The organism is Streptomyces sp. NPDC101151 (assembly GCF_044768335.1).
Taxonomy (GTDB): domain Bacteria; phylum Actinomycetota; class Actinomycetes; order Streptomycetales; family Streptomycetaceae; genus Streptomyces.
Genome location: NZ_JBIWPP010000054.1, coordinates 1 through 44,979, shown reverse-complemented (window position 1 = coordinate 44,979; position 44,979 = coordinate 1). Strand labels below are relative to the sequence as shown.

At 68.6% G+C, this 44,979-nt stretch carries 40 protein-coding genes and 2 pseudogenes; 24 read left to right on the top strand and 18 right to left on the bottom strand.

All coding sequences use genetic code 11. The features are described from left to right. Positions 1–98: 98 nt before the first annotated feature. Together ACIRU3_RS43675 and ACIRU3_RS43670 are read right to left on the bottom strand one after the other, a co-directional pair. Positions 99–437 carry a hypothetical protein gene (locus ACIRU3_RS43675; protein WP_404069359.1) on the bottom strand — a complete coding sequence of 113 codons (339 nt, stop codon included), beginning with the start codon at positions 435–437 and terminating at the stop codon, positions 99–101. 146 nt (positions 438–583) lie between these two features. Continuing rightward, the gene (locus tag ACIRU3_RS43670) at positions 584–973 is read right to left on the bottom strand and encodes a hypothetical protein (protein WP_404069357.1); all 390 of its coding nucleotides are present in this window, start codon (positions 971–973) and stop codon (positions 584–586) included. Positions 974–1,371: 398 nt separating this feature from the next. Between ACIRU3_RS43670 and ACIRU3_RS43665 the strand changes: the two genes are divergently transcribed. Continuing rightward, on the top strand, positions 1,372–1,563 hold the full coding sequence (locus ACIRU3_RS43665; protein ID WP_404069355.1) for a hypothetical protein: 192 nt from the start codon (positions 1,372–1,374) through the stop codon (positions 1,561–1,563). Positions 1,564–1,837: 274 nt separating this feature from the next. Then, entirely contained in the window at positions 1,838–2,989 is a 1,152-nt protein-coding gene (locus ACIRU3_RS43660; protein WP_404069353.1) for an FAD-dependent oxidoreductase, read from the top strand. A gap of 164 nt (positions 2,990–3,153) precedes the next feature. Here the strand turns inward: ACIRU3_RS43660 and ACIRU3_RS43655 are convergent, their stop codons facing one another. Beyond that, positions 3,154–3,849 (bottom strand): ANTAR domain-containing protein, encoded by a 696-nt coding sequence (locus ACIRU3_RS43655; RefSeq protein ID WP_404069351.1) that lies wholly within the window; start codon positions 3,847–3,849, stop codon positions 3,154–3,156. Positions 3,850–4,116: 267 nt separating this feature from the next. Between ACIRU3_RS43655 and ACIRU3_RS43650 the strand changes: the two genes are divergently transcribed. From ACIRU3_RS43650 to ACIRU3_RS43625, 6 genes are all read left to right on the top strand, one after another. Next, on the top strand, positions 4,117–4,449 hold the full coding sequence (locus tag ACIRU3_RS43650) for a helix-turn-helix transcriptional regulator (RefSeq protein WP_404069349.1): 333 nt from the start codon (positions 4,117–4,119) through the stop codon (positions 4,447–4,449). Between the two features lie 940 nt (positions 4,450–5,389). Continuing rightward, entirely contained in the window at positions 5,390–5,692 is a 303-nt protein-coding gene (locus tag ACIRU3_RS43645; RefSeq protein ID WP_404069347.1) for a hypothetical protein, read from the top strand. 22 nt (positions 5,693–5,714) lie between these two features. Continuing rightward, positions 5,715–5,858: a hypothetical protein gene (locus ACIRU3_RS43640; RefSeq protein WP_404069345.1), complete on the top strand. Its 144-nt coding sequence runs from the start codon at positions 5,715–5,717 to the stop codon at positions 5,856–5,858. Between the two features lie 768 nt (positions 5,859–6,626). After that, positions 6,627–7,442 carry an SDR family oxidoreductase gene (locus ACIRU3_RS43635; protein WP_404069343.1) on the top strand — a complete coding sequence of 272 codons (816 nt, stop codon included), beginning with the start codon at positions 6,627–6,629 and terminating at the stop codon, positions 7,440–7,442. A gap of 731 nt (positions 7,443–8,173) precedes the next feature. Next, positions 8,174–10,285, top strand: coding sequence for a SpoIIE family protein phosphatase (locus ACIRU3_RS43630; RefSeq protein ID WP_404069341.1), 2,112 nt, complete (start codon positions 8,174–8,176; stop codon positions 10,283–10,285). 166 nt (positions 10,286–10,451) lie between these two features. After that, a complete protein-coding gene (locus tag ACIRU3_RS43625; RefSeq protein WP_404069339.1) occupies positions 10,452–10,838 on the top strand; it encodes a hypothetical protein in 387 nt (128 codons plus the stop codon). Positions 10,839–11,235: 397 nt separating this feature from the next. Here ACIRU3_RS43625 and ACIRU3_RS43620 read toward each other — a convergent pair whose 3' ends face one another. Beyond that, positions 11,236–12,222, bottom strand: a complete 987-nt coding sequence (locus ACIRU3_RS43620; RefSeq protein WP_404069337.1) for an Ig-like domain-containing protein — start codon at positions 12,220–12,222, stop codon at positions 11,236–11,238. Positions 12,223–12,716: 494 nt separating this feature from the next. Beyond that, a complete protein-coding gene (locus tag ACIRU3_RS43615) occupies positions 12,717–14,057 on the bottom strand; it encodes a PP2C family protein-serine/threonine phosphatase (RefSeq protein WP_404069335.1) in 1,341 nt (446 codons plus the stop codon). Positions 14,058–14,410: 353 nt separating this feature from the next. On the opposite strand from ACIRU3_RS43615, the gene ACIRU3_RS43610 reads away from it, so the two are divergent. The 7 genes and pseudogenes from ACIRU3_RS43610 to ACIRU3_RS43580 form a co-directional block, all read left to right on the top strand. Then, positions 14,411–15,373, top strand: a complete 963-nt coding sequence (locus ACIRU3_RS43610) for an NAD(P)H-dependent flavin oxidoreductase (RefSeq protein WP_404069333.1) — start codon at positions 14,411–14,413, stop codon at positions 15,371–15,373. A gap of 161 nt (positions 15,374–15,534) precedes the next feature. Then, positions 15,535–16,350 (top strand): DUF899 domain-containing protein, encoded by an 816-nt coding sequence (locus ACIRU3_RS43605; RefSeq protein WP_404069331.1) that lies wholly within the window; start codon positions 15,535–15,537, stop codon positions 16,348–16,350. 330 nt (positions 16,351–16,680) lie between these two features. Then, positions 16,681–17,295, top strand: coding sequence for a dihydrofolate reductase family protein (locus ACIRU3_RS43600; protein ID WP_404069329.1), 615 nt, complete (start codon positions 16,681–16,683; stop codon positions 17,293–17,295). A 258-nt stretch (positions 17,296–17,553) separates the two neighbouring features. Continuing rightward, entirely contained in the window at positions 17,554–18,051 is a 498-nt protein-coding gene (locus tag ACIRU3_RS43595; RefSeq protein WP_404069327.1) for a cupin domain-containing protein, read from the top strand. Between the two features lie 186 nt (positions 18,052–18,237). Then, positions 18,238–18,654 (top strand): VOC family protein, encoded by a 417-nt coding sequence (locus ACIRU3_RS43590; protein ID WP_404069325.1) that lies wholly within the window; start codon positions 18,238–18,240, stop codon positions 18,652–18,654. 343 nt (positions 18,655–18,997) lie between these two features. Continuing rightward, the gene (locus ACIRU3_RS43585) at positions 18,998–19,426 is read left to right on the top strand and encodes an ankyrin repeat domain-containing protein (protein WP_404069323.1); all 429 of its coding nucleotides are present in this window, start codon (positions 18,998–19,000) and stop codon (positions 19,424–19,426) included. Between the two features lie 165 nt (positions 19,427–19,591). Beyond that, positions 19,592–19,756: pseudogene (locus tag ACIRU3_RS43580) on the top strand (NAD(P)-binding protein); the annotation flags it as partial. On the opposite strand, the gene ACIRU3_RS43575 reads toward ACIRU3_RS43580, so the two are convergent. Next, on the bottom strand, positions 19,706–19,861 hold the full coding sequence (locus ACIRU3_RS43575) for a hypothetical protein (RefSeq protein ID WP_404069365.1): 156 nt from the start codon (positions 19,859–19,861) through the stop codon (positions 19,706–19,708). The pseudogene ACIRU3_RS43580 and the gene ACIRU3_RS43575 overlap by 51 nt on opposite strands. A 22-nt stretch (positions 19,862–19,883) precedes the next feature. Here ACIRU3_RS43575 and ACIRU3_RS43570 point away from each other — a divergent pair, with 22 nt between their 5' ends. Further along, positions 19,884–20,285 (top strand): FAD-dependent oxidoreductase, encoded by a 402-nt coding sequence (locus tag ACIRU3_RS43570; RefSeq protein WP_404069363.1) that lies wholly within the window; start codon positions 19,884–19,886, stop codon positions 20,283–20,285. A 218-nt stretch (positions 20,286–20,503) separates the two neighbouring features. Here ACIRU3_RS43570 and ACIRU3_RS43565 read toward each other — a convergent pair whose 3' ends face one another. Beyond that, a complete protein-coding gene (locus ACIRU3_RS43565; protein ID WP_404069321.1) occupies positions 20,504–21,043 on the bottom strand; it encodes a GNAT family N-acetyltransferase in 540 nt (179 codons plus the stop codon). Positions 21,044–21,505: 462 nt separating this feature from the next. Here ACIRU3_RS43565 and ACIRU3_RS43560 point away from each other — a divergent pair, with 462 nt between their 5' ends. The 3 genes from ACIRU3_RS43560 (at position 21,506) to ACIRU3_RS43550 (ending at position 23,508) form a co-directional block, all read left to right on the top strand. Next, positions 21,506–22,168, top strand: coding sequence for an RHS repeat-associated core domain-containing protein (locus ACIRU3_RS43560; RefSeq protein ID WP_404069319.1), 663 nt, complete (start codon positions 21,506–21,508; stop codon positions 22,166–22,168). Between the two features lie 103 nt (positions 22,169–22,271). Continuing rightward, positions 22,272–22,808, top strand: a complete 537-nt coding sequence (locus ACIRU3_RS43555) for a hypothetical protein (protein WP_404069317.1) — start codon at positions 22,272–22,274, stop codon at positions 22,806–22,808. 142 nt (positions 22,809–22,950) lie between these two features. Then, a complete protein-coding gene (locus ACIRU3_RS43550; protein WP_404069315.1) occupies positions 22,951–23,508 on the top strand; it encodes a pentapeptide repeat-containing protein in 558 nt (185 codons plus the stop codon). A gap of 381 nt (positions 23,509–23,889) precedes the next feature. Here ACIRU3_RS43550 and ACIRU3_RS43545 read toward each other — a convergent pair whose 3' ends face one another. Further along, positions 23,890–24,261: a hypothetical protein gene (locus tag ACIRU3_RS43545; RefSeq protein WP_404069313.1), complete on the bottom strand. Its 372-nt coding sequence runs from the start codon at positions 24,259–24,261 to the stop codon at positions 23,890–23,892. Between the two features lie 357 nt (positions 24,262–24,618). Then, the gene (locus ACIRU3_RS43540; RefSeq protein ID WP_404069311.1) at positions 24,619–27,030 is read right to left on the bottom strand and encodes a CehA/McbA family metallohydrolase; all 2,412 of its coding nucleotides are present in this window, start codon (positions 27,028–27,030) and stop codon (positions 24,619–24,621) included. 1,070 nt (positions 27,031–28,100) lie between these two features. Between ACIRU3_RS43540 and ACIRU3_RS43535 the strand changes: the two genes are divergently transcribed. Then, positions 28,101–29,525 (top strand): dihydrolipoyl dehydrogenase family protein, encoded by a 1,425-nt coding sequence (locus tag ACIRU3_RS43535; RefSeq protein ID WP_404069309.1) that lies wholly within the window; start codon positions 28,101–28,103, stop codon positions 29,523–29,525. A gap of 489 nt (positions 29,526–30,014) precedes the next feature. After that, a pseudogene (locus ACIRU3_RS43530) lies at positions 30,015–30,545 on the top strand (FtsW/RodA/SpoVE family cell cycle protein); the annotation flags it as partial. Positions 30,546–31,634: 1,089 nt separating this feature from the next. Here ACIRU3_RS43530 and ACIRU3_RS43525 read toward each other — a convergent pair. From ACIRU3_RS43525 to ACIRU3_RS43515, 3 genes are all read right to left on the bottom strand, one after another. Next, positions 31,635–32,876 carry a SpoIIE family protein phosphatase gene (locus ACIRU3_RS43525; RefSeq protein WP_404069307.1) on the bottom strand — a complete coding sequence of 414 codons (1,242 nt, stop codon included), beginning with the start codon at positions 32,874–32,876 and terminating at the stop codon, positions 31,635–31,637. A 559-nt stretch (positions 32,877–33,435) separates the two neighbouring features. Continuing rightward, positions 33,436–33,879 carry a CBS domain-containing protein gene (locus ACIRU3_RS43520; protein ID WP_404069305.1) on the bottom strand — a complete coding sequence of 148 codons (444 nt, stop codon included), beginning with the start codon at positions 33,877–33,879 and terminating at the stop codon, positions 33,436–33,438. Positions 33,880–34,528: 649 nt separating this feature from the next. After that, the gene (locus ACIRU3_RS43515; protein WP_404069303.1) at positions 34,529–34,861 is read right to left on the bottom strand and encodes a MarR family transcriptional regulator; all 333 of its coding nucleotides are present in this window, start codon (positions 34,859–34,861) and stop codon (positions 34,529–34,531) included. Between the two features lie 131 nt (positions 34,862–34,992). Between ACIRU3_RS43515 and ACIRU3_RS43510 the strand changes: the two genes are divergently transcribed. Both ACIRU3_RS43510 and ACIRU3_RS43505 read left to right on the top strand, forming a co-directional pair. Next, positions 34,993–35,826 carry an ANTAR domain-containing protein gene (locus ACIRU3_RS43510; protein WP_404069301.1) on the top strand — a complete coding sequence of 278 codons (834 nt, stop codon included), beginning with the start codon at positions 34,993–34,995 and terminating at the stop codon, positions 35,824–35,826. Positions 35,827–36,010: 184 nt separating this feature from the next. Next, on the top strand, positions 36,011–36,334 hold the full coding sequence (locus ACIRU3_RS43505) for a DUF6192 family protein (protein WP_404069361.1): 324 nt from the start codon (positions 36,011–36,013) through the stop codon (positions 36,332–36,334). Between the two features lie 380 nt (positions 36,335–36,714). Here ACIRU3_RS43505 and ACIRU3_RS43500 read toward each other — a convergent pair whose 3' ends face one another. The 3 genes from ACIRU3_RS43500 to ACIRU3_RS43490 all read right to left on the bottom strand — a co-directional run bounded on the left by ACIRU3_RS43500 (position 36,715) and on the right by ACIRU3_RS43490 (position 40,637). After that, positions 36,715–39,192 (bottom strand): hypothetical protein, encoded by a 2,478-nt coding sequence (locus tag ACIRU3_RS43500; RefSeq protein WP_404069299.1) that lies wholly within the window; start codon positions 39,190–39,192, stop codon positions 36,715–36,717. A 349-nt stretch (positions 39,193–39,541) separates the two neighbouring features. Further along, positions 39,542–39,898, bottom strand: coding sequence for a hypothetical protein (locus tag ACIRU3_RS43495; RefSeq protein ID WP_404069297.1), 357 nt, complete (start codon positions 39,896–39,898; stop codon positions 39,542–39,544). A 364-nt stretch (positions 39,899–40,262) separates the two neighbouring features. After that, on the bottom strand, positions 40,263–40,637 hold the full coding sequence (locus ACIRU3_RS43490) for a winged helix-turn-helix transcriptional regulator (protein WP_404069295.1): 375 nt from the start codon (positions 40,635–40,637) through the stop codon (positions 40,263–40,265). 103 nt (positions 40,638–40,740) lie between these two features. Between ACIRU3_RS43490 and ACIRU3_RS43485 the strand changes: the two genes are divergently transcribed. Further along, a complete protein-coding gene (locus ACIRU3_RS43485; RefSeq protein ID WP_404069293.1) occupies positions 40,741–41,406 on the top strand; it encodes an NADPH-dependent F420 reductase in 666 nt (221 codons plus the stop codon). Between the two features lie 437 nt (positions 41,407–41,843). Here the strand turns inward: ACIRU3_RS43485 and ACIRU3_RS43480 are convergent, their stop codons facing one another. The 3 genes from ACIRU3_RS43480 to ACIRU3_RS43470 form a co-directional block, all read right to left on the bottom strand. Further along, positions 41,844–42,233: an STAS domain-containing protein gene (locus ACIRU3_RS43480; RefSeq protein ID WP_404069291.1), complete on the bottom strand. Its 390-nt coding sequence runs from the start codon at positions 42,231–42,233 to the stop codon at positions 41,844–41,846. 496 nt (positions 42,234–42,729) lie between these two features. Continuing rightward, the gene (locus tag ACIRU3_RS43475; protein ID WP_404069289.1) at positions 42,730–43,779 is read right to left on the bottom strand and encodes a glutamate--cysteine ligase; all 1,050 of its coding nucleotides are present in this window, start codon (positions 43,777–43,779) and stop codon (positions 42,730–42,732) included. A gap of 332 nt (positions 43,780–44,111) precedes the next feature. Then, positions 44,112–44,979, bottom strand: an 868-nt coding sequence (locus ACIRU3_RS43470) for a transposase (protein WP_404069287.1), incomplete at its 5' end; no start/stop codon positions are given.

Here is a 44,979-nt window from a genome sequence, read left to right as displayed (position 1 = left end):
TGAACACCGCGCCTGGCCACAGCCGACCGGCACTGGACCTCAAACCGTCCTCATCACAAGACCCCAACCCGCAAGCCCGTAACGCAACGGCATTGTGGCTAGTTGCTGTTCCTCCCTGGGGTTTCGCTCACGAAGCCGTTGTCCTTGCTGTCGTCGCTCGTGTCGGGATGGAAAAGGGCCTCACTCAGGTATCCGAGTCCAGGCAGACCGGGAGCGTCGTACCCGTCGCCGTTGCCGTCGCTGCTGGTTTGCCCGACGTCGGTGATCTGGATGTTGTCCGCGCCGATGTTGCCTTCCGAGAGGACGGAGACCGGGACACGCTTGGCGTTGACCAGGTTGAGAACGTCGGCGCCATTGGCAGCGCGCGCGGTCGCGGTGGCCGCCAGCAGGGCGCCGCACGCGGCTGCCACGGCGAGGATGCGGGAGGTGATCTTCATGGCCTGTATAACGGCTCGTACGACCGTCACCTGTAGCACTCACTCCACGTGCGGGCTGTGACCAGCACAAACGCTGCGGCGCTCAGACCTTGGTGTCACGTACTCTCGTGGGCCAGCCTGCGGTAGCGCATGATCAACCGCTCCAGCTACGGCGTCAAGCACAGGCCCGCTGCCATCGAACGAGACCGCGACGACGCAGCCTGAGCCACCACCGCGTCAGATCCGTCATCCGAAGCAAAGATCACCGTTCTTGTGGATGCACACACGAAGCACGGCTGAAAGCCGCTGGGCGTCCTCGATGTGTCTCTCCATGCCTGCATCGAGGTTTCGGCACCCACTGCCAGAGGATCGCCTCCAGCCTGGGGCGAACAGCGGCGCGCGCAGTCCTGGGGAGACAGATCCTTGCTGTGATCGTCTGGATGATTGAGGAACGGTTCCAGCTCGGTCGAGACCTCCGTCCATGGCCGGTCTCCGCCGAAGCCGATCATCTCGCCCAGGTCGAAGCCTTCAACATGAACCAGCCGGCGACGGAACATGGCGAAACCTCCATACGAGAAGCAAGCGTCCGGACCATCGATGGCACCGTCACCGGGGAACGGACACAGCCCCATGGCACCCCTTCCTTCTGGATGCACACGATCGGCGCCTCCGGGCATCGACGGCAACGGGGTGTCGGGCGGCCTGCCGCACTGACCGTCAACTCGCCGAGCCGGTGCAGGTATCTCCGTACTCCGTGGAGCACTCAACGGAGTACGCCGACAGCCGGAGCTCCGGTCGCCTCAGCCGCGGCGTTCGCGAGCGCTGTGTTGTGGCATAGCCACATGCGCTGGGCGCAGTCACGCAAGGCCGGGACGAGTTCGACGAAGGCAGAGAAGTTCGCGTCGGCGTCCCCGGCACCGGCACCGGCACCGGCACCGACCCGATAGCGCAGGGCGTGGCGTGCTCGCGCAGGGCCGCGAAGTTCGGACTGGCCCTGAGGCCGGTCGCGTACGGCTGCCGGCCACCGGGCTTCCTGGTCGGCGCCCTCGCCGAAGACCAGCGCCTCTTCCACGCGGGCGTGCTTGAGAAGAGTCGTAGTGGACGCATCTGCCGCATCAACGATGTCGCGGTACCGACCTGGTCGTAGCCGCGTTCAAGGAAGTGGCGCAGAGCAACGTCGGCCAGGGACGGCCGGATTGCGGCCTTCTGGTGCTCGCGCTGTCCCACCGCTGTGAGCACCGCAGTCGTCTCGCCCATGCCTCAACCCTACTCCACTTCGGTTAGGCGGATTCATAAGTTGTCTCGTTGCACTTTTGGACCGAGTGTGCTCTTCTGGAATGGCCGGCCGCCTGGGCACTGCCCGGCCGCAGTGTTCTTCTCCTCCAGCGCCGAGCACCCCACTCCATGAACGGAGCACCACCATGAGCACCTTCACCGCGCCCCGCATCGCGATCATCGGTGCCGGCCCAGGCGGCCTGACCTGCGCCCGCATCCTCCAGCGGCACGGCATCACCGCCACCGTCCACGACCAGGACGCCTCCCGCACCGCCCGCAACCAGGGCGGCACCCTCGACATGCACCCCGAATCAGGCCAACACGCCCTGCGCGAAGCCGGACTACTGGAGGACTTCCTGGCACTGGCCCGCCCCGAAGGCCAACAGATGCGCCTGGTCGGCCGCGACGCACGCGTCCTGTTCGACGCCGTCCCACCCGAGGCCGACACCCAGGACGGCAACCCGGAAATCGACCGCGGCCAGCTTCGGGATCTCCTGCTGGACGCCCTCACACCCGACACCGTGCGCTGGAGCCACAAGCTCACCCAGGTCGAACCCCTCACCGGAGGCGCCCATCGCCTGCACTTCGCCGATGGCGCCACCACCGAGGCCGATCTCGTCATCGGAGCCGACGGCGCCTGGTCGAAAGTCCGCAGGCTCCTCTCCGACGCAACGCCCGTCTACACCGGCGTCACCTTCGTCGAAACCGGCCTCGACGACGCCGACACGCGCCACTCCGGACTCGCTTCCCTCACCGGCAACGGCACCATGATGGCTCTCGACAACAACCAGGGCGTCATCGCCCAGCGCAACAGCCACCAGCACATCCGCGTCTACATCGGCATGCGCACCGACGAGAACTGGTACCAGAAGTCCGGCCTCGACCTGGCCGACACCGGCGCGGTACGCGCAGCACTGCTCAAGGAATTCACCGGCTGGAGCCGCGACCTTCTCGGCTTCATCACCGACACCGACACCGGATACATCAATCGGCCGTTGTATGCCCTGCCTGTCCCCCACACCTGGCAGCACACCCCCGGCCTCACCCTCCTGGGCGACGCCGCCCATCTCATGTCGCCGTTCTCCGGCATGGGCGCCAATCTCGCCATGCTCGACGGTGCCGACCTGGCCCACGCCGTCATCAACAACACCGGCGTCGACGACGCCGTCCGCGCTTACGAGCACCTTCTGCTGCCCCGCTCCAGGGAAGCAGCCGAAGGCGCCGCCGAGGGAATCGACAGCGCCTTCGCGCCCGACAGCGCCACCCGGACCCTCGCCCACATGACCCAAAGCCACTGACAGCAAGAGCAGAACCGAGCACCAGCAGACACTCCGGGCCGGTGTCGTCAGGCACTTGAACTGCCCTCGTTTCGTTCGAGACCAGGGGCACCATTCCGCGGAGTTGTCAGGCGATGTGCGGCCGCTGCAGTGAGGGACCGGGTCACCCGTGCGGGACTCCGGGGTTATGTCTCGTCCGGTGCACCGGCCGCTCGGCCGCCGTCGTTGTCCTTCTGGACCGGCGGTTGCAGTGACAGCTCATCGGAAGGTGCGCAGTCGCCGCAAAGAGAGGCCACAGCCGCGCGCACCTGCTGCTGGACCGGCTCGGACAGCGGCTGGCCCTGAACTGTGGCCACCAGTTCCTCAGCGATCACGGCGAGTTTTGTGTTCGTGTTCTGGGAGGCCGCGACCAGCACGTCCCAGGCGTCCTGAGCGCTGAGGCCGAACGTGGCCATCAGGATCCCTGTCGCCTGGTCGATGGCCGGACGCGTCTGCATGGCACGGCGCAATTGGTCGACCTCCATGCGCAGGTCCTCGTCACCGTTCAGAGCATCCTCCTCGCATGCTGCGCTCGGCGGAGCGGGGGCGCCTGCCGGCCGGCTCGAGGCCCCGCGCTCAAGCGTGAACAGGGGCCACGTGCCCGTGATGCTCAGCAGGCGCTGCACCAGAGGGCCGGCAGCCTGGATGGTCACCGTTTTGCCTGCGGGCAAGGCGCGGTGCCGTACAGCCAGGAAGCGATTCAAGCCGGAGCAGTCGCAGAACGTTGTCCCGCTCAAGTCGAGATCCACCCCATAGGTGCTCCGCGTGACGGCGTCCTGCAGCGCGGCTTCGAGCGCCGCTTCCGCGCTCATGTCGATCTCGCCGCGAATCGTCACGCGCATGCGCCCTCCGCGGGGCGAAGCGTCGATCAGGAGACCCGGCGGTAGTGCACCCGCTCCGGCAGGCGATGGCATCACTGATCGTCTGCTCCCTATTCCCCCCGCCCTGGCCCGCTGCCGGGGAAGCCTCTGCTTCAACATGGCCGCCTCCTCCATGGCGCCCGCTGATCCTCCACTCAGGTTCGGCTCGCCGGCGGTTCCCTGTCAAGGAATACCGGAAAATTATTTCATCCTTTCGAATGCGTGAACCGCATGTCCTACCGTGGAGGCATGGGAGAAGTACCTGCGCCACAGACCGGATGGACGTTCCTCACCAACCACGCCCGGGTCCTCGCCGCGATCGCGAGCAATCAACGGACCCGCATCCGCGACATCGCCGCACACTGCCGGCTCACCGAACGCGCGGTCCAGAAGATCATTTCTGACCTGGAGGCCGACGGTTACCTCACCCACGACCGTGAGGGCCGGTCCAACGCATACAAGATCCAGCCGGGAACCATCCTGCGCCACCCGGCCGAGGCGGACCTGACCGTGGCGGAACTGCTCTCCCTCCTGGTCCAGCACGACGCCCGGCGCAGCGAAGAGACCAGCAGAACCAGCTGACAGCCCCGGTACAGGTTCCCCACGACAGAGCGCTGGACCGTTCAGGCGACTCCACCTGACCGTCTCCGGTCTGCGCTCACGGCCACCGTCCAACTGCTCGCCGGTACCGGCTACAGGCGGGCGGGCAGGCAGGCGGCGCCGTGCGGTCGGCCATGACGAACCCGCCAGCTGCTCGCCACAGGGCTTCGGAGGTGCGGCCACTGCGAGCCCTGCACTCAAGTGCGCATCCTCGACTGGTACGTCGTCTGCCCCTCGCTGAGCCGGCGATCGCATCCGGGCCGCACGCACCGCGGTTGGCCTGCCGGGCGGCCAACCGTGCTCGGCCCGGTCGGCGGACGGCCAGCGGTGTCTGGTGGCCCGTCAGCAGCGCCAGCGCGCCTTCGTGGACTGAGTAGTTGAAGGCTCGCTTCAGAGCCGGGAGGATCCCCGGTGTCAGCATGGTTTTCAGCTACGGTGACGGGATCTCGCTGGTGGGTGTCCCCGTGTCATGTCGTATGCCGGTGGGGCGGTCTGACCGCAAAGTAGCTGGCTCAGCGGGAGCAAGTGCGCTTCGAGGCCAAGATCGAACTGGCGCCGGGCCCACCATGCCGTCACCCCGAACCGACTACCTCACCAGCCGGCTACCCGAGTAGCGTGGGCAACGGCTACTGGGGCCAGCACGCATAGATGGCCGAATGTGCACTGGACTTCACGCGGCCGGGTCTCCTCCAGCCAGCGCCGGAATCATCCAGGGTTCTCTCAGGGCGCACCACCATCGCGTCCCTGTTCCGAACGGTGGCTAGAATGAGCCATGACATCGAACCCCGTGCATTCTGGAATGAGTTGGGACCGGTGGCGCGCAGCAGTTCTGGCTTCCCTGCTGACTGCGGCGGCCCTCACATGGACTGCGGTTGCACTGAGTGTCGACACGACCGGCTCGACCGCACCAGACCCTGACAGTGTGACCGATGCTGATCTGGCCCGGCTGAGCGCTGCTGTGATGGCCGGCATCGCGGCGGTGGCTGCCGGACTGTGGTGGCGCCACTGGGCGGCCGTCCGTCGGCAGGTGATCGGCGGAGGTTGGGCGCGGGGGGCGTTTGCTGTCTCCGCCGTCCATTCGATGTTCGTCGTACCCGTGATTGTGTTCGCCTCCTGGGGCTGGAAGGCCCCTGTGATCGCATTCACGTGCGCGGTGCTCGCTGCCGGGGTTCGGGAGGCCGCCGGGGTGACTGCACCAGCTGCTGAGGTTGTCGGTTCGGTGTGACGTCAGGGGGGCCGACACCAGTTTGGTCCCCCACCAGCACGACGGAGCCGCCGAGCTGCTGGTGGACCGCGTCCAGCCAGGCAGCGAGGTCCTTCTCCCGAAAGCCCTTCTTCTCGTCCTTGCGGCCGTGGTGCACCAGTTGTGGAAGATCAGCCGGGTCCGCTGACGGGCCTTGCGGCAGACCGGACCGGCCGGGGAGATACACCTCAAGCCGACGGCGCGGACCGTGACCACGGCCGTGTGCCCGCGCAGGGACCGGTCCGCGCCTTCGGGGGTCGCAGCTCTTGCCCCGAGCCGACCGCGAAGCACAGCCACGCGTCCTGGGCCCTCACCGTCTTTCCACCTGCGGCTCTGTTTCTTTGATCCACGTGGCCACCGCGTCCTCGTCGCATTCGGCCGCCCGGCGCTGCGGGGCCCGCACGCACGCTCCAGGCCATCTGGCGCAGGTCGCCGGCTCTGCGCCGGGCGATCACCGCGGTGATGCGGGCGAGCCTCCATCGCCGGTCCTCCACTCAGCCATGCGAGGCCGGCCACTTCTCCAGCTAGGAGGCCGGCCACTCCCGGCATGCGTCGGCGTCGCCCCTTGACCGAAAAACTCAACACCCTCGAAGCGCACTTGCTCCCGCTGAGCCCGCTGCTGCACGGACAGCCCGCCCCCATCGGGATACCGCACGACACCCGGACACACCCACCGGCGAGCTCCCCGTCACCCTGGGCCGAAACCCTCAGTAGCGGCCGTCCGGCGAGCTGGTACCTGTCCTCACGCTCCCGCCCCCCGTTCGGGCGAACAAAAGGGGTGGCGGGCCGGCGCCCAGCCCGCCGGACGGCCCAGGAAAGGAAGGATTCGGCGGGCCTTCGGGTACGACTCGTTCCGGCACCGGACTCGGTCGCCATCGAGCCGACGGAACACGAGCGGGGGAGGAACGCCATCACCATGGACGGCACCCAGGAGACCAGGAATGCCCGTACGACGGACCGGGACGGATCCGCGGCGGGTGGCGGTCTGTCGGGCGGCGTGGCGCTGGTGACCGGGGCGTCCAGTGGCATCGGTGCCGCGACGGCCCGGGCGCTGGCTCGGGAAGGCTTCGCGCTCGCCCTGGTCGCCCGCCGCACGGACCGGCTGGCGGAGCTCGCCGCGGCCCTCGGGGAGCGGGGTGGTGGTGCGGTCCTCGCGGTGACCGCCGATCTCCGAGACGCCGCGCAGGCGGCCGGGGCCGTCGTGCAGACCGTGGACCGCTTCGGCAGGCTCGACGTCCTCGTGAACAACGCCGGCTTCAGCATGCCGAGCCCGGCGCTGGACAGCGACCCCGAGGACTGGGACCGGATGGTCGACCTCAACCTCAGGGCGGTACTGCGGATGTCCCACGCCGCGCTCCCGCACCTGCTGCACGCGGCGGACACGGGACCCCGGGGTGTCGCCGACCTGGTAAACGTCAGCTCGATCTCCGGCCGAGTCCCCCGCAAGGACAACAGCGTCTACTCGGCCACCAAACATGCGGTGTGCGTCTTCAGCGAGGCGCTCCGCCAGGAGGTGACCGGGCGGGGCGTCCGGGTCGGTCTCGTCGAACCGGGCATGACCGAGACGGAGATGACCATCGGCGGCAGACAGACGTCCGTGACCCACGGTCTGCCGCAGGACAGCTGGCTCCGGGCCGAGGACATCGCCCGGACCGTCGCCTTCATGGTCACCCAGCCTGCGCACGTCGCGATCAACGAGATCATGGTGCGGCCGACCGCCCAGGAGCGCTGACCGGCGCGGTGTCCGTGGGGTCCGGGCAGCTGGACGGCCACCGTCGCTCCGTGCGACTCCTGCCCCCTCCGACACCCAGCTGCCACGGCTCGCCAAGGCGCTCCCACCCCGGCTGCTCGACGACGTCCCCCGCGCCGACGTCGTCATCCACGCCGACGACCGGCTCGACACCTCGGCCCATCGGAGGTGGCGAAGTACGTGCTCGACTTCCTGTGCGGTCGGGGGTTGGTTCCGGTGGCGCTGCCCTTTCCCGTGAGGCCGAGGAATTCGCTGCGGGAGCGGGCATCGCAGCAGGCCAAGCACTGTACTCACGGGCCGATCCACGTTCACCAGGCGGGGACGTTTCCGCCGCCCTTCTCCAGTCCTCCATCAAGTGCCCGCGCAGAGGATGGCCGACTGGGGCACCCGGCACGAGTGCCTCGCAATGCCCCGCGTCTGCAGATCACGGCGGGGAGGGGGAAGCTGCTGCCACCGCGCGAAGGCCGGCCGTCCGTGCTTAACGTGAATGAGATGTCGGAAACGAGTCCGAGGTGCGTCCAGGACATGCCAAAAGGTCCCGGAAATTTGGGGACTGCCTGCCCGTGGAGTTCTCTTCGGGCGGTGTGCCGGGGTTTCACAAGGCTCGGTGAAAAGGGAGCATCGGACTCGTCGGGCATTGGCGATGGCGGCCGACTGACGGGACCATGGAGATGAGGATTCCGGCTGAATCATCCGCTGACGACTCTGACGGAGTGACGCCCGAGCGGCTGCTTCCACGCGAGGAGGACCTCGCGATCCTGGACGCGCTGTTCACCCAGTCACCGATCGGTGTGGCTGTGTACGACTCCCGGCTACGCGTCGTACGAGCCAATCCCGCTCTGGAGAGCATCCACGGAATTCCCAACGCCCAGTTGCTCGGTCACCGGCTCGGCGAGGTGCTGCCCGATATCGACACCGCCTCCATCGAGAGCCGTCTCACCAAGGTTCTGGAGACAGGTCTGCCCGTCGCCGGCACCGAGCATCACGGGCGCACCCCTGCCGACCCCGCCACGGATCGTGTCTGGGTGGCGTCGTCGTTCGCGCTGACGGGACCGGACGGCCGGACGCTGGGCGTCACCGACATGGTCACCGACATCACCGACCACCATCGCGCCCGGGAGCGTCTGGCCCTGCTCGATGAGGCCGCGACCCGCATCGGCACGACACTCGACGTCACACGCACCGCCGGGGAGCTGGCCGACGTCCTTGTCCCGCGCCTGGCCGACCTGGCCACGGTCGATCTCCTGGACGGCGTGGTGGCAGGCGAAGAACCTGTACCTCCCGGTAGTGGCGGAGGCGTGCTGCGTCTGACCGCACGCAAGGCCACCGCGCCGGCCATCGCCCAGGGGCTGCATCGGATCGGTGATGTCCAAAACTTTTCCGCCGCCACGCCGCACGCTCGCAGTCTCCTCAGCGGAGAGCCCGTGCTCGTCCCGGTGATCGACCCGGAGTCCGACTGGATCCGCGACTCCTCCGATCCCAGGGCGCAAACGCTGCTGGCACACGGGACGCATTCCCTCATGGTGGTGCCCCTTCGGGCCCGGGACACCGTCCTCGGTGTGGCGCACCTGTACCGCACGGCGGCCCGCCCGGCCGCCTTCGAGCCCGAGGACCTGGTGCTGGTGCAGGATCTGGTGGCCCGGGCGGCCGTCTGCGTGGACAACGCCCGCCGCTACACCGGTGAGCGGACCGCCGCCGTCACCCTTCGGCAGAGCATGTTTCCGCAAAACGTGCCCGCGCAGAGCGCGATCCATGTCGCGCACTGCTATCAGCCCGCCCGTGCGCACCCCGGGGTGGGCGCCTGCTGGTTCGACGTGATCCCGCTGTCCGGCGCCCGCGTCGCTCTCGCCATCGGCGATGTACCCGGGGAGGGCGTCGCGGCCGCGGCCTGCGCGGGGCAGATCTGTTCCGCCGTCCGTACCCTTGCACAGCTGGATCTGGCTCCCGAAGAGGTGCTCGCCCGGCTCGATGCCATGGTGCCTCGGCTGGTCGAGCGCGCCCGCACCTCGGGATCCGCTTCCATCATGGACAGACTCGTCGGTGCAACCTGCCTGTACGCGATCTACGACCCGGTGTCGCGGCGCTGTGTCCTGGCGAGCGCCGGTCATGCCCCGCCGGCAATCGCTGAACCGGCTCGTCAGGTACGTTTCCCCGAGCTGCCGCCCAACCAGCCGCTCGGGCTGGGCGACCCCGTCTTTGAGCCTCTCGAGATCGAGCTTGCCGAGAGCAGCACCCTCCTGCTCCACACCCGCGGCCTCCTTGATGGCAAAGACGCCGACCATGCGCTGAACGCACTTCTCCACGCGATCATCACTCAGGACAGTCTGCCCCCAGAAGAGATCTGCCAGGCTCTCGCCGACGTGTCGACGTCCCGTCTGGCCCCGCACAACGACGTGGCGCTGCTCCTAGCCCGTACGCGCGGTCTCCCAGCGGCTCAGGTCGCCACGTGGGACGTGCCCGACGATCCCGGCGCCGTCGCCGACACCCGCTCGCTGGCCCTGCACCAGCTGCAGCTGTGGGGTCTGGAGGACCTGGCCTTCACCACCGAACTCATCGTCAGCGAGCTGGTCACCAACGCCATCCGTTATGGCGGCCCGCCGATCCGGCTCCGGCTCATCCGCGATCTGATGCTGATCTGCGAGGTCAGTGATGCGAGCAGCACCTCACCCCATATCCGCCGGGCCGCCGCCACGGACGAGGGCGGACGCGGTCTCTTCCTCGTCGCGCAGTGCTCCCGGCGCTGGGGTACCCGCTACCACGACAGCGGCAAGACCATCTGGGCGGAGCAGGACCTCGCCGGCCCCGAAGGGACGTCGAACACATAGATCGCCGCACCGTTCGGCATCGCACCCGTAGGCGACCGGCGGACGGGTCTGCGCAACACGCCGACCACAGCCACGACCATGAAGGTGACACCTTGGCGCCAGGGCTGTCCTCCGCGGGGACTCCACCGCCAGGCACGCATGGAACCTCGCCGATTACGCACTGTGAATGGCACATTGGAGCTACACCGACTGCGGTCTGCCGGGTTACCCACTGTTGATCCAGAGCATCACCAGCACCCCGGATTCACTGAGGCCGGGCAGCGAGTGGAAGGCGACCATCAAGGCCGTCGCGCAAGAGGAGATCAAGGACGGCGCCTACCTGGGCGTCATGGTCAAGCTGGGTCTCGTCAAGCTGCTCCAGAGGCGGTACGACCTGTTCGAGGCGTTGCGCGGAGGGGATGTCTCCGGCTGGACGCTCACCACCGACGCAGGCGTTGCCGACGGATCCACCTGGAAGGGCCCCGTTGGTGCTGACCCCCGCCAAGCAGCTCGAGAGGGAGATCCCCCGGGCCAAGTCCTCCGTGGCCGTACGTGGCTGCACCCTCGAGGATGACGACCTGCTCTGTCTTGACGTCAAGATCGACTTCATGCAGAGCTGAACGGCGGCCGAGGGATCGCGGACAGCGGACGGCGGGCCAACGCCGCAGCGTCGGCCGGCCGGCGACGACTTGGTGTCATGCACCGAGCGATCGACATCGGGGGCTTGATGCCACCGGTCGGCCGGTGCCGCAATTCCGAGACCTGCGGCTCGCTCGCCGGGAGCAGGTGTGGCCACGCGAAGCGACGGCGCTCATACGGGAATCCAGTGCGCCGTTCCCTGACTTCGGCCCGCGGTTGGACGAGTGGGGTGTGCCGGAGGGCCAGCCGTTTCCGATCAGCCCGAAGGGCGAGCGGAACGGTGGCCCCCGCGGTCATCATCGAGTGCTGAGTGGCGCCGCCGCGGCAGCGCATCACAGCGTCGCGGTCGTCCCCTCCCCGGACGCGCTGCCGGCGAGCCACTGGTCCCATCCCAGGTTGAAGGCGGCGTAGCCGTTGTCGGCCGGGGCCTTTGCACGGGGCGAGCCGGTGATGGTGACGGGGTCGCCCTGCTTGACCTGGCCGTAGAACCACTTGGCGTCCGACAGGGACAGGTGGACGCAGCCGTGCGAGCCGCGGGCGCTGCCGCTGCCCGGAGTGGGGTCGCCGGTCGAGTAGTGCACGTACGTGCCGGACTGGGTCAGGTGGACGTCCCAGGGCAGCGTCAGGTCGTAGTAGTTGGGGCTGTCCTTGTCGCAGCTGATGCCGACGCTGCAGGAGGTCATGTGGACCTTCTCCTGCTTGTCGATGACGGCCATCGTGCCGTTCCACGTCGGATACTGAGCGCTGCCCGCATTGATCGACAGGGTGCGCACCGCCTTGCCGTTCCGGGACACCTTCATGGTGTGGCCGGTCACCGAGACATCCGCGCGCACGTCGTCGCCGATCGTGAAGGTGTGCGTGTAGGTGCGCACGCCGTAGCGCCCGTTGCCGTTGCTGACGCCCTTCATGTCAGCGTCGATCTTCACCTTCGTGCCGGAGGGCCAGTACGTCTTCGGCCGCCAGTCGGCGCGCTTGTCGCCGAACCAGTGCCAGGCCCCGGCCACCGGCTGCGAGGCGCTCACCTTCATGTGCTTCTCCACCGCGGCCCGTGCCTTTGCCGCCACCGGGTTCGTGAAGACCACCGAGATCGGCATGGCCACGCCGACCGTGGTTCCCGTCTGCGGGGTGATCGTCTCCAGCAGCATCGGCGGGCCCGCGGGCTTCGTCGGTGACGGAGAAGCGCTCGCACTCGGCTTGCCCGACGCCTTCGTGTCGTCCCCGCTCGCCTTGTCGCTGCCGCCCGTGCCGCAGGCACTCGCGCCCACCAGCATCGCACCTACGACGAGTGCGATCCCTATGCCGCCCTTGCCCCGTCCCACGACCTGCCCCGCTCTCTCGCTCTTCGGCCCTGACGGGCCCGACTCCCTGTCAGACAGCGAGGGAGTGGGCCGCAGTTGCATGCGTCGCGTAAAGCGTGTCCCAAAACTCGATACGCACCGCCGGGATGGGGACGATTCAGGGCGCCAGGACGCGGCCGCCTTCATCGGCGAGGTCGGGTACACCGAGCTGGCAGCCCATCCCGAGGCCCTCGACCAGCTCCGGCTCGACCTGCGTATGGGCGGCTGGCACGATGCATCCCCAGCTGGAGCAGTTCCTGACGCACCTCGGTGATGGAGCAAGCGCCATGCTCTTCCGCTGCATCGTCTGCGGCACCCATCTCGCCTACGCCGACGCCTCTTGACCCACCCCCCGACTGGGCGGCTGTGAAACCATGCCGATCACCCTCCAGAGGTCCGCGCCCCACTGAATCCAGTCGTGTGTGCGAGTCGCCAGGTGGCCCTGCGAGGGGGGTAGCCCGCGTTGCGCCATGCGGTCAGGTGGTTTTGAGGATGGCGATGGCGGCGATGTCGTCGTTGAGGTTGTTGCCGCTGTGTTTGAGCAGGGCGTGGTGGAGGTTGTTCAGGACTTGCCTGGGTGGTGTGGTCAGCTGTGTTCTGGCCCAGGTGGCGAGCGGGAAGAACGCTCCGGTTGCGTCGCGGGTTTCGCTGACGCCGTCGGTGTAGAGCAGCAGTTGGTCACCGGCCAGAAAGAGAAAACGCCGGGGGCGGCAGGTGACGGTGATCATGCCGCCGAGGTTCAGGGGCGGGGCGGGATCGTCTGTGTCGAGGATGTGGATGCTGCCGTGACGCCCGAGCAGGGGTGGGGGGTGGCCGCAGCTGAGGATCGTGGCGTGGCTGCCGTGGCGGGGGATTTCCGCGAGTACGGCGGTGGCGAAGAGTTCGGCGGGGTCTCCTTGGGCGAGGGCGGCAGCGTCGTCGCGGAGCAGCGTGGCCTCCAAGCGCTTGGCTAGCTGGTTGAGGTCGGCGGCCTCGTAGGCTGCTTCCCTGAACGAGCCGAGCAAGGCCGAGGCCACTGCGAGAGCGGGCAGTCCTTTGCCGCGGACATCGCCGATGACCAGGCGGATTCCGTGCCGCGTGTTGGCCAGGGCATAGAAGTCCCCACCCACCCGCGCGTACGGGGTGGCGGTCAGGTACAGGCTGCCGATCTCCAAGGGCCCGACACGGCGCGGGATGGGGCGCAGCAAAACCTTCTGCGTGGCGTCGGCCACGGTGCGGACCTCGGTGAGCGTTCCCTCACGCTGCAGCCGCAGGTGGCTGGCGTATGCGGCGGCCACGGTGACCGCTCCGACGGCTGCTGCAGTGAACAGGACCGAATGGTCGGGCGACATGACAGCGTAGACCGTGACCCCCACCAGACAAGCCAGCCCGAGGAGCAGCGTGGGTCCAACTGGCCACAGTGCCGCCGCGAGGGCGGGCGCGGTCGGGAGCAGCCGGGTGACGGGCACTTCGGGCGGCGTCAACACCGCGAGGGCGACAAGGAGCGCTGTCAGGAGCAGCGGTGAACCCAGCGCCGGATCCTGGCGCACCCTGTCCGACCAGCGTGCACCGCTCCAACCAAATACCTTCATAAGGCGCAAATATAGGTAGAAACGTGCAGTGGTGACTGCAGTCGCGGCCTCCGGACTGGCGTGGCCCAGGAAGATCGCCGAATGTCGGCCGGCGTGTACTGGCCGCAGACCGGCATCATGCCGTTCTGACTCCGGGGAAGGCGAGGAGAGGCTCGGCCCGGCCAGGCGGAGCAGGTCTCCTGCGGCGACCGCGGTGACCGTCCGGCGCTGGTACGGGGTGATCAGGCACGACATCTGTTCCGCCACGGGTCTCGCGGGAGCACAGGCCGTTGTCGCAGAGGAACCGGCGAATCATCAGGCTGAGCGGCACCCGCCGGAAACCCAGGGCGGACGGCGAGCCGGCCGCCGCATGTGCGTGCTGCGCACACGCGACGCCGAGACACCGAACGAAGGGCCTGTCACCGGCTGCCGCCCTGCGCGCAGATCACTCCACACCGCATTTCGGACGACGTCCAGAACCGACCGTCATGGAATACCCGCCACGGCCAGTTTCGGCGAGCGTTGCGGGCGTAGTCGGCGAACCGCCCGCTGCGTTGTCAGTTGGTCGAGCTCACCGTTGTAGCTAGCGTTGACCCATGTTGCATACGAGATTTACCGAAATGTTCGGTATCACTTACCCGGTGATGGCCGCCCCCATGAGCTTGCACAGTGGCGGGACGCTCGCCGCCGCCGTTTCCGCCGCCGGCGGGCTCGGCTCCTTCGGGGGTACCCATCCCTGGAAAGGGCCTGACTGGATCCGCGCCGAGATCGCGACCATTCGCGCCACGACGGACCGACCGTTCGGAGTCGGCTTCATCACGCCGTTCCTCCCCTTCACCGAGCCGCATTTCGACGCTGCCCTGGAGGGACGACCAGAGATCATCGCGCTGTCGTTCGCCAACCCCCGGCCGTGGCTTGCTCGCGCCAAGGACGCGGGAGCCCGGGTGATGTGCCAAGTCCAGAACTACGATGACGCTGAGACGGCCGTCGCCGCGGGTACCGATGTCCTCGTGGCACAGGGCACCGAGGCCGGTGGCCACACCGGGACCATGGGCCTGCTGCCGTTCCTGGCCGGGATCGTGAGGCGTTATCCCGATGTTCCGGTGCTCGCCGCAGGGGGCATTGCCGACGGTCGGACACTCGCCGCCGTCCTCACCGCCGGCGCGGACGGCGCCTGGCTGGGCACGGCGTTTCTCGCAACGCCCGAGGCGGTTGAGGTGCACGATGTCCACAAGCGCCTGATCGTCGAGAGCGATGGCAGCGACACCGTATGGACGCGGGCCTACGACATCGTGTCGGGGCTTCCCTGGCCGGCGGGCATCGGCACACGGGTCCGCCGTAATCGGTTCACCGATGAGTGGTCAGGACGAGAGGCAACACTTCGGGAACGCAAAGAGGAGTTCGCGCCCATGAAAGACAGCAACCCCTTCGAGGCCGCACCCGACCCCGAGACGGGCGAGATCCTCTACGGTCAGTCGGCGTCCCTCGTCGATGCCGTCCGCCCCGCTGCGGACGTGGTCCGGACGATCAGTGACGAGGCCGAGGCGATCCTGGCCTCGCGGCCTCGGTCCCTGCTGCGCTGACGGAGAACGCGTCCGTGAACTTGTCGGCCCCATGTGATCCGTGCAGGCTCCGTCGAGGGCGCCCCCGCTGCGATGAGTTCCGGCCGGGCCGCGAGTCTGTTCTGGTGACGTCGTAGGACGTCGTACAACACCGCCCGGCACGAGACACCACGGAGGACACCATGACGACCACGCCGAGTGACCCGACCGGCGCGCTGCCCGGGCGCCCGCCCGTCGTCGACCTGGCCGCCTGGCAGGCCGCCCGTGACGAGCTGCTGATCCGCGAGAAGGCCCATACCCGCGAGGGGGACGCCATCGCCGCGGCCCGCCGCCGGCTGCCGATGGTGGAGTTCGACGGGACGGTCGAGGTTGTCGGACCCGACGGCCCGGTCCCGTTCCTGGACCTGTTCCAGGGCCGCGACGAGCTCGTGGTCTACAAGCACATGTGGTACGACGGCACGCCGCACCAGGGACAGTGCGAAGGCTGCACCACCACGGCCTGGCACCTGAAGGACGCTGTCTATCTCAACGCCCGCGGTGTCTCGTTCGCCGTCCTGACCACGGGCCCCTGGGACGAGGTGGCCTCCTATGTCGAGTTCATGGGCTACACCCAGCCCTGGTACTCGGTGCGCGACGTGGACGGGCCGGCCGGCGGCGACATGGGGTACCTCACCTGCTTCCTGCGCGACGGCGACCGCGTGTTCCTCACCTACTCCACGACGGGCCGTGGCAACGAGCGCGTCAACGGGTCCCTCGGCCTGCTCGACATGACGCCCTACGGCCGCGGCGAGGCGTGGGAGGACAACCCCGAGGGCCGGCCCGTGACCGGCGATGCCCGCAAGGGGCACCCGTCGGTGGGCGGCCAGGCCTGCTGGTACTGGCGCTCGGACGCGGACGGGAACGCCACCTGGGGACCGACCAGCCGCCCTGTACCGCAGTGGACCCGCCCCGGCGCAACCCCCGTGGAGACCCTCGGCCGGCACGGCCACCATCACTGACGTACGTTCGTCGACGACGCCGACAGTGTGTCAGGCTTGCCAGTCCCACTTGGACTCCGGTCGCACGCATCGTCCAGGTGGCCCGTACTCGTCACGGCCTGCCAGATCGACGCGGCACTGCTTTCAAGGCACGCCAGAGCCCCGGGGCGGTCGGCATGCGCAGTCGAATGCATTGACTGCCGGAAGAAACTGCCGCTGATGTGGCCAGTGACCCGCCCTGATGCCCTGCGGTGGGAGAGGCGGACAGCGGCCGAGGGGGTGCGGTCCCGACTCTCGTTGACCTCGGCACGCCGGCGATGAGTTCGGGCGGCGGATCGGGTCTGCCCTGGTATGACTCGAATCATCGCTGACATCTCGGTCTCTCTCGATGGCTTCGTCACCGGACCCGACCCGGGTCCGGACAACGGTCTGGGTACCGGCGGCGAGGCCCTGCACACCTGGGCGTTCTCCGACGACCCCGACGACCGCCGAGTCCTGCGCGAGGCGGCCGCCCGCTCGGGCGCCGTCGTCCTCGGCCGCCGGCTCTTCGACGTGGTCGACGGGCCGAACGGCTGGGACGACACGTGCGGCTACGGCGCCGGCGAGGTCGGCAAGCCCGCGTTCGTCGTCGTGACGAGCCGCCTGCCGGAATCGGTGCGGCTCACCGACCTCGACTGGACGTTCGTCACCACCGGTCTGCCCGACGCTGTCGTCGTCGCGCGCAAGCGTGCCGAGGCGGCGTCGTCGTACAGCGGCAATGACCTCGACGTCGTCCTCATGGGAGGCGGCGCCACGATCGGCTCGGCGCTCGAAGTCGGGCTCGTCGACGCGCTGACGCTGCACCTCGCGCCCGTCGTGCTGGGCGCCGGGACGCCACTGTTCATCGGCGGAGCGCCCCGCACACTGGTGCAGCGGAACGTGACCTCGACATCGACCGCGACCCACCTGACGTACGACGTCCTCTGACGACCTCGCTGCCGATCGCTCAGCCAACCTTCGATGCGACAGATCGCGTGCGTTCGCGCCGAACCGGGCGCCCACTGCGCTCCAAAACGTCGGACTCCACATCGGCCGCATGAGCTGCGCGGTCCCAACCTGCTCGCCCTAGATTGACCCATGATCTCGCGCCCAAAATGCACTCGCATCCAGGTCTTTCCAGAGCATAGATTCAGTGGTGTCGCCGGGAACACCGGCCGACGGATCTACCAAGACCCAGGAGTGACCATGACGTTCACCAGTGCCTCGAAGCCCGTCCTCGTCCGCGCCGACGAGGCCGAGACACTGCAGGACGGAGCGACCAGCCTGATCACGCTGCTGGCCGACGCGAACGCCACCGGCGGTGCACTGACCGCCAACCGCGCGACCCTGCACAAGGGCTCACCCGGTGCCCCCGCGCACTTCCACACCCGAGCCACCGAAATGTTCTATGTGCTCAACGGATCCATGCGGATCCTGCTCGACGACCAGATCCTCACGCTCGGCCAGGGCGACTTCCTGACCGTCCCGCCGACCGTGCCGCACGCCTTCGCGCCGGCCCCGGACAGCGAGGCCGAGATGCTCGTCGTCTTCACTCCGGGAATGGACCGGTTCGACTACTACCGGCTGCTGGAGCGGGTCTACCGGGGCGAGGCCTCCGTACAGGACATCCGCGACAGCTCCGAGCAGTTCGACAACCACTACTTCGAGAGCCCCGTCTGGCAGCAGGAACTCGCCCGCCGCTGACCTCACGATCCGTACGCGGGGAGCAAGGGTGCCTGTCGTGTCCACCTCGTGCTGAGGGGCACCCTCTGCGCCCAGCCCGCGTGTACGCTCCGGCCTCGCACTTCAACTGCCGTACGCACCAGGTATCTCGAAGCCTCCGAGCCCGTGCGACCACCCCCCTTCGTCAGGCCCGCCACACGGAGCCGTATGGGAGAATTCCACATGATCAACTCCTCCACCCAGATCAGGATGGCGCGCCCGTCCCGGGACCTCGCCGCCGCCGAACGCTTCTACGTCGAAGGGCTCGGGCTCGATGTCCTGTGGCGGACCACAGAGCGCGTCTCCGGCGAACACGACCTGCTCATGGTCGGCCCGCCCGCCGGGACATGGCACTTCGAGATCACCCACGATCCGGAGAACCCGATCGAGCCCACCCCCACCGTGGACGACCTCTTCGTCGTCTACCTCGGCGCTCCCATCACCGAGGAGCAGATCGAACGTCTCCTGGCCGCAGGGGGAACCAGAGTCGCCGCACACAATCCGTACTGGGACCAGTACGGAGTGACGATCGCGGACTCGGACGGCTACCGCCTCGTCCTGTGCACGCGTTCTTGGAACGCGTAATACCGCACACTGCCGTGCGAGGAAGAGGAACAGGCACCAAGAATCCCGAGGCCCCGGTCCTCACCGTTCTCGAAGCTCAGCAGTCTTCCGCCGGTCGTCCGCCAGAATGCGTGGCCGCGAGCCGCCGTACCCGCTCCGCCGCGGACTGGTCGTGGGTGACGAACAACTCGTACCCGTAGGAATTTGACGGAGTCCACCGGCTCTTCCCAGTTGCGGTCCGCTGCGGCCCGCGCGAGGTCGCCTTCGTACTGGGCCCTGTCGTGCGGCGACGGTGCTGGTCGTAGCCGTCGACGCGGGAATATGAGTGGCCCCGCCACCTACCCGGTCGCTAGCCTCGCCTCCTGTGAACCAGCGGCAGCGCAAGAAGCTCTCCCGGGATCTGCTCGAGGCAATTCAGATCGGTGATACCGCCCGTGTGAAGGCACTGCTGCGGGCGGGAGCCGACCCAGAGCGAGGCGACCGTGAGGGCACCACCCCGCTCTATGCGGCATCGGTGAGCGGCGAAGCCGAGATCGCACGTCTGCTCCTGATGGCCGGGGCCTCCCCGGACACCGAGAGCCGCGGACTCGGCTCGGAGGGCACGCCGTTGTGCGCCGCCGCCTGCTGGGGGCACACGGAGACGGTGCGCGCATTGTTGGCGCACGGGGCCGATCCGAACCGTCGTGAGGATCAGGGCAAGGGCCGCTCCCCCTTGGAGTGGGCGGGCAACGGCCCCGATCCCGAAACGGCCGCTCTCCTCACGACAGTTGGGGCACCAGCCCGCCTGGGTTAAGCCGGCCGAACTCACGACGACCCGTCATACCGTTGCCGACGGGCGCCCGTAGAACGGTGCCGTCACTCAGGCCTGCTGCAATACGCTTTGGGCTCCGGGGCGCCGGCCCGGACCCGGTACCACCGGCTCCCCCGCACCCACGCCTCCTCTGATCGGTGCACCCCCATGTCCCCCCGCATCACGATCGTCGGCAGCGGCCCCGGCGACCTCGTCTGCGCCCGCGCCCTGCAGCAGCACGGCATACCCGTCACCGTCTTGGAGCGCGAGGCCACTCCCGCCTCACGTTCTCAGGACGGCACCCACGACATCCGTGCCGACACCGGGCAGGTGGGCCTGCGCGCCGCCGGCCTTCTGGACCAATTCCTCGCGCTCTCCCGGCCCGAGGGCCAGGAACTGCGCCTCATGGACCGGTCCGCCCATCTGCTGCGCCACCACCAGCCCGAGTCCGGCGACACCAGTGCCCCCGGAAATCGACCGAGGACAGCTGCGCACCCTGCTGCTCAACTCCCCCACCCCGGGCACCGTGCGCTGGGGCCACTCGGTCGAGAAGACCGTCCCGTTGCCCAACGCCTGCGTCCGCCTGGAATTCACCCGCGGCACCGCCGAAGAATTCGACCTGGTCGTCGGCGCGGACGGCGCCTGGTCCGGGGTGCGCCCCGCGCTCTCGGACGCCCAGCCCGCCTACAGCGGTGTCGGCCTGAGCCATCAATGCGGTGACGACACGCTCCCAGGTGCCGTCAATGGCCCGCATCCGCAACCGGTTGCAGACCCCGCGCCAGTGCCCGTACTGCTCCAGCAGGCGCAGCCGATGCGGCCCTGTCGGAACTTCCAGGCGATCACATCGATCACCTCGGCGTGATCCCGCCGGCACCCACCCCGCCTGGGTGTCCGGACCGGCAACAGCGGCTCGACCCGCGCCCACTGCACGTCGCTCAACGGCACACCTGAACCAACGATCAGACGATCCGAACGAAACAGCGCAGAGGTGATGCCCGGCCATGCGCGCGGGCAAGTCGCGGTTGCAGGCCGCCCGCGCGCTTGGACGGGCGGGTACTCTCCGGCGGTTCCGTCACGAACTCAACTGGACAACGTGACCGGGGACCACATGCCGAGCCACTGCTCGGCGCCCCATGCCTCGAACCGCTCTACCTCGGTGAACCCCAGCTTCGCCGCCAGGCGCATCGAGCCGACGTTGGCGGTCTGGGTGGCGAGCACCACCGGCTCGCCGGGAAGGACGCCGACGAACCAGCCGAGTGCCGCCGCGCACGCCTCGGCGGCGTACCCGAATCCCCACGCCCGCGGCAGGAACAGGTAGCCGAGATCGGCCTTGCCCACGGCAGCCGGGCGACGGTGCCCGGTTGCTCTCCTGAGCAGGATCTGGCCGATCATCGCCCCGTCGAGATCAACGACGAAACTCCCGGGCCACCGCTCGGGCACCTCGGGCGTCTCGCGCTCAAGCTCGTCACGCGGGCGGGGACCGCCGAGGTAGGTGTGCACCTCTGGCGAGGCGAGCAGTTCGATGAACGCCGCCCGGTCCCGCGCCCCGGGCTCACGGAGCACGAGCCGGTCGGTCCTGATCGGCGCAGGCGGCCAAGCCACGAGTCCCAGATCTTCCACCCGTGCACGCTAACAGACGGTCAAACCAACCGAACGGGAGACGCTTGGCATCCCCGCCCGCGGGGGCGGCCTCGCATCCGGCCCCATGTGGTCCCGGCCGACCAGGCGCGTTCCTCACCCGCCATCCGCGAACACCACGAGGTTTCCGGCGAGTCAAGGTGATCATCGGACGCACGGGGCGTACGCCCGATGGACCCCTGGTGCCTCGGTGAGACCGTGCCACCGGCCAAAACCCCGGAGTATTCTGCGGATTCGAGGACTCGGCGGGGACGGCGTCGACCATGAGCTTGGCGCGGCGCAACATCGTGAAGACGCCACGAGAGCGTTGCCGAGTTCGGCGCCGTCGCCCTCTTCCGCCCATGTGCCGCCAACAGGCGAATCGTCCATCTCCCCACGCAGGACACAGTCCCGGCGAAGCGGCGAGCCGACCTGCCGGCCGGCAGCCGACGGCAGACCTGGGCAGTGGACTCCACCCTGCGCCTGCGGTCCTGGACCACCGAGAGCAACTCCTCGGGCTCCTGGTCCCAGACCTCGGCCAAGGTGAACCACTACGGCTCGGACGACGACAGCCCCCGGTGGATCACCGAAGACACCGCAGGCACCGTCACCCGCGACATCGACGGCGCCGACGGCAATCTCGCCACCACCACCAAGACCGGGGGCGTAGTACTTCAGCTGGCGAACCTGCGCGGGGACATCACCCTGCAGCTGCCCACGGACAGCTCGGTCGCGCCGACTGTCCTGGACGCCGACGAGTACGGCAACCCCAGGGCGGGCCAGCCGTCCGCGCGGTACTCATGGCTCGGCGGCAAGCAGCGCTCCGACGAGACCGTCATCGGGCTCACCCTCATGGGAGTGCGGCTGTACGACCCCACCACCGGACGCTTCCTGTCCACCGACCCGGTCCCCGGCGGCAGTGCCAACGCCTACGAATACGGCAGCGACGACCCCGTCAACAGCTACGACCTGGACGGACGGTGCAACAAGGAGTGTCACGAGGCCAAGGCGTGCATGAGCCTGGGTTATTCGAACTGCATGTTCGTGATCTACCTGTCCGGCATTCTGTCCCTGAGTCTCTACTCGGTCGGCAGCTATCTGTACCGGTACGGCTACCTCTGGGGGTAGCCGCCACCGGCGCCCCCAGTGATCCGAACGATCCACAAGCCGAGCGCGGACCTCCCCTGGGAGCCGCGCCCGGCCACCACATCCCGAATTTCGAGGAGCACCGTTGTCCCCCACAACACCGTCCGCCCGCGTCGGGCTGGCGGCGGCACTCCTGCTGCCGGCCGCCTTCCTCGGCGCATGTTCCGCCGTCGGCGGCGGCTGCGATGGCACGTCCGCCGAACTCAAGCGGCTGGCCGCACAGCCACTGCTCGGCTGGGCACCTTCCGGCGCCTCGGCACCCGCCAACTACCGCGGCCTGGGCGTGACCACCGGATGCGACGACGACAGCAGCGGACAGCCATGGCTGCACGCCGACCGTCTGTATGCCTACCCTGGCAAGCCCGACGCCGTCATCGCCCACTACACCAAGACAGCCGACGCGGCCGGCTGGCACCCCGAGCGGGACCCCGATCCCGATGCGCCGCCCGCCACCGTGGAGGGCGCCTGCTGGACCAGGACCACCCAGGGCCGTCGCCTGCTCCTCACGGTCGACTTCCGCACCGACGGCTTCTCCCCCGCGCCCAAGGTGGGCAAGGGCATCGCCTATGAGGTTTCGGTCGGCACCGAGTCGGATGGCGGCAGTGCCACCTGCTGGCACTAGCTGTGCAGTGACGGACGCCCGCGGCAGTGGGTGTCGGGCTCTCCGACGTAGGCGTTCGTAGGGGGCTGACCGGCACCTTCCCGGTCGTCCGCCACACCCCGTATCCCCAAGGACGCAGCACAGCGAAGACCCGAGCCCCGGCGTGACCGCGGGGCTCGGGCTCTCGACCGATTCACATGACCGCCGCAGCCATCGGCCGAGGCTGCAGCAAGAGCGGCCGTTCCTACTTGGGCGGGTCCACCGGAGGCTTACCCGGGTCCGGCTTACCCGGATCGGGCTTACCCGGGTCCGGCTTACCCGGGTCCGGCTTACCCGGGTCCGGCTTACCCGGGTCCGGCTTACCCGGGTCCGGCTTACCGGGGGCAGGCTTACCGGGATCCACCTTGCAAAAGACTTCGTTCTTGTAGAAATGGCAGCCCGGCATGTTCTTGATGTCCTTGGGCTTGCTCTTCCGCTTGCCGTTCCTATTCCCCTTCGCGTCCTTACTCTTGCTCTTTTTGTCCTTTCCTCCCTTGTCGCCCTTGACGTGGTCGGTGTGACTGGCCGCCGCCTCGGCGACGCCGGTGTGCGGCGTCGAGGCGAATGCGCTGGCGGGCAGCATCACGCCCCCTATCGCCAACGCGGTGGAGGTGGCAAGCATGACCAGACGCCGACTGTTCGATATACGAGACACAAGAGTTTCCTTCGTGATATTGAATGACCAGGGGTGTCGCATTCCGCTCGCGGAATTCCGTGGACGGGTTTCGACAGCGGGATTCATGTACCGCAGACCGCGCCGCCGAGGCTGTCCCGGACGGCCCGCACACTCTGGTTGAGCCCGTGCATCAAGTAAGCCCCGGCCGGGCCTACCACGTCACGACACTGCCTTTCGGGACTTGACGCACGACGGCGGACCGTACTCACCCGTCCGTGGCCGCTCTGTGCGGCACACCGTGCACCCCAGCAGACAAGACTCCACAGCCGCAGCGGGCCGTGCGGCCCCGGAAACCCGGACACGACGAAACCCGCCACGATCCTGTGGCGGGTCCCGTCGTCGAGGAGTGGTCAGCAGGGGTGCCTGCCCAGCCCCCGACCAAGGTCACTACTGGTTCACGTTGGCCTGGTTGGCGTCGTCGCCGCCCTGGTTCACGTTGGCCTGGTTGACGTCCTTCCCACCCTGGTTCACGTTCGCCTGATTGGCCCGACCGCCAACCTGGTTCACGTTGGTCTGGTTGGCGTCCTGTACCACGCTCGGCGCGGCCTTCGCCGTCTGAGGAGCCACTTGAGCGCCCACTACTCCCGCCGTTCCGGCGAGAATCGCAGCTACGAAGGAAGCGCCGACAATGCGGGGGATCTGGGTGCGAATATTGACAGCCATGAGTTTCTCATCGGTCGAGTGAAAGCAGAGGTTTCTGTCGTCTGTTTGCGTCATCTCGATGCGACGACCCGGCGATTTGCCTGAAACCAGATTCACTCAACACAAGAAACAAACAAAGCGACGGCAATTCGGGGCTTGACAGACTCAATGCGGACGTATGATTCCGCGGTACCTCCCGGTACCTCCCGGCATCGGCCCGCAATGCGATCCGCCGGGCATCACGCCCCGGCATACGCCACCCTCCGACGCCCTGGCGGAGGGTGTTGCCGTGCTGCGGTGCCGGCACCGCCGTGGCTGGTACCAGCACCCTAGTAAGCAGTTGGATTGCCGGAGGCTGAAGGCTCAGGAAGCAACAGCCGGCGGCCCCATGACGGCAGCAGGAGCAGGAGGCTCATCCTCACGCCTGGGTGTCCGCCAGGTCAGCCCCGTCAGGCGCGCCGGCCCCCCGGCTTGCTAGCCGCCACTGATGCCCAGGACCTGTGCGGTGCCGTCCGACAGGGCGGTGATACGGATCTGGCCGGCAGGGAACGGGTCGATTCCGCTCGGGCCGGCGACCTGAGTGAAGCCGGTCCAGGAGAGGTTGTCCTGCCTGATGTTGTGCCAGACGTTGCCGTCGCGGCCGACGACGACCACCTGCGCCGACCCGTCGGGCAAACCCGCGATGTCGATGCTGCTGGCGCCCATTCTGTTCGAGTTGACGCCCGCAGGAGGGGCGAAGCCGTCCCACCGACCGTCGGGATGGCGCACCTGGTGGTAGACACATCCGTCGAGTCCGATCGCCACGACTTGGGAGGAGCCGTCGGGCAGGCTCGTGATGGCCAAGGCCGGGCCGGAAAACGTGGGTGCCCCGCCGAACCCGGCCAGCCGGGACCAAGATGTCCAGGATCCGTCCTTGCGGCGGATGCACATGTACATGGAGCCGTCAGTGTTGTACGAGAGGATCTGGGCAGAGCCGTCGGGCATGCCTGCCAGGGCGACCTTCGTCGCACCCCAGGTGCTGTTCGGCGTGAAGCCGGGAACCGGACGGAAGCCGGTCAGTGTGCCGTCGGTACGGCGCTGCTGGTGGTACAGCGTGCCGTCCATACTGGTGGCCACGAGCTGGCTGGTTCCGTCGGGCAGGGCCGTGATGGCCGCTTCGCGTGCGGTGAAGCCGTTCTGCGGGCCGGGGCCGTCCAGGCGCTGCCACGGCCGGGACATGGCGGAGCCCTTGAGGGTGGCGATCCAGACGCTGTTGTCGGGTTTGAGTCCGAGGATCTGTACGGACCCGTCGGGCATGCCTGCGGCGGAGACCTGGATTCCGGCGAAGGTGGGGTCGCTCCCGGCACCGTGCAGAGGCCTCATACTGCTCCAGGTTCCGTCCGGCGTGCGGGCGCTCTGGAACAGGACGCGCTTCTCGATGGCGTAGGGCGGACGGTTCGCGCTGTAGAACCAGACGGGGTTGGTGATGGCCACCATCTGATCGAGCGTGCTGGAGCCGGGCTGCAGGCGGCGCACTTCGGCGCGGGCGAACAGTGAGGCCTTGCCCCAGCCGCGCCAATGCAGTTGTCCGGAGCCGCCGGCGCCGATGGAGGCCGATGCCATGATCCCCCACTCCGTGTAGAGGGTGACAACGGAGTTGGGGGCGCCGGAGACGGAGGCCGTGACATCGACCGCGTCGAAGAAGCCCAGCGGAAGCTCCTCACCCGGCCCGGCGGTGCGGCCGGCACCCCTGGCCGTGAAGTCCACGGTGACGGCGGCCGATTCCGCGGCGTAGGACTTGCCCTGCCGCAGAGAGGCCAGGATCGCCTTTGTGGACAGTGCAGGGGCGTTGACTACGTTGTGCGGGAGGCCGATCGTGTCCGTCGTGGCGTGCGCGTCGCTGTTGCCCAGGCCCGGGATACGTTTGCCCAGACACAACGCGCCGTGCCAGAGGGCGACGTTGGCCGCGTCGTCCAGTGTCCACGGGCCGTTCCACACCTCCATTGCATCGACGTGGTCGAGGCCGAACTCCCAGAATGATCCCGGCCCCGGGGTCGTGGGATGTGCGGCAACCACGAGTCCGCCCAGGCTGTGCACCCGCTGCACGTGCCGGTCGAGTTCGCCCTGGTTGCTGGGGGCGTAGCGCCAGTCCACCCACTCCCCTTGCGGTAGTCCCACGGCCAGCCAGTGGCCATGGCGGGTGGTGACTTCTTCCGCGTTGATCACGAGGAGGTCCGGGGGAATGTTTCCCCGCCAGGAGACCCCGGTGGAGCTGGTGTTGTGGTCCGAGGTGGCGATGAAGTCCAGCTTGCTCCTGCGGGCGTCGGCGACCATCTGGTCCACTGTCCGCGCGCCGTCCGAGTGGACGCTGTGCAAGTGCAGGTCACCGCGGTACCAGCCGGGGGCGCGGCCGCGGACCGCGTCGGGCAGGATGTCGTACGGGACCGGCTCGAGCGGAGCGCCATGGTCCAGGGTGACGCTGACCTGCCAGTCCATGCCGGAGGCCTTGTAGACGATGGGACCGAGGGCGACGGACCACTTCCCTGCTTCGACAGGCCCGGGAACGTAGCCCGGAGTGGCATCCGCTGCCGAGAGTGTGAAGTCGCGCCTGGCTCCGCCGGACCACCCGCGAAATCCCGACGGCCCGAAGATCCCTATGTCGAGGACGTTGGACATGACGCCCGGCACGAGGACAAAGGGTTCAAAGCTCGAGGTGACGGAGATTCGGTTCACGCCCGCAGGGACATCGAAGTCGATGTAGGCCCACTGGTCGAACCCCAGCGGGGAATGGCTCTGATAGGTCTTGGTCACGTGGCTGCCGTCGGTCTGCGTGTCCGCCCTGGCGATACCGGCGGGCACCATGGCCGCGAGGCCGCCGCCGGCGAGCAGCGCGCCCAGGCGCAGCACGTCACGACGGTGTACCACCCTGCACGCTTCCAGTTCTCTGTGTCTGCCGGATCCGAGATCACTCGGCACAGCAACCTCCAAATGACATGCACCTGCCATCCCGAGGCTCATGCGTGCGCCGTCCGGCCCTTCCGCCGGCCGGTCGGGACGACTCTCGGGATGGCGCCGACTGTTCGTTCGAACGACCCGCAGGCTACCGGCAAACAGCCGAACAAGCGCCCCCTACGGGCACAGTCCTCACGGCCGTTCTCGCCCGGCGCCTGAGGAAGGCCGGCGACGGGCCAGTCACCGCGCGCGGCACATACGCTCCGCCGGCCACGAAGGGCTGGTTACACCGGACGGGGCCGGCGCCCGGGCCCCCAGCCGTCCCCGACGATGCGCACCGCGCCTGCGTCCGCGCGAACAAGCCCTGGGCCGAGCTGCCGGACCACCGAACGCACCCGCTGTCGCAGGGGACTTCGACACCCCCGACGCGAAACTGCGGCGACGGGTACGCCCAGTCAGCGAATGCCGACCACCCTGATCGCGGACCTTCCTTCTCCCCGAGGTTGCATTGATATGTCATACAGAAACCGTTCTCCATGGGCAGGGCGCAGCTGCGTCGACGAGCCCTGCACAGGATTCGGCAGTCGCACGTCATGGCGCTCACCAGGCTTCGAACCACAGATCACGGTGAGACCGACGCCGGTCTTCCCGACGTTGCGCACGGTCACGGATCTGATGTCCGGGCACTTTCCCCCTTCCACGGCAGAGCAGTTGAACCGCACATCCCCGAAGGCGCTCTCGCCACATGACAAGTCGTACGACGGGGCAAGGTGTATTGCGCACAGCTGCCCCGTTGCGATCGTCTCGTAGGTACGCGGCGTATGCGGAGCCGCCGATGATCTGGCCTTCGGCAAGGCAACTACGCGAGAGGCGAGTACGCCCCAACAGGCCGACAGAGCCGACCGCCACAAGCACGGTCGGGCGCCTTCTCATGTCCATCACTCCCAGGGAGTCTTCATGATGTCCATGAACCGTAAGGGAAATCGTGCAGGTTTCCATGCCCACCCCCCATCACACTGGTCACCATGACGGAAGCCATCGCGTACGACGTAATAGTGCTGGGAGCTGGACCGGTCGGGGAGAATGTCGCGGACCGGACACGCGCCGGCGGATTGAGCACGGCGATCGTGGAGAGTGAACTGCTCGGCGGCGAGTGCTCGTACTGGGCGTGCATGCCCAGCAAGGCGCTGTTGCGCCCGGTGATCGCGCGGGCGGACGCGCGCCGCGTCCCCGGTCTGCGCCAAGCTGTTCAGGGCCCCCTCGACACCGCCGCCGTTCTCGCCCACCGGGACCGCTACGCCTCCCACTGGAAAGACGACGGCCAGGTCAGCTGGGTCGAGTCCACCGGCGCCGATCTGTACCGCGGCCACGGCCGCCTCGCCGGGCCGCGGACCGTCACGGTGACCGCCGTCGACGGCACCGTCACCACGCTCACCGCCCGGCACGCCGTCACCGTCTGCACCGGCACCAGCGCCGCCCTGCCCGACCTGCCGGGCCTCGCGGAGGCCAAGCCATGGACCAGCCGCGAAGCCACCAGCGCCGACCACATCCCCGCCCGCCTCCTGGTGGTCGGCGGTGGCGTAGTCGCCACCGAGATGGCCACGGCCTGGCAGGCGCTCGGGTCACAGGTGACGGTCCTGGTGCGCAGCGACGGACTGCTGACCCACATGGAGCCGTTCGCCGGGGAGTTGGTCGCGGACGCGCTGCGCGAGGCGGGTGCCGACGTCCGTACCGGGGTGTCCGTGGCGGCCGTCGAGCGCAAGGGTGCCACCGTCACGGTCACCCTCGGGGACGGTTCGACGCTGGAGGCCGACGAAATTCTCTTCGCCACCGGCCGCGCCCCGCGCACCGACGACCTCGGCCTGGAAACGATCGGTCTGGAGCCGGGCACATGGCTGAGTGTCGACGACACCCTGCGGGTCGAGGGCAGCGAGTGGCTCTACGCCGTCGGCGACGCCAACCGCCGCGCACTCCTCACCCACCAGGGCAAGTACCAGGCCCGCATAGCGGGCGCCGCGATCACCGCGCGCGCAGCGGGAGCCCCGCTCCTGGACACGGGCCGCTGGGGCGCCCACGTGGCGACGGCCGACCATGTGGCAGTCCCCCAGGTCGTCTTCACCGACCCGGAGGCGGCCAGTGCGGGCCTGACCCTCGCCGAGGCGGAGGCGGCGGGCCACCGCGTGCGCGCTGTCGACCACGACCTCGCGAACGTCGCCGGCTCGGGCCTGTACGCCGATGGCTACACGGGCCGAGCCCGCATGATCGTCGACCTTGACCGGGAGGTCCTGCTCGGCGTCACGTTCGTCGGCCCCGGCGTCGGCGAGCTCATCCACTCGGCGACGATCGCGATCGCAGGCGAGGTCCCGATCGACCGGCTGTGGCACGCCGTACCTGCCTATCCGACGGTCAGCGAGGTGTGGCTGCGCTTGTTGGAGGCGCACAGGGGCTGACCTTCGAATCGGGTTCAGCACCGGGGTAGGAATCCCGCTGCGTGATCGCCGTGGCCCGCAACCGCCGTTTCCGGCTGAACCGCCCTTCGTGGTCGGGGCCTTGTTCGCCAGCGGTTACCGCTGTGGGAAGTGGTCGCGGAACCCAGGAGATGCCTGTCGCGGGCCCGCACCGGCCCGCGCCGGCCTCCGGCCTTCGGGCGCGGGCCGGCCTCAGCCCGCTGACGTTCGTGGACGTCGCGTTCATCATGCCTTGTCCCGGATCCGTGTCCCGATCCGGACGGTGATGCCCCGCTTGCGTGTTCAGGGGAACCAGGCGTACTGCCTTCACGTCCAGAAGATCAGCAACGCCGAACCACCAGCCGACGTCCCCCGAAGTCTCCAACCCCGACCGTCACTTCCCACACCGGCCCGAGCTGCTCCGAGGATCAGCAGAAGGCCGTCGATCACCGCGGCAAGCAGTGGGCAAGCCGTGAGAGGCCCCGTCACACCATGAGCAGTACTTCGAACTCGCCGACGCACCACACGTCCACGATCGGCGAGATCGGTGCCCCGAGCCGACGCAACACCGAACTGGCCCTGCTGGTCTTCGCCGTGGTCATCCCGGTGTTCGCCTACGCCAACGCGAGCCTCGCCCTCGACGACCGGATGCCCGCGGGCCTGCTGAGCTACGGTCTGGGCCTCGGCCTGCTGGCCGGCATCGCCCACCTCGGCGTACGAAAGCTCGCCCCGTACGCCGACCCGCTGCTGCTGCCCCTGGCCACCCTGCTCAACGGACTCGGCCTGGTCGCCATCTGGCGCCTGGACCAGTCCAAACTGCTCCAGTCGCTGCCCAACTTCGTGACAGCCGCGCCTCGTCAGCTGCTGTACACAGCGATGGGGATCGCTCTGTTCATCGTGGTTCTGATCTTTCTGAAGGACCACCGCGTCCTCCAGCGCTACACCTACATCTCCATGTTCGCCGCCTTGGTCCTCCTGCTGCTCCCGCTGGTCCCCGGCCTGAGTTACGACCGTTTCGGCTCGACCAGGTCGGGCCGTACTCGGACCAGTTCTGGCGCTGGCGCAGCCCGCGCGGTTGACTTGTTCGACCGCTCGGGGGGGTCGTCGTACGCGTTCTCAACCCACAGACAGGCCCTGGCCATGTCTACAGTCGGCCGCGCTGCCTCGCGCCAGGAACGAAAACGAGCGCCGGACACCACCACCCCCATGGGCCGCCCCCCGGCAACAGCCACCCGCCCGGCGGGCTCCCGGAGTGCGGTGCAGGAACAGGGCAAGCGCGTTGTCGGAGAACCGCGGCGCCGTTGCCGGCAGAGCCGACCGTGCCCGGCGTGAGCAGGCAGTCGGTGTGGCACTGGCCGGGCTTCGCGCGGGACGGCGGACATCACCGAGGGCGCGTCCCACATGTCGCCCGCTGCAGGGCTGGGCCCGGTCGGTCGGTAGGCGTAGGTCCGCGGCCCCGCCGCCACAAGGGTGTTCGAGGCGGACCGCGGGAGGGCAGCAGCTCGGACGGGTGCTGTGTGTGGTGGACGGACGGGCGCCGCTCGCAGTAACCGCGCCCGTGTTGCGGGCCGTGAGAGCCGCCGGCCAGGCCGGTACGGGCGGCCGACCACTCGCCGTGGCCGGCTGTCCCGTCCCGGGCGGTGACCGGGCCGACCCCACGGCCCGTGGGTGGTGCCGCTGGACGCCCGGAGTGTCGATCCCGACGGCGGCGGGAAGCGGAAGTCTCCTACGCTCCGGGCCGGGTGTGTGGCCGTGGGCCCCCCGACCGGCCCGGCTTCACCATCGCACCCGGGGGGAGCCTGGATCTCGGGCGGGCGCTGCCGAACAGCGCGCCGACCGGTGCGGTGACCCTCCTGTCCCGGCGCAGGGGCGCCGAACTCCCTGCCGCACGCTGGCTCAGAGGCCATGGGCGTCCCTGGAGAACACCTCGACCGCGGTGGCGAACATGGCAACACGCTCGCCGGTTCGGCGTCGGCGTCGATGACGTGCGGGCCCATGGCAAGACGGTTGCGCCGCCGTGCGAGCCTTGTCGTCAGCAGCCCTCCGGTTCTGGCCCGAAAGCGCCGACCGTTCACACCTCGCTCTGGCGCAACCACTCCGGGCGTCGTGCGTTCACAGGCGGACGATGATCAAGGCGATGTCGTCGCGTCCGCCATCGGTCACGCCCAGGCGGGTGAGGAGGGTGTCGGCCAGCTGGTGTGGGCTCAGGCGGGCGTGGTGGGCGAGGGCGTCGGTGAGGCGGTGCAGTCCGGCGTCGATGTCCTCGCCGCGGCGTTCGATGAGTCCGTCTGTGTACAGGACAAGGGTGTCGCCCGGGGCGTAGGGCACCGTGGCCTGCGGGCGCGGGGCGCGGTCGGCGAGGATGCCGAGCGGAGGGTCGGTGGCCTGGTCGAGCAGGATGATGGTGCCGTCCGGCCGGGAGAGGATGGGTGGTGGGTGGCCTGCGCTGGTGTAAGTGATGCGCCGCAGGCGGGTGTCGATGATGGCTTTGGCCGCGGTCGTGGCCAGCGCGCTCTCGAAGGCGCGGGCGTACAGGTTCAGGACGTCCATGGCCGGGCCGGGTGCGTGGAGGGCGCGGGCGGCGGCGGACAGTGCACTGCGGAACATGCCCATGACGGCGGCGGCTTCCAGGCCGTGGCCGACCACGTCACCGACCGCGACGGTGAAGGTGTCGTCGGACAGGTCGACCACGTCGTACCAGTCCCCGCAGACATTGAGTGATCGGGCGGCCGGGATGTAGCGCACCGCGATGTCCTGGTGCCCGGCCAGGTCCGGCGAGTGCATCATGGCTTCTTGCAGGGTGAGGGCGGTCCGGCGTTCCCGGTCGTGAGCTTCGCGGAGTTCCTCGTTGAGGCGCTGGAGTTCCTGCGCCCGCGCAAACAGTTCGGCCTCCAGCGCATCCCGTTCACCGCCCGGGTCGTCCTGCCTCGGGTGGAGAGGGCGGGTCAGCACGAACTCGGTCATGTCCTCCACTCGGTGGATGATCCACTCGACTTCTCCGTCAGGTCCCAGGACGGGTGTGTTGATGGGCGACCACCACTTCTCCTGGAACGCTCCCGGAGCGCCGGAGACGGGGATGTCGTACTTCTGCACCGCCATCGTGTCTGGTCTCTTCGAGCGCAGAACCCTCTGCAGCGAGGCGTTCAGCTTGCGCACCCCGTCGGCGTCCGGGTCTGCCGGATTGTCCGGGTGGACATCGAAAAGGTACCGACCGATCAGCTCTTGCCGGATTCGGCCCGTGACCCGCAGATAGGCCTCGTTGACCTCAACGATCACCAGGTCGGGGGTCAACACCAGGTAGGGACTGGGGGTCACGGCGAACAACGCCTGGTAGTCGATCCGCGGCGTGGTCATGCGGTCTCCTGTCGCCCCCGCCGGAGCTCACCCTTGATCCCCAAGTATGCGTCCGGCCGGTACCTCAGGGCTCAGCCCAGCGCCCCGGCCGGACACCCGAGGGGCGGGCTATCTGCGGGTTCTGGAGTTGACCGGGGCTGTTGCTGTCGAACCGGCGACGGTCGAGGACGCCGTGGCATAGTGCTTGCACGCCGCCGACCGTCGGGCGTCTGGGGTGCCCCGCGCGGCCGCCGAAAATCGGGCCGCCGGACAGGTCGGCCTCCGGGGCTCTGCACGCGACTTGCATTGTCGCGGTGGCCCTCCGGGACTTGGCCGCTGGTGAGAAGGTCGTCGGGGATCAGCGACTCCCGTGGCCGGTGCACGGGGCCCGGTGAGGCGTTCACCGGGCAAGGCGTCGAGGCTGTCCGCCCCGTCAGCGACGTGATCGGGACACGGGGTCCGGACGCTGATCTCGGAAGGGGTACCGGCTCCTGGCCGGGCTGCCTCCTCCGTGACGTGTACGACACGTGTCTGAGCCGGTGTTGCATGGTCGAGCGGAGGAGCCCCGTACCTCGGGACTTCAGTGGGCGCCCGCGTAGACGTGGCTCGCGAATTCGGCGATCTGCTTGTCGGTGAGGTTCTGCGCGAGGTTGGCCTCCGTGATCATCCCGCACAGGCGGTGGCCGTTCTGCACGTCGATCACGGGCAGCCGCTTTATTTGGTGCTGCTCCATGAGGTGCAGGGCGTCCGTCGCCGATGCGTCCGCGTCAATCCAGTGCAGTTCGCCGCCGAGGGAACCACATTCGATCTGGGCCGGGTTCTCTCCGTCAGCCACGCAGTGGATGACGATGTCCCGGTCGGTGACCATGCCCTGCAACCTGTCGTTGTCCCCGCAGATCGGCAGCGCGCCCACCTGCATCTCACGCATCAGCCTCGCCGCGTCCTGCAGGGATTCGTGCTCACCGACGCACTTCGCGCCCGCCGTCATGATGTCGCGAGCCTTGAGCGGCTTGTTCTTTGCCATGATCGCTCCTCCGGTGAGGGTGGCACGTATACGTGCCGGGGCCGGTACGTCCTTCCATCGCAACACGGATGCCCGGCGGCTGCCACGCTGCACGCCCCGGTACTCCTGCGGGGTCTGGAAGAAGATCGAGTGCCGGGCATTGACGACGAACAGCGAGTCCTCGTCGGGGGTGATCGGTTCGACCAGGTCGGCGTGGGCCCCGCTCTGGCGATCTCGAGGCGCCGTCGAAGCGCTGCCGCACGCGTAGCGGGCTCAGAGCTCGCGCAGCGCGGCCAGCTTCGACGCACTTACTATCGACCCGGAAAAGAACTGCCCGAGCCGTTCTCTGGCCGGGCCGGGCGCGGCAAGCCCGCCGACTGCCATTCCGCGTCAGCTCGGCGCCGCGTGGCGGCAGTGGCGATCCAGTGTGGTCACGTTCTCGCTCCTGGCCCCGAGGGGCAACACCTGACCGGGCTGCGGGCTGAGGACGAGATTTTGGTGCTGCAGACGCTGCACTGGGCGGACGAGGTCCGCGGTCCCGTGGTCCCCATGAGGGGACGCGACGCGCCGGTGTGTCGCGTCTCCGCCTGTGCCTGTCGGCACGTGGGCATCGGGGCCCTGCTTGCAGGTCGGCCTGTGAGCCGTCGGGTGCTCTGCCGTGTGCAGGCTGTCATCCGGTTCTTCTGGCTTCTTCGGTTCGCCTGGCGTCGTGTTGGACCAGGAGGGAGAGCAGCGCGGCCACGGTCAGGTCTGCCTCGGCCGGGTGGCGCAGGATGGTTCCGGGCTGGATTTTGTATGCGTTGGACCGGCCTTCACGGTTGTGGGTGAGGTATCCACCGGCCTCCAGGTCGGAAATGATCTTCTGGACCGCGCGTTCGGTGAGCCGGCAGTAGGCGGCGATGTCGCGGACGCGCGGCCTGTGATTGCTCGCGATCGCGGCGAGGACCCGGGCGTGGTTGGTGAGGAAGGTCCATCCCGTGTGTGGCTCAGGTACTTCTCCCATACCCCCAGGGTAGGACATGCTGTTCACGCATCCGAAAGACTGAAAAAAATTTCCGGTATTTCTTGACAGGGTACGGGCGGCGAGCCGAACCTGAATGTGGAACCAGTGGGCGCCCTGTGAAGGAGGCGGCCATGTTGCAGCAGAAGCTTCCCCGGCAGCGGGCCAGGGAGGCGGGGATGGGAAGCAGACGATCAGTGATGCAATCGCCTGCCGGAGCGGGAGCAGCACCGCCGGGTCTCCTGATCAACGTGTCGCGCCGCGCAGGGCGCGTGCGCGTGACCCTCCGCGGCGAGATCGACTTGAGTGCCAAGGCGGCACTCGAAGCCGCGCTGCAGGACGCCCTCAGCCGGAGCACCCACGGTGTGGATCTCGACTTGAGCGGGACGACGTTCTGCGACTGCGCCGGCTTGAACTGTTTCCTGGCCGCACGGCACCGCGCCCTGGCGGCGGGTAAGACGGTGACCATCCAGGCCGCCAGTCCTCTGGTGCAGCGCCTGCTGAGCGTGACGGCCACGTGGCCGCTGTTCACGCTCGAGCGGCCGGACTCCACCCGTCCGGCAGGCGCCCCCACTCCGCCGGCCGCAGCGCATGAGGAGGATGTACTGGACGGCGACGAGGACCTGCGCATCGAGGTCGATCAGCTGCGCCGGGCCATGCAGACGCGGCCGGTCATCGACCAGGCCACAGGAATCCTGATGGCCAGCTTCAGCCTCAGTGCTCAGGATGCCTGGCAGGTGTTGGTCGTGGCCTCCCAGAACACGAACACCAAGCTCGCCGTGGTCGCAGAGGAGCTGAGGGCCACGGTGCAGGGCCGTCCGCTGTCCGAGGCGGTCCAGGAGCAGGTGCGCGCGGCTGTGGCCTCTCTTCATGCGGGTCATGCACCTTCTGACGAGGTGCAACTGCAACAGTCTGTCCAGAAGGACTGCCAGGATGGCCGAGCGATGCCTGCACCCGACGAGGCATGACCGAGGAGCGCACAGGGCTCAGCCCTTCACGCCACCGAGATCGCACTTGGCGCGACGGTGCACGGTCTGTGGCGCCCAGAAGCCTGAGCACGGCGGGCAGGACGCTCGGGGTTGATCACGGCGACGCCGAGGAGGGTCGAGTGAGGCCGGGGGGCTTGTCGCCGGCGAAGGGACCAGCGTCCGGATCTACCGGCACACAGCCGCCCGGTGGCCGGCCGAACACCGGGCGGAGGGCGTCTCGTGCGAGGTCCACCGGATCCTTGAGAGACTGGGCGACCGCTTCGAACTCATCCAGAACCCGCCGCGGTTGCCCGGCGATGGAAGGCCGAGCTGGACGCAGGACGCGGCGAAGCGACTGGTGGGATGGCGGGTGGAGAGCCCGCAGACGGCGGCACAGGAGAAAGTCGAGCGATCCACGACCTGGCGGCGGACGACCAGGTCTCCGCGCGTGGGCCGTGGAGCGCGGTTGGGTCTGGGGCGCACGCCCGGCGGCTGGCCCGTGACCTGACCAACGCGGCGATCACGTTGATGTCCCGACGGCTCACGCGTCAGCCCGTCCGTCCCGACGCCGCGGCACCACGTCCAGAAGCAGTGCTCCGTGCCACGTGATCCGAGCTACCTCGCGTGGGTGGCTGGCATGGCGACACCTCATCGTCGACCTCGACCGGCTCGCGCCGCGATCGCGGCCGAAGTCCACGATGAATGACAAATCCTCGGCCGCCGCTGCCTCTTCACAGGGTCCCTGGCTGGCCGAACTCCTCAACCCCGAACCCACCGGGGAACGACCGTCGGCCTCCACCCGCCCGAACCGAATCAGGTCGGCCAGTTACCACACCACCCTGGGTGTCGGCGTTGCAGATACGGCGCTGGTCGACTTACCGGACAGCGTCACGAACCTCGTGCCCCACGCCGAGACGCAGGGGTCGCAGTGCGGCCGTGCTCTCGCCATTCCCGGGCGAGGTAGATACCGCCCGCAACCATGAGCACGATTCCGCCGCAGTCGGATACGAGGCTCGAGACCGACAGCGATCCCCCAGAGCGGATCAGATCCCAGACGCTGGAGATTCCGATGCCGATCGCTGCCAAGATCGCAAGGACACGAAGGCCGAGAGACCACCCCTGGTGGTGCGGAGGGGCGTCGGCGTCAGGAGCTGATTCCGCAGCCGCGTGCGTCTCCCTGTACCAATTGGCGAGGTAGTCCTGAAATTCGGCGTGCCGGAACTGGTACACGGGCCCCACCGCACGGAGCAGGCCGAGCCGGTAGGCATCGTCGAGGAACGGCATCAGCTGCAGCGGAAGTCTGCGACGGCACGCCGCGTGAGCAACAGCGACGGCGTAGGCGAACCATGCCCGCCGGCCGCTGAACAGCGTGAAGCCGACAGTGCCCAGAGACCACAGGAGCATTCCGGTGACTACGTCATGGTCCGTGCGCTGCTGCCATGCCGTCCATCCGATGAGGGGTCCGGTGATGCTCAAGACCAGCAGCATCCGCAGAAGGCCACCGTACCGGTCGGCCCGCAACGAGCTGCCCGGACTGTTCACACGCTTCTCCAATGCCGAATCGGCCCGGCTGAAGAGGGCGAAGAGCAGACCACCCAGGGCTCCGCCAGTGAGTCCGAACAGCAGGCGTTCTCCGGCGTTGGGCAAGAATGCCCCGGCAGAATCCTCGGTGACGGCATGCCAAAGCCAGATGGTCGCGTACGTGATCACAACGATCGCCGCCACGAGCAGCGCTCCCCCCAGCACCCAGGCGATCGCGTCACGCCGCAGGCGTTGTCGGGAACGATCCGCCGCGGCGACCCCGGCGGATGAGTACCGCGGGCCCGAGTAGAGGATGTCGTTCGCGGAGGACGCGCCGAGGCCCCCGCACAGCAAGGCGGCGACGAACAACAGGCCCCACGCCCCTGTGGCCGCGCCTGGTATGTCTTTGGATGGCGCGACCGTTCCGACGGTCGCGCCCGTGACGGCACCGAGCACCGCCCAGGTCACGATCTGCACCCCGGGAAGAACCCATCGAGGCAGTGTCAGAGCAGCAAGGGACCACCAGGACAAGTCTCGGGTTGCGGGTGGTTGCTCCTGCCGGCCCTCAGCGCCCCCTGGCGGCGGTGTGCCGGCCATGCGGGAAGCGAGGAAGCCAAGCCACAGCCGCACATCTTCCGGCTTGTGAGGACGGCGCGGGCGCAGGTGCGAGGGGACCTCATGGTCCGATAGCCGACGCCGGCGTTCCAGGACATCGGCAATGAGCAGATCGAAGAGGTGACCGCGCATGTCCCGCTCGTCGGTGAACCGGTCCGGTCGCAGCAGTTCCTCGGGCGACCGGCATCTGTTCTGGATGTAGGTGGTCCGCAGCAGCCCCAGGTCCAGCGGGGTGGCGACCGCTGCCGCGAGGACGGCGACCGATCCCGTGTAGGAGTCGGCACTCTCCAGGAGAGTCAACAGCTCCGGCCATCCGGTGGCCGGGTCTTTGGGCAGTGCGCCTCTGAGGTGGACGGCGGCGCCCGCGGGCGTAAGTGGCAGCGGTCTGATAATCCTTGCCGCGGACAGCAGGCCGCCCTGTGAGCGTGTGGCCTGTTCGAACTCTTCAGTACGACAGGTCAGGATCAAAGGGGACCGAACATCGCTGAGTGCCGCGAACACCTCGGCACGGATCGGCGCCGCAATCTCATCGAGCCCATCGAGTACCGGCACGACGTGGGGAGCGTCGACGAGACGCCGCGGGATGTCGTGGCCCTTACTGGGAACCTCGGGGCACATCCGGGACAGTTCCTGCGCGATCCATTGAGTGAAACTGCCTCGGTCCGGCGACCAGTTGGCGGCCGAAACAAACAGGGGCACCAGATCGAGGGGCGGACGCTCCTGGCCGTAGGTGATGGGACGCAGCAGTGCCAAGGTCAACTGCATGGCGACCGTCGTCTTGCCCATGCCAGGCGCGCCAATGACAATCAACTGCCGCGATTCCCAGCCCAGGAACGCTGCCGCCATGTCATTCGCCTGACGGATTGCTTCCTTGGGCTCGACGGCGCCCGCGAGCGCCACCCCGTCCGCCTCTCCCTGCCATGTGACGTACTGCCAGGTCACGGGAATCGGCTTTCCTCCGGCCTGATCCCGTAGCTGTGCCTCACGTGACCATGCTCTCCACGTGCTTTCGGCCAGCAGAGACTTGGCCTCCACCATGACTGAGGAGGATGCTGTTACGGCCGCCCGTCCGATGGCCTTGCGATGCCACAACTGGATCGACACGACAAAAGTGGCCAAGCCTCCGGCCGGTCCCAACACCTCAAGGCTGAGTTTCCAGTCGTCAGCGCGCAGCTGGCGGAGGATCGCCACCAGGCCTACTGCCACCAAGAGCAGCCCGAACCAGTACACGGCGTAGTGGCGCCCCCGACTCCTCATCCGGCCATGGTGACAGCCCAGAAGGCCTACAAGGAAGGAGCGAACAGTTCGTCTGTCCCGAGGACTTCCTCATACGCCGCCGTGGACATGGAGTCATTGACTGCGCTTCCTCACGATGCCCAGGAGACACGCAATGGCCCTTGTGTCCCTGGCCAGCTTGGCATGTCGGCTTCAGCGGCAAGTTCTCAGCGTCGCCGACTCCTCGTATGACATCGTGGCGGTTCGGCTGTTGATCGGCGCACGTCCGCGCCCACAGTAGCCAGTCTCGCCAGCCGTCCTCCTGGAGTCGCGCGCAGGTGACGTCCACCAGTTCGGTGATCTCTCACTGGAAACGCCACCAGTGCGCCGTGTGCCACGCGATCGCCTCCTTGCCGACCACGCGCTTGATGTGGGGCGGAATCGTGCCGAGTTCGCGGACCCCTCTGGTCATAGCGGGAGTGGCGATGCCCAGTTGGCCGCCGGGGCGAAGGGTGTGGGCCAGGCAGGGAAGGTAGCCGTCGGCGGTGCCGAAGTACTCGAACGCGTCGATGCTCACGATCGGTCGAGGCTTTCTGCCTCGAACGGCAGTACGTGCACCTCCGCCCGTACTTGCCTTCACCCGGTCGCCGATCCCCGCCTGGGCGAAGACGGCGGCCGCGTCCTCCGCAGGGATCCACCAGTCGGCGGCGACGACGACCACGCTGAACTCCCGGGCGAGGAAGACGGATGTGGCGCCCCTGCCGGAGCCGAGGTCCAGGACCCGCGTGCCGGGCTCAGATCAAGGTCCCGGGCCAGGTCCTCCAGGAGCCACAACGGGTTCGGGCCCACGTCGAGGCCGACGAGCCAGGCCGGGTCGTAGCGGGAAGAGTGTGGGTAGCGGTCGGGCCTCACGCGGCTGAGCAGCCGCTTCTCGACTCCTGGACCGCGTCCTGGACCATGTCGCGGAGCTGGCATCCCTGCGGGGTGAGGGTCAGCAGGCGTGCGCGGCGGTCCTTGGGGTCCGGGCGGCGGGTCAGGAGTCCGCGCGACTCCAGGTCGTCGAAACCACACAGACCATTGCAGAATCAGCGGGTGCCGAAGCGCTCCTGAGAGGCCAGGACGACGTCCGCGTAGCGAGCGGCCCAGGTGCCCATCGCGCGGATGGGAACCAGCAGGGCCGTGCCGGCCTCGGTGAGGGCGTAGTCGACGCGCGGGGGCGCCTCGGCGTAACAGCGGCGCTCCACCAGGCCGTTGTACTCCAGCCGCCGCAGCGCGTCGTTGAGCACTTTGGGGCTGATCCCGCCGATCCGGTCCAGCAGGTCGCGCGGCCGCCTCGGGCCGCCCTCGCCGAGGATGAAGACCACCACGCTGTCCCATCGGTTCGCCAGCACCTCGAAGGCGACCCGGGCCCGGCAGTCCGCCGCGAATCCGTCCCCTGCCAGCTCCTCATGCTCTCCCATACGCCCATCCTGCCCGGCTGATGCACACCGGGCGGTGTGCATCAGCCCGCCTAGCGTTCCAGTCATGACATCCCACGAGGCAAGAGCAAAGGGGACCAGCACCATGCGCATCGGCATTCTCGGCACGGGCTCGATGGCCACTGCCTTGGGCAGTGCCTGGGTACGGGCCGGGCACAAGGTCCTGGTGGGCGGGCGGAACGTAGCGGCCGCAGCCACGGCTGCGGCAAGGATCAAAGCCGCCGGGCACGGTGGCCTGACCGAGGCGGCTGCTTACGGCGAGGCGGTCCTGATGGCCGTACCAGCAAACAGCGCACCGCGGTTGGCCCGGGAGCTCGCCCCTGTTCTGGCCGGACGGACGGTGCTCGACTGCACGGTGCCCATGGAGCCCGGCCCGGACGGGCCCTCCCTGACCACCGCTGGCGGCACGGACTCCGTCGCCGCGCGCATCACGGCCGCCGCGCCGGACGCTGGTGTCGCCAAGGTGTTCGGCATATGCCACGAGAGCATCTGGACCCTGCGGCGACCCGCCTTCGAGGGCGCGCCCCTGGCAGTGCCTTTCTGCGCCGACACGCCCGCCGCGGCCGCCGTTGCGGCAGAGTTGATCACATCGATGGGCTGCTCCCCCCTGCCCTGCGGCGGGCTGTCCCGCGCGGCGCTGCTGGAGGCGGCTGCGGTCCTCGCCATCGGTGTGTGGTGGTCCGGCGGCGAGGCACGTCACGCCTTCCCCTCCCCCGCCCTGGCACCCGGCGCGGTCGACGACGAGCCCTGACTTTGGCCTCGAACGTACGAGACCGGAGACTTGACCAGGGGCAGGCCGCGGGCTGGCTGCCGGTGCCGCTCTGGGGGGGGCGAACCTGCACGACAGCCAAGCACTCGAGCCCCTCCTCCGCTGCATTCCGCCCATCCGGTCGCGCCGCGGACGTCGAATGCGCAAGCCCGGCAAGCTCCACGCGAACAAGTGATACACCTGCGCCCACTGGGGAGATGGTTACGCGGACGCGGCATCACCCACCGCATCGCCTGCAAGGGGTATCGAGACCTCACAGTGACTGGGCCGCCACCGCTGGACCATCGCAGTACGGCCTGGCTGCCCGGCTGCCGCCGCCTCCACCGACGCTACGAACGCAAAGCCCAGCACTTCCTCGTCTTCACCAGCATCGCCGGCACCCTCATCTGCTACCGAAGACTGTCCACATGAGATGACGTCTAAAGCCCCGCAGCCAGGCGAGCAGCGGTGCGGGCGTCCGGATCAGCGGGCGGGCGCCCGCCCCAGAGCCTGTTCGTCCGGGCGACAATGCGGAACCGGGTGCGGGTACCGGTGAGGTCCAAAACGCGTTGCGGCTCGGCCTGCATGTCACACAGTTCAAGAAGGCCGCCTTCCGCATCGGCGCGCTCCTGCAGGCGCTGCAGCAGTTCCAGGCCGCTGGCGTCCATGAACGGCATGCCCGAAAGGTCCAGACAGAGAATGCGGCCGCGCAGGCTCACCTGATCCGTGACGTGGACGACCCGGGGAAAGGTATCGAGGTCCAGTTCGCCGACCAGCGTGAGCAAGATCCGGTCGGGAAGCTCACGGACCTGCACAATGAGATCCGGCATGGTGAAACCGCCGTTCGGGAGCAAAGCCCATCACGGTCGGCCCCCACTGCCGGAAGTAGGCCGTCAAGCGCGCGGCCATCGGTGCCGCTCACCGCCGAGCAAGACCACCCGCACCCGTCTTCGGTCACCTTTGTGCCTGTGACCTCAGCGGCGCGAGGGCTCTCACCAGACCAGGCTGGTTCTCCCCCTTAGCCTGGCACACCCACACATCCAACACCAGGCCGCAAGCGCGCCGGGTTGTGGCACCGGCCTGACCACACCCGGCCACGGCTGACTTTCCCGCGAGGCCCGTGACCGTCCACTGCGGCGGGAAACGGGCTGTCACCTCTCACATCTGCGACAGGGTCGGCACACATCGGACCAGGGAACCCGCTGGTCAGCACTCTCGACGTCCCCCAGACTCGGTTCTGCGCCACAGGCCCCTCGGTGAACTGAGTGCCCCATTCTCTGCGGCCGCGGTCACTCCTGGGTGTGTCGTACGCACTTCGGTGACGACCTATCGCAGGCTGCCGGTGCGCTCCAGCAGCCGACGCTGCTCGCGGGCACCGTTGCCTCGGCGCAGCAGGTCCGCCACGGCCGCTTCCACCCAGGCAGCATCGCCACACTCGGTCAGCGCGTCCTCGGCGTGCTCCAGAAGCGAACGCAGCACGTCCGCGGCCGGCTCCGGCCGCATGGTCGCCGGGTCGAGCAGGTCCTTCTCCAGGCCGGAACGGGCGGCCCGCCAGGCCGCCAGCCGGAGCAGGTTCACACTGTGGTCGAGCGGCGGCCGCCCGGCCCGCCAGTCACGCGCGGCCGTCTCCAGCAGCGAGCGGGCCAGCGCGGCGACAAGGACAGCCGTGTCCGCGCGCAGACACCCGTCCGCCACCCGGATCTCCACCGTCGGGTAGCTCGCGGACAGACGCGCGTCGAAGTACGCCATCGCTAGGTCCAGGATGGCCCCGGTGGCCACCATGTCCGCCACCCGCCGGTGATACCGCTCGGCCGAGCCGAACAGCTCCGTCGGGCCCGCCGAAGGCCAGCGGCCCCATACCCGGCTGCGATAGCCGGCGTAGCCGGTGTCCCGGCCCTGCCAGAACGGCGAGTTGGCGCTCAGCGCGCACAGCACCGGCAGCCACGGACGCAGCCGGTCGATCACGGCCACGCCCTCCTGGTCGGACTCCACCGAAACATGGACATGACATCCGCACACGAGGTCACGGGCGGTGATCCCGTAGTGCTCGGCCATCCACCGGTAGCGCTCGCTGACACTGATCGACGGGCTGACCGGCAACGGGGAAGTGGCGAGCGCGGCGACCGTACACCCCATGTCGTCGGCGAGCCGCGCCGCCTGCTTCCGGCAGCGTACGACTTCCGCCTCGAGATCCGCCATGTCCGCCTGCGGATGCGTGGCGAACTCCAGCATCTGCCCGAACAGCTCCTTCTCGAAGACCTCCTGCCCTGGATCGTCCTGCTCGGCCCGGGCGAGGACGGCGGCCGCCAGCGCCTCCGGCTCTCCGCTGTCCGGGTCTACGAGAAGAAGTTCCTCCTCCACTCCGACAGTTCGCACCTGACGCCACTCCTTGTCCGCGCCGTTGCTGGGCGTCCCTCACCCTGGAGCCGTCGCTCTCCGGCGACCCCGGCTGCCCCCGGCAGAGCCCTCGACACCTGCCGCCGGCGACCGCCTGGCCACCGTGGGCGTTATCTCGGCAGCGATGAGACCAGTTCATGCCCGAACGCTCGGCGTTCGCCTAGGAGCGTGTCTCAGTAACTGGCGATTGGCCGGGTGGTCGTGATCGGCGGGATCGATGGGTGATTGCCCGGTTGCGGCCTGGAGTCTCGGTAGCGTCGTGTGCTGCTGAGTTTCGTGGCTCGGCGGGAGCGGGCCGGTGGCGAGGGCGGTTAGCTGGTCGCGGCGGCCAGGCCAGTGGTTCCGATGTGTCGGAAGATCTTGCGGAGGTTGTGGCAGGCGGCGAGTAGCCTCCACTCTCCCCGGGCGCCGTCCTCGCCGCGTAGGAGGAGTTGGCGGCCGTTCTGGCAGGTCATGATCTGACCGAAGACGGGTTCGACGATGGCCTTTCGGCGGCTGTAGGCGGCTCGGCCGGGCTTGGTCCGCAGCTTGCGGGCCATGCGCTCCTTCAGCGTGGCGGCCGCCGGGATGCGTCCGCGTGGCGCAGGCGGGACCTGTTCGTCGTGGGCCAGGCGGCCGGTGGCCATGAACGTGTCGGTGCCGCAGGCCAGTTGGCGCTCTATGGCGGCTTCCAGGTTGGTCTCGGAGCAGTATCCGGCGTCGACCAGGGCCTGCTTGGAGTGGTGGCCGGTGTTGGCGGCGGACTGGTCGAGCATGCTGGTGTAGTTCAGCGCGTCCGAGGGGTTGGTCGTGACGTCGGCGGCGGTGATGACCTGGTGCTTGTCATCCACGACGGCTTGAGCGTTGTATGCCTGGATGTAGGCGCCGTCGCTGTTCTTCATGATCCGCGAGTCGGGGTCGGTGAAGTTGGCCTGGGCCTTGGGCTTGGGCCGGGCCGTGGCGGCAGCCCTGTGGCCCGCGTCGGTGACAGCCTGCTCGTCGCTGGTGCCGGCCCGTTCCTGACGGCGGCGTTCCTTCTCCTCCGCGTGGCGGCGGGCCTTCTCGGCGGCCTCGGCTTCGATCTGCGCGCGGGCGGCCTGCAGCTTCGCCAGTCGCTTCTCCCGGCGGTCCAGCTCCGTGGGCAGGTCGGTGGCCTTGCCGTCGGGGCCGAAGGCCTGGTCCTCGGCGTCGTCGGTGGCC

Excerpts from the sequence above, each read along its gene's own strand:
- ACIRU3_RS43675 (WP_404069359.1), bottom strand. The coding sequence starts at position 437 with ATGAAGATCACCTCCCGCATCCTCGCCGTGGCAGCCGCGTGCGGCGCC.
- ACIRU3_RS43670 (WP_404069357.1), bottom strand. The coding sequence starts at position 973 with ATGTTCCGTCGCCGGCTGGTTCATGTTGAAGGCTTCGACCTGGGCGAG.
- ACIRU3_RS43660 (WP_404069353.1), top strand. The coding sequence starts at position 1,838 with ATGAGCACCTTCACCGCGCCCCGCATCGCGATCATCGGTGCCGGCCCA.
- ACIRU3_RS43655 (WP_404069351.1), bottom strand. The coding sequence starts at position 3,849 with ATGCGCGTGACGATTCGCGGCGAGATCGACATGAGCGCGGAAGCGGCG.
- ACIRU3_RS43650 (WP_404069349.1), top strand. The coding sequence starts at position 4,117 with ATGGGAGAAGTACCTGCGCCACAGACCGGATGGACGTTCCTCACCAAC.
- ACIRU3_RS43635 (WP_404069343.1), top strand. The coding sequence starts at position 6,627 with ATGGACGGCACCCAGGAGACCAGGAATGCCCGTACGACGGACCGGGAC.
- ACIRU3_RS43625 (WP_404069339.1), top strand. The coding sequence starts at position 10,452 with ATGGCACATTGGAGCTACACCGACTGCGGTCTGCCGGGTTACCCACTG.
- ACIRU3_RS43610 (WP_404069333.1), top strand. The coding sequence starts at position 14,411 with ATGTTCGGTATCACTTACCCGGTGATGGCCGCCCCCATGAGCTTGCAC.
- ACIRU3_RS43605 (WP_404069331.1), top strand. The coding sequence starts at position 15,535 with ATGACGACCACGCCGAGTGACCCGACCGGCGCGCTGCCCGGGCGCCCG.
- ACIRU3_RS43600 (WP_404069329.1), top strand. The coding sequence starts at position 16,681 with ATGACTCGAATCATCGCTGACATCTCGGTCTCTCTCGATGGCTTCGTC.
- ACIRU3_RS43595 (WP_404069327.1), top strand. The coding sequence starts at position 17,554 with ATGACGTTCACCAGTGCCTCGAAGCCCGTCCTCGTCCGCGCCGACGAG.
- ACIRU3_RS43590 (WP_404069325.1), top strand. The coding sequence starts at position 18,238 with ATGGGAGAATTCCACATGATCAACTCCTCCACCCAGATCAGGATGGCG.
- ACIRU3_RS43535 (WP_404069309.1), top strand. The coding sequence starts at position 28,101 with ATGACGGAAGCCATCGCGTACGACGTAATAGTGCTGGGAGCTGGACCG.
- ACIRU3_RS43525 (WP_404069307.1), bottom strand. The coding sequence starts at position 32,876 with ATGACCACGCCGCGGATCGACTACCAGGCGTTGTTCGCCGTGACCCCC.
- ACIRU3_RS43520 (WP_404069305.1), bottom strand. The coding sequence starts at position 33,879 with ATGGCAAAGAACAAGCCGCTCAAGGCTCGCGACATCATGACGGCGGGC.
- ACIRU3_RS43515 (WP_404069303.1), bottom strand. The coding sequence starts at position 34,861 with ATGGGAGAAGTACCTGAGCCACACACGGGATGGACCTTCCTCACCAAC.
- ACIRU3_RS43510 (WP_404069301.1), top strand. The coding sequence starts at position 34,993 with ATGTTGCAGCAGAAGCTTCCCCGGCAGCGGGCCAGGGAGGCGGGGATG.
- ACIRU3_RS43490 (WP_404069295.1), bottom strand. The coding sequence starts at position 40,637 with ATGGGAGAGCATGAGGAGCTGGCAGGGGACGGATTCGCGGCGGACTGC.
- ACIRU3_RS43485 (WP_404069293.1), top strand. The coding sequence starts at position 40,741 with ATGCGCATCGGCATTCTCGGCACGGGCTCGATGGCCACTGCCTTGGGC.
- ACIRU3_RS43480 (WP_404069291.1), bottom strand. The coding sequence starts at position 42,233 with ATGCCGGATCTCATTGTGCAGGTCCGTGAGCTTCCCGACCGGATCTTG.